Genomic DNA, 56505 nt, shown 5'->3' with positions numbered 1-56505 from the left:
AGATCAGCGAGGCCGCGACGTAGCTGCACGCCGTCGGCAGGAAGAACACCGACCGGAAGAACGCCCGCATGAACCGCAGCCGGTTCACCAGCAGTGCCAGTCCCAGCGACAGCGCCCAGGTGGTGGGCACGATGATCGCGGCGAAGACGGTGAAGGTGACCAGCGAGCCCATGAAGTCCTCGTTGCCCAGCATCTGCCGGTAGTTGTCGAAACCGACGAACTCGCTGGGCGTGACGGTGAACCGGGCCTCGAAGAAGCTCAGCCAGAGGCTCCAGCCGATGGGCACGTAGACGAAGATCAGCAGGCCGGCGAGGAACGGGCCGGTGAAGAGCCAGAAGTTGAAGGTGCTGCTGCCCCGCAGCCCCCGCCGCGGCCGGGCCCGGGGGGCCTGGGCCGGGGCGGGGAGCGCCGGGTCGAGCTTGGTGGTGGTCGACATCGCGTCAGTCCGTCCGGTGCCCTATCCGAAGAGCTTCTTCAGCTCGGCGTCGACCTTCGCGTCGCACTTGTCGAGTTCGGCCTCCGGGTCACCGCCCTTGCGGACGCAGTTGGCGAAGACGTCCTCGGTCGCGGTGATCATCGCCTGGGTCCAGCCGATCCGGTCGAAGTGGCCGAACTCGTTGAAGAGCCGCACGCCCTCGGCCGGCAGGCCCGACTTCAGCTTCTCGGCGCTCTGCGCGATGGAGGTGCGTGGCGGGATGTGGAAGCCGTAGGACAGGGCCCAGTCCTCCTGGTACTGCTTCTGGTCGATCCACAGCCACTTCACGTACTCCTTGGCCGCGTCGACGTTCTTGCTCTTGGCGTTGACGAACATCGACCAGCCGCCGTTGTAGACGGCCGGCTTGCCCGCGTCGGAGACCTTCGGGAACGGCATGATGCCGAGGTCGTCGCCGAGCGCCTGCTGGAACTGCGGCATCGCCCACATGCCGCACCACTGGATGGCGCACAGGCCCTGGTTGAGCGCGGAGGGGTCCCAGAAGTCGGCCGGGGCGTCCAGCAGCAGGTTGCCGCTGGTGAAGATCTTGCGCAGTGTCTTCAGGCCCTGGACGACACCGTCCGTGTGGTAGGCGATCTCGTTCTTGTCGTTCAGGGTGTCGGCGCCGGCCGCGTAGATCAGCGGCTGGATGACGGCGTGCAGGTCGTTGCCCAGGAACAGGCCCTTGACCTTGCTGGTGGTGAGCTTGTCGGCGGCCTCCATCAGCTCCTCCAGGGTCTGTGGGGGCTGTATGCCGGCCTTCTCCAGCATCGACTTGCGGTAGAAGAAGAACTGCGGGTCGTCGATCATGCGGACGCCGTAGATCTTGCCGTCCACCGTGTGCGAGGCGATGTCCGCCTGGTTGAAGTCGTCCTTGACCGGCGTGACGAGGTCGGTCAGGTCCGCCACCTGCCCGCTCTTGATGAGCTGGATCTGCGGGTGGAACTCGAACAGGTCCGGCGCCTGGTCGGTCAGCAGGGACGCGAACAGCTTGCTCTCGAAGTTGGAACCGGTGATCCACTGCGTCGTCACGTCGGCGCCCTGGTAGGCCTTGGCGTACTTCTTGATCGCCTGCTCGGTGCCGGCCTCTCCGTAGGCGTGGAAGTACTGGGTCAGGCCCGTGCCCGAACCCGACCCGCCGCGGCCGTTGTTGCCGCCGCAGGCGGCCAGCGTGCCGGCGGCTGCCATGCCCGCGGCGGCCCGGAACAGTGATCGGCGGGACCAGTTGCTGTTGCTCATTGCCGACATGCTGACGTCCTTGTCTCGATTACGGCTGCGGCTCCACGGCTTGACCGCCGGGTGGCTCGAACGGGGCTTGCGGTGCGGGACGTTAACCTTCGGCTAAGGCTTCGGCAAGGGGTTGGACGAAGGCGGGTCGAAACGTTGCGTCCGGTTCGGGATGACGAACACCCGCGAGGCCGGGCGGGGAGAGGGCCGCCGGGTCAGGGAGGGGCCGGCGGCCCCCGGCTCAGGAGGCCGTCACTCGCGTGACCAGGCCTGATTGTCCCCACCCGTGCAGCTGTAGACGATCACCCGGGCTCCGTCGGCGGTGGACCGCCCGCTGACGTCGAGACACTTGCCCGACGCCTCGCTGACGATCTGCCCGTTGCCGTTGAGCAGCCATCGCTGCCCGGCGGCCCCGGTGAACGAGGCGGTCGCCGTCAACCCGCCGCTCCCGGCCGTCAGATAGCCCTGCGAGCCCTTCAGGGCACCTCGCGCGTCGTACGACCAGGACTGGGCCGCGTCGCCCGTACAGCCCGCCAGGGCGGCCCCGGAGGCGTCAGCGGTGAGGCACTTGCCGGACTGCGCGCCGACCAGCGCGCCGGTCAACGCCGTCGGAGCGCTGTGCCGTTTCTGGTCCAGGACGAACGTGGTGACCGAGCGGGCCGCGAGCGTCGTCGACAGAGTGCCCCGCGCGAGCGACGGTTCGGCCACCCGCGCCCAGTTCTCCTCGGCGGACGTCCGCACCGCCCGGACCGCGGCCCGGGGCGTCTTGCTGTTGAAGTGCAGGTTCAGCGCCGTGTCGGTCGAGTTGTGGTTGTTGACCACGGCCACCCACTGCCCGCCGCGGTCGTACGCCGAGACCTCGACACCGGCCGGCAGCCCCGTCACGTCGTGGGCGACCGAGCCCGGCCGGACGAACCGGCTGTACTGGCCGAGCGCGTAGTAGCGCTTGGTGAAGTACAGCGTCTGGTTGCCGTTGGCCGCGTAGTCCGGGTCGTAGTAGATCAGGCCGTCGTTCCAGCCCTGGTCGTTGCGCGAGTGGGGGTCGCTGCCGATCATCTCCGACAGCGCCACCCACCACTGGAACGCCGAGTCATGGGCGATCGCGAAGTCCTTGTAGATGATCCGGGACAGGTTCAGCCCGCCGTCGATCGTCGGGTCGTACTCCTGCGCCCAGCCGGTGCCGCCCTTGCCGAAGCAGCAGATCTCCGTGGACCAGGAGGCGATGCCGGCCGCCCTGGCGGTCTCGTGGACCTTCGCCCGGTCGGCGTCACCCGGGTTGTCGTACGTGTGGTGCGCCAGCCGGTCGACGTACTGTGCGGTGCCCGGCTGGTCGATCCACCGCGGGACCTCGTCGTTGAACTTCACCGTGCTGGTCGACTCATCGGCGATGATGCCGGTGCGCTGTCCGCGCCGTTCCTGCTCGGCGCCCAACGCCCTGACGATGTCGTCGCGTTGCTCGACCGGCACCAGCATGCCCTCCTGACCGCAGCCGTCGAAGCTGTTGGTCGGCTCGTTGAAGGGGCTGATGTGGTCCAGCCGGACGCCCTGCCGGGCGAAGTGGTCGGTGATGTCGGCGACGTACCGGGCGAAGTCCTGTTCGTTCTCCGCCTTCAGGTAGCCCCCGCAGCTCTTGCCGTTGGTCTTCCACGCGGCGGGCGCGCTGTTGACGAAGCCGATCAGGTCCCGCACGCCGTACCGCGCGGCGTAGTACAGGAAGGTCCGGCCGGCCTTGTCCCGGCTCCAGTCGTACGTCCCGTCCTCGGCGAGGAAGTCCTCGGGCGCGCGGGGCGCGTAGGTCACGCCGGTGCCCCCGCCGCCGATGTTGTAGCGGTACGAGCTCAGGTGCAACCCCTGCCTGGAGAAGAGGAGCCGCGCGACCCGGGCCCGGACCTTCGGGTCGAAGCGGGCGAGGTCGTTGACCCACCAGGCGCCGGAGGCCCCGATGTTGTCGATGGTCTGGGCGGCGTGGGGGGAGACCTCCGCCGCGGGCGCGGAGGCGTGCGTGGTGGTCGTGGTCGTCGCGGTGGCGGACGGGGCCGTCATCAGGGTTGCGGTGACGGCCAGTGCGGCGGCCGTCGCGAGCGTGGCTCCGGTGGTGCGCGTCAAGTCTGCGTCCCTTCCCTGTCATGAAGGCGGTGCGGTGCGGCTCCTCGTGGGGGTGGTGCGCTGCGCTGCCCTCTGCCCGACCGCCTGCAGAGCCCCTTCGAGCGCGAACGTCGCCGCGCCCAGGCACACCGGGTCGCTGGGGATCGGGGAGAGGACGATCTCGGTGGCGGCCAGCGGCCGCTTCAGCGCGTGCCGGGCGACGGCCTCGCGCACTTCGGTGAGCAGGGGTTCGCCCAGGGCGGTGGCGACCCAGCTGCTGAGGACGATCACCTCGGGGTTGAACAGGTTGACCAGGTTGGCGATGCCCGCGCCCAGGTAGCGCACGGTGTCGCGGACGACCTTGCGCGCCACCGGGTCGTGCTCGCGCAGAGCGCGCGCCAGCGCGGCGATGGTGGCCGTCTGGTCCTCGGGGCACAGCAGCGCGCTGTCCGGGCTCAGCTCGCGCAGGCTCAGCATGATGCCGGACGCGCCGACGTACGCCTCCACACAGCCGTGCTTGCCGCACCGGCACAGCCGGCCGTCCAGCACGATCGTGGTGTGGCCCCACTCGCCGGCGCTGTTGCTGACGCCCCGGTGCAGCCCGCCGCCGAGGATCAGCCCGGCGCCCACCCCGGTCCCGAGGTTGACCACCACGGCGTCACCGCGACCCCGGGCGGCCCCGAACCACAGCTCGGCCACCGCGCTGGCGCGCAGCGGATTGTCCAGGTACAGCGGATAGGCGAGGTGCTCGGTCAGCAGGTCGAGCAGCGGCACGTCGTGCCAGTCCCAGTTGGGCGCGTACTCCGCGCGTCCCGTCGCCCGGTCCACCTGGCCCGGCACGCTCACGCCGACGCCCAGCACCCGGGCACCCTCGACCCCGGCCTGCGCCACCACCGAGCCGACGGCCGCGGCGACATGGCCGACCACCTGCCCGGGCAGGTTCTCGCCCGGGCTGACGTCCTCCTCGGCGCGGGCCAGGACGTTCAGTGCCAGGTCGAACAGCTCGACATGGACGTACGTCTCCGCGATGTCGACGCCGATGAGCGCGCCGCCCGCCGCGTTGACCGCGACCAGGCCCCGCGGGCGGCCCCCGGCCGAGTCCTCGAACCCGACCTCGGTGATCATCCGCAGGTCGAGCAGCTCCCCGACGAGGGTGGCGACCGTGGCCAGCGAGAGACCGGTGGCGGCCGCCAGCTCCTGCCGGGAGGTGGGTGACCGGGCGATGATCTGGCGCAGCACCTCGTAGCGGTTCGCGGTGCGGATGTCGCGTGATGTGCGCTTCACCGGGCTGCCCCATCCCTTCCCATGCCGAGCCGGGCGGCATCGCTCCGGCGCCGCGCCAGGCTATGGTGTGCGGCAGCTTTCTACAAGGGGTTAGGAAAGGGGCTTTATAAAGTCAGTCACCCAGCAGACCGCCCACGAACGCGTTGGTGAACTTGCCGGCCGGATCCAGCTCACGGACGACCGCCGCGTAATCGTCGCATCGTGCATACAGCCCGCGGACGACCGCGGCCGGCATCTCGAACACCTTCCCCCAGTGCGGCCGCGCCCCGAACGGCGCCAGCACCGCCTCCAGCTCCCGCACGACCGGCAGCACGGCCTCCGTGTCAGCGACCCAGGTGAAGTGCACGGCGACCGAGTCCCGCCCGTGGGCCGGGCTCAGCCACTGCTCGTCGGCGGCGACGGTACGCACCTCGCAGGTCTGCAGCACGGGGGCGACCGTCTCCCGGATCCCGCCGATCGCATCCAGCATGTCGACGGCCGTCGACCGCGCCATCAGGTACTCGCTCTGCAGCTCCCGCCCGTTGCTCGGCGTGAAGTCCGCCCGGAAGTGCGGCAGCCGCTCGTGCCACGGCCCCGCCACCCCGAACTGCTCCGTGCAGTTCCGCGCCGGCATCCCCGGCACCGGGTGCAGCCGCTCCGTGGCGGGCACCGCCCACGGGAAGTCCCGCAGCGGCTGGTCGGTGCGCCGCTTCAGCCACACCTGCCGGAACCCCGGCTCCCGCCAGTCGGTGAACAGGCTCACGCTGTAAGCCGCCCCCGCGACCGCCTCGAAGTCCAGCCCCGCCGCCGGAAGCTCCGTGAACACATGCTGCTCCACCTCGTAGGCGGGCTCCAGATCCAGGGTGAGCGCGGTCACCACGCCCAGCGCGCCCAGCGAGGTCACCGCCGCGCCGAACCGCTCCTCTCCCCGCCCGACCGCCACCACCTCCCCCTCGGCCGTGACGATCTCCACCTCCCGTACGGCGGCCGCGAGCGGAGCGTTGCCGACCCCCGAACCGTGCGTCCCGGTCGCCACCGAGCCGGCCACCGAGATGTGCGGCAGCGACGCCATGTTCGCCAGCGCCAGCCCGTGGGCGTGCACCCGGCGCGCCAGCTCGGCGTACCGCACCCCGCCGCCCACCCGCACCGTACGGGCCGCGCCGTCGACGTCGATCTGCGCCGGCAGCTCGTCCAGCGCCACCAGCACGCCCCCCGGCCCCGGCTCGGCGATCCGGTTGAAGGAGTGCCCGCTGCCCAGCACCCGCACCCGGTCGGCGCCCGCCACCACGGCGCGCAGGGCGGCCTCCGAGCGCGGACGGTGCAGCTCCTTGGCGGCGTAGGTGATGTTGCCGGCCCAGTTGGACACGCTCCCGGCCATGGGTCGCCCCTCCCGTAGACATGTGACGCACGAGTGTTCCCGCGAGGAACGTACCTCGACACCGGGCCCCCCCTCGCCGGTCCCCCGGCCCGGGGGCATACCGTGATGAGTCGTACGCCTGAGCCGGGAGGAGAGTCGGATGGGCAGCCGTACCGCGCTGGTCGAGGATCTGATGGAGCGGTTTCCGCATGTGCCGCGGGAGGCCGTCTTCAAGGAGGACCTGCTGCGCGGCGGGGTGGCCTTCGACGCCTCCGCGCTGAGCGACAACGAGAGCGGCGAGGTCAAGCCGAAGTCGTACTTCATCTTCTCCTTCGACCACGGCACCCTGCCCGAGCTGGGCGAGGCCGCGCTGCGCCGCCCGCCGGAGGAGATCATCCTCACCGGCGGCCCGTACGACCTGCGCCGCACCGTGGTCTCCGTGCGGGTGAACCCGGCCTCCCCCTACCGGGTGGCCGCCGACGACGCGGGACTGCTCGGCCTCTATCTCGACGGGCGGCGCATCGCCGACGTCGGCGTGCCCCCGATGCCCGAGTACTACCGGCACACGCTGTCCAACGGGAAGTCCGTCATGGAGGTCGCCCCCACCATCCAGTGGGGCTACCTCATCTATCTGACCGTCTTCCGGGTCTGCCAGTACTTCGGCGCCAAGGAGGAGTGCCAGTACTGCGACATCAACCACAACTGGCGACAGCACAAGGCCGCCGGCCGGCCCTACACCGGGGTCAAGGACGTCGAGGAGGTGCTGGAGGCGCTGGAGATCATCGACCGCTACGACACCCAGAAGACCTCCACCGCCTACACCCTCACCGGCGGCGCCATCACCAGGACGGTCGCCGGCCGTGACGAGGCCGACTTCTACGGCCACTACGCCAAGGCCATCGAGGAGCGCTTCCCCGGCCGCTGGATCGGCAAGGTCGTCGCCCAGGCCCTGCCGCGCGACGACGTACAGCGGTTCAAGGACTACGGCGTGCAGATCTACCACCCCAACTACGAGGTGTGGGACCGCCGCCTGTTCGAGCTGTACTGCCCCGGCAAGGAGCGCTACGTCGGCCGCGACGAATGGCACCGGCGGATCCTGGACTCGGCCGAGGTCTTCGGCGCGCGCAACGTCATCCCCAACTTCGTCGCGGGCGTCGAGATGGCCGAGCCGTTCGGCTTCACCTCCGTCGACGAGGCCATCGCCTCCACCACGGAGGGCCTGCGCTTCTTCATGTCGCACGGCATCACCCCGCGCTTCACCACCTGGTGCCCCGAGCCCACCACCCCGCTCGGCAAGGCCAACCCGCAGGGTGCGCCGCTGGAGTACCACATCCGGCTGCTGGAGGCCTACCGCGCCACGATGGACGACTTCGGCCTCTCCTCGCCCCCCGGCTACGGCCCGCCCGGTCCCGGTCACGCCGTGTTCTCCGTCAGCTCCTTCATGGACAGCCTGCCCGCCCTGGAGCCCACGCCGACGGTGTGACCCCGGGGAACACCGAGACAAACGGCGTCCGCGTCCGTACCGTGAGCCGGAACCGGAACCCGGTGCGCGTACGGGCGCGGACCCTTCGCCGGCACGGCAACCGCCGTCCCGGCCGTGGATGCTGACATCCGAACAGGCCGCTTGTCAGTTGTGCAGAGAACGTGAAAAGCTCTGCCCCTGCCGCGAGGTTCCCCCCAACTCCATCGCCGACATGGTGAGTTGACCTCGCATTCAAATGCAGGAGACCCATGCCCGACCTGCCGACCCCCAGGGACGACGCCGAGGCCGCGCTGTTCACCGAGTGCTGGGACGCCGTTCTGTCCTACGCGGACCTGTGCACCTCCGGCTCGACCGCGGCCCACCAACTGGCCCGCGAGGCCTTCGCGCTCGGGATACGCGAGGCACGCGCCGCCGAGGACGGGGCCCGGCGCGGTACCGGCCGCCGCTCACCCCGCCTGCCCCGCATCCCCCTGCTGCTGACCGCCGTACGCACCACCGCGGCCGACTGGGAGGCCGCCGGACAGGGCCACAAACTCGACCCCGAGCTGCGGCTGTGGCTCAACTCCCCGCACGCCGCCCGCTACACGGGCCCGCCGCCGACCCGCCCCATCGCCCTGCGCGGCCTGCGCGACATGCAGGAACCCGACGCGGCGCTGCTGTGGCTCGCCGAGGTGGAAGCGCTGCCGCTGCGCGCGGTGGCCCGCCGGCTCGGACTGGACCCGGCCGCCGCGGCCGAGGAACTCAACCAGGTACGCGGCCTGTTCCGGGACCGCTGCCACCGCAACCACCTCGACGCGCCGATGGGCGCCGAGTGCCGCAGCTACATCAGGCTGCTGGACGCCGTCACCCGCTCACCGGCCGCCGAGACGCCCGAGGACCTCTCCCGCCACCTCGCCACCTGCCAGGAGTGCGCGGAGGCCGCCGCCTGCCTGCGGCTGCACGGCGGCGGCCTGCCCGCCGCGCTCGCCCAGGGCGTCATCGGCTGGGGCGGCCTCGCCTACCTGGAACGCCGCCGCCGGGCCGCCGAGGTCCGTCTCGGCGCCGGCCGCACCGACACACCCGACCCCGACGCGGAGGCCGCCCGGGAGGACGCCGGCCGGGCGCGGGTACTGCGCCACGGGCTGCTCGCGGCCGCCGTCCTGGTGTCGCTGCTGGCGCTCGCCGCGTCCCTGATACCGTTCGGCTCCGCCGACGACACCGCCGCCGCCGGCGTCCCCGCCGACACCACCCCCGTGGTCGGCCCCGGCCCCGCCCTGACCGGTCCCGCGACGGACGGGCCCACCGCGCAGGACCCCACGGCCACCCGCACCCCGGGGTGGTCGACCCCCGCCACCACCACGCCGTCCACCGCCGCCGCGCCCGGCCGGCCCGACCCCGAACCCCAGGGCACCTCCTCGCCCACGGCCGCCGGCGGGACCGGCGACACCGTCGCGGACCCGGTCTGCTCGGCCCGCTACCACCTCGTCAACCAGTGGCCCGAGGGGTTCCAGGCCACCGTCACCGTCACCACCGAGGACGCCCTCGACTCCTGGCGGGTCGCCTGGACCTTCCGCGACGGCCAGCGCGTCACGCAGATGTGGGACGCGGGCTTCTTCCAGAACGGCACCCGGGTCACCGCGTCGGCCGCCGACTACAACAGGTCCGTCGCCGCCGGCGGCTCCTTCTCCTTCGGCTTCCTCGCCTCCTGGCAGGACAGCAACTCCGAGCCGTTCGCGTTCAGCCTCAACGGACAGCCCTGCGCGGCGTCCTGAATCAGCGACCGGCCGCGTCGGTCACCGCGAACGTGGTGAGCACCGCGGCGTGGTCCGACGGCCAGTCGTTCCCGCAGACGTCGGGCCAGGGGCGCGGGGTGCCGGTGACGACCGTACGGGCGTCGACGACCCGCAGGCCCCGGCCGTCGTGCAGGACGAAGTCGATACGGTCGTGCGGCTCGGGGCGCCCGCCGCCGTCCATGTGCCGGGGGTGCACCGGCGACCACGTGCGGCCGGGCTCGGCGACCGAGTCCGGGTGGGCCTGCCGGTAGGAGTCCCGCAGCCCCGCCTCCTCGGCCGCCAGGGTCACCGGCCACGCGATGCCGGAGCCGTCCAGATGCGAGGGGCAGTTGAAGTCGCCGACCAGGACGACCGGGACGGACTCCCGGCGCACCTCGGCGATCCGGCGCAGCGTGTCGCGCATCATCGTCAGCCGTTCGCCCTCCCGGGCTAGTACCTCGTCCTCCGGCAGCCCGTCGAAGGCCCGCAGGTAGGGGCCGTACGGCCAGGCGGGCAGGTGGACCGTCCAGACGTCGGCCGCCCGGTCCGGGCCGAGGGCGATCCGGGCGCCCGCCGCACCGTAGAAGCCGACGTCCGGGTCGCCGAAGCGGGCGATGATCGGACGGCGGCTGAGGATGCCGAGGTTCTCGCCGGCCCGGTGATGGTGCCAGCCGAGGGCCTCGGCCAGTTCCTCGGCGGCCGTGCCGCCCGTCTCCTGCAGCCCCACCACGTCGGCGCCGCTCTCCGTGATCGCCTTGAGCTGCTTGGCGCGGTGCTCGTCCACCGGGCTGCCGCCGAGCCACAGGTTCCAGCTCAGCACCCGCAGTTCCGTCGGCAGCAGCGATCTGAGATCCGCCACGGTGACCCCGGCGAGGCTGTCGCGCACGACCCGCCCCGGCGCCGCCCCGATCGGGGCCAGAGACGGCACGGCGAGGACCGCGCAGCCGGCCGCCTCCGCCGAACCGACACCGGTCGGGGAGTCCTCGACGGCCACACACGCGCCCGGATCCGCCCCGAGGGCCCGGCAGGCCGCCAGATAGGGGTCCGGGGCGGGCTTGGTGCGGCCGGTGTCGTCGGCGGTGACGCACACGGCGAAGCGGTCCCGGCCCAAGGTGTCCAGCACGAGGTCGGCGACGGCCCGCGGGGAGGCGGTCACCAGCGCGGTGGGCACACCGTCCCGGACCAGGGCGTCGAGCAGCTCCAGGGCGCCCGGCCGGGGCACGACGCCCTCGCGCACGCGCTCCGCGAACGCCTGGTGCAGCCGTTCGGCGACCGGGTCGGCCGCCGTGCCGCTGGCTGCGCCGAGCCATCGCGCCGTGTGCTCGACCGCACGGCCGAACACCTCCGGCCGCTCCGCCTCGGTCAGTGGCCGGCCGGCCACCTGCTCGACCGCCTCCCACCACAGCCGCTCGGTGTCGACGAGCGTGCCGTCCATGTCGAACAGGACTGCCTGGAGCGGGACGCGGGGCGGGAGGGGCACCTCGCTCCCAAGGCCCGTGTCGCTCTCGGGAGTCACATCATCGGTGGGGGTCACGTCGTTCTCTTTCCTCAACGGGTCACGCGGTCGGCCACCAGCACGGGCCGCTCGGGCAGGGACACCTCGACCGCGGTCCCGGCCCCCAGCCCCGCGGCCTCGTGCGCGGCCAGGTCGGCCTTCACCCCGGTGCCGTCGGCGAGCCGCGCGGTGACCCGGACGACGGCGCCGAGGAACGCGGTGGCCACGACACATGCCGTGCCGTCCGGGTCGGCCCGCACCCGCACGTTCTCCGGTCGCACCAGCACGTCCACCTCGCGTCCGGCCGGTGCCGCGCCGTCGACCGGCAGCCGCTGCCCCAGCACCTCCACCACGCCCCCCGCCTGCCGACCCGGGATCCGGCTCATCGTGCCGACGAACTCCGCGACGAAAGCGGTGGCCGGACGACCGTACAACTCGGCCGGTTCGGCGCACTGTTCGAGCCGCCCGGCACGCATCACCGCGACCCGGTCAGCCGTCGACAGGGCCTCCTCCTGGTCGTGGGTCACGAACAGGGTGGTGATGTCCAACTGCCGCTGGAGCCGGCGGATCTCCTCGCGCAGCGACAGGCGCACCTTGGCGTCCAGCGCCGACAGCGGCTCGTCCAGCAGCAGCACCCGGGGCCGCAGCGCGAGCGCCCGGGCGAGCGCGACGCGCTGCTGCTGCCCGCCGGACAACTGGTGCGGAAACCGCTCACCCTTGTCGCCCAGCCCGACCAGGTCGAGCAGCTCGGCCGCCCGAGCCCGTCGTTCGGTGGTGCGGACCTTGCGCATCCGCAGTCCGAAGGCGACGTTGTCGACCACGCTGAGGTGCGGGAAGAGGCTGTACGACTGGAAGACCATCCCGGCGTCGCGACGGTGGGCCGGGACCCGGGTGACGTCCTGGCCGTCGACCAGCACCGAGCCGGAGTCGGGGTGCTCGAACCCGGCCAGCATCCGCAGGGCGGTGGTCTTGCCGCAGCCGGACGGGCCGAGCAGGGCGAGCAGCTCGCCCGGCCGTACGGTCAGGTCCAGACCGTCCAGCGCGACGGTCGTGCCGAACGCGCGGCGCAGCCCTCGGAATTCGACGGTCGCCGCCTGTTCGGCGGTGGCCTGCTGTTCAACAACGGTGACGGTCATGCTTCATCCCCGGGAGGTGGTACGGGAGCGTCCGCCGACGGCGGCGAGCGCGAGGAGGAGTGCCCAGGTGACGAGCAGGCTGAGCACGGAGACGGCGACGGACATCTGGGCCTGGGAGCCGGAGACGGTGACGATCCACACCGCGAACGGCTGGTAACCGAGCAACTGGGCGACCGTGAACTCGCCCAGCACCAGTGCCAGCGTGAGGAAGGAGGCGTTCAGCAGCGCGCCGCGCAGGTTGGGCAGCACCGCCCGCACCAGCGCGGCCGACCGGTTCGCCCCGCAACTGCGGGCGGCTTCCACCAGGACGCGCACGTCGATCGCGCGCAGCCCGGCGTCCAGCGCCCGATACACGAACGGCAGTGCCATCACGACGTACGCCATGACCAGCACGAACGGGAACTTCGGGTTCTGGATCGCCACGAACGTCCGGAACAGCGGCGTGCGGGAGAGGTGTTCGGGACCCCACCGCAGCACGGTCACCCACCCCGCGACGAACGCGATCGGCGGCACCACCAGGGGCAGCGAGCACACCACCTCCACGACCGGCCGCAGCCGGGGAGCACCGAGCCGCAGCGCGACCATGGCGGGCACCACCAGCACCAGGACCAACGCGATGGTGGCGGCGGCCAGCTCCAGCGACAGCGTCAGGCCGGCGGCGAAACCGTCGGCGCCGAGGATGCGCGTGTAGGCGTCGAAGGTGATGCCCTGACCGGGCACGTCGACCGTGAAGACGGCCGACGCGGCCAGCGGCAGCAGGAAGTACAGGGCGGCCGGGCCGAACACGGCCCAGCGCCACGGGGTCAGGCGAGCCATCGGGCACTCCGGCGTTGCAGGGGCAGGTACACGGCCATGACCAGGCAGGCGACCAGGACCATGTCGAGGCTGAGGGCGAGCGCCATGTTCTCCTGTCCCACCTGGACGTTGCCGGAGATGGCGTCGGCGATCTGCAGCGTGACCAGCGGCACCGAACTGCCCACCATCGCGGCCGCGGTGGCGTAGGCGGCGAAGGCACTGCCGAAGAGCAGCACGAATCCGCCGAGCAGTGTCGGCGCGAGCACCGGCAGGGCGACATGCCTCCAGTACTGCGCGGTGGTCGCCCCGTTGTTGTGGGCCGCCTCCCGCCACTGCGCGCGCAGGCCCTCCAGAGCGGGTGTGACGGTGAGCACCATCAGCGGGATCAGGAAGTAGAGGTAGACGACCACCAGACCCCAGAAGCTGTACAGGTCCCAGCCCTTGTCCGACAGGCCGAGGTGTGTGGTCAGCACCCCCGCGTTGCCGAGCGTGGCGACGAACGCGAACGCCAGCGGCACACCGCCGAAGTTGGCGAGCACCCCGGACGCGGTGAGCACACCCTCGCGCAGCGTCCTGGAACGCGAGGTGACGACCGCCTGCGCCAGCGGCAGCCCGAGCACGACGGCGACGGCGGCGGACACGGCGGACAGTTCCACGCTGCCGAGCAGGGCCGTCAGATAGGCGTCGTGCAGCGAGGCGGTCAGATTGCCCGTGGTGTACGACGTGACACCCGTGGCCTGGTCCTCGACGGTGAAGGCGCCGTCGACCATCGCGGCGGCCGGCACACCGAACGAGAGCGCGGTGAACGCGAGGAGCGGGACGACGGCGAGCCAGCCGGGGGCGCGGCGCCGCCGCTTCGGGGGAGCGGCGGCAGGCGCACCGGCCTTCGGGAGGGTGGCGGTCATCCGGAGACGGCCTTCCCCCAGCCCTGCGCGAGCACGTCCTTGGCCTTCTGCTGCTGGGCCTCGGTCGGGAAGGCGGGCGTTCCGGACACCTTCGGCAGCCTGGCGGCGGCGGCCGCGTCGATGGTGCCGGCCTTCTCCATCGCCGCCATCAGCGCGGGCCGGGCGTACCCCTTCAGCCACAGGTTCTGGCCCTCGGCGCTGTACAGGTACTCCTCCCACAGCCGGGCGGCAGCCGGGTGCGGGGCGTCCTTGTTGATCGCCTGGGAGTAGTACTGGGAGAACCGGCCGTCGCTCGGCACCGCCACGCGCCAGTCCAGCCCCTTGGACCCGAACTCGTCGGCGTATCCGGCGTTCAGGTAGTCCCAGTCGATGCTGATCGGCGTCTCACCCTTCTCGACGGTCGCCGGAGTCGACTCCACCGGCGTGTAGTTGCCGTTCTTCTTCAGCTGTGAGAAGAAGTCCAGGCCCGGCTGGATGTCGTCGAAGGAGCCGCCGTTCGCCAGGGCTGCCGCGAACACGCCCGCGTACGCCGAGCCCGACTTGGTCGGGTTGCCGTTGAGCGCCACCTGGCCCTTGTACCGCGGCTTCAGCAGGTCCTCGAAGGTGGTCGGGCACTCCTTGACGCGCCCCGCGTCGCAGCCGATCGATACGTACCCGCCGTAGTCGTTGTACCAGCGCCCCTGCGCGTCCTTCTGCGCCTCGGGAATGTCGGCGAAGCCGGCCACCCGGTACGGCGCGAGCAGGTTCTGCCGCGCGGCGCTGAGCGCGAAGGAGGAGCCGACGTCGAGGACGTCCGGGGCGCGGCCCTGGCCCTTGCGGGAGGTGACGGCGTTGATCTCGTCCTGGCTGGAGCCGTCCGGGTTCTCCACCTCGACCTTGATGCCGTACTTCTTCTCGAACCCGTCGATCAGGGCGCCGTAGTTCGCCCAGTCGCGGGGGAGGGCCATGGCGTGCAGCGTGCCCTCCTTCTTCGCCGCCGCGACCAGCGCGTCCATGCCGCCGAAGTCGGCGGCGGAGGTCGCGGTGGCGGCGTTCTTGCCGCCGGCGGTGGGGGACGCGTTGTCGGGGGCGGCGCCGCAGGCGCTCAGGGCGAGTGCGGCGACGACGGCGAGGGAGCCGCCCAGGACGGCTGTTCTCGGCAGGGACACGGTCACGGCTTCTCCAGGGGACGCAGGAGGGTCGGGGAGGCTTGTCAGCAGAACTTGTCTGAACAAGTCGGCCTCAGTACGCCGGGTGAGGATGTCCGGTCGGTGAACGACGGCGGAACCCTGACCGCTGATTCTCTGCACAATCACGGAGGTGCGCGCCGCCCCGGCAACTGGTCTACGCTGCTCACGTTGTGCACACCGACCGACTCAGAGGGGAAGCATGGCGGCGCGACACGAGGAGATCGCCGGCGAACTGCGGCGCGCCATCGACCGCGAGGAGTACGCCGTCGGCAGCCGGCTGCCGTCCGAGACCGACCTCGCCGCGCACTACGGAGTGTCCCGGGGCACCGTCCGCCAGGCTGTCGCCGCCCTCACCGCCGAGGGCATCATCGGCTCCCGCCAGGGCGCCCGCCGGGTGGTGCTCGCCAGTCGCCGCAGCCAGAGCTTCGCCGAGTTGCGCAGCTTCGCCCAGTGGGCCCGCGCGATGGGCCGCGAGGCCACCGGGCGGGTGGTCGCCCAGGAGTACCGCCCGGCGACCACCGAGGACGCCGTACGCCTGCAACTGCCCGCCCAAGCAAGGGTGTTGCACGTGCTGAGGGTGCGCGGCCTGGACGGTGAGCCGGTGCTGCTGGAGCGCACCGTGTACGCCGGCTGGATCGCGGACGCCGTGGCCGCCCTCGAACCCGACTGCCCCTCCGTCACCCAACGCCTCTACGACGAGACGGGGTTGGTCTTCGCCTACGGCGAGCACGTCATCGACGCGGTCGCGGCCGGCGCCCAGGACGCCGAACTCCTCGGCGTGCGCCGCACCAGCCCGCTGCTGCGCGTGCGCCGCGTGACCACCACACACGAGGGCCGCCCGGTGGAGTGGTCCGAGGACCGCTACCGCTCGGACGCGGTCAGCTTCAGCGTGCACAACTCCACGGCGAACAACGCGCTCGCGCGCAAGACGGCGGAGTGAGCGGCGGGGCCCCGGAAAAACGGTGGTGGACGGGCGCCGGCCTCCTCTAGGCTGACGCCGACCTCGACCGAGACGAGAAGCGAGAAACAGGAGGTGTGACCGATGGCCGTCGCTGCGAAGGGCGCTGCCCGCGTCCAGAAGTCCGTCCACTCCACCTCCACGGTCTCCGGCTGACCACTCACACCTTCGCGCGCCCGTCGGCGCGCCGCCGGGGGCCGCCCATGTGAAGGGTCTCCCCTTGTCCTCCTCTTCTTCTCGTTCTCTTCCGGCCTCCTCCCACCCGCTGTCCCCGTACGGCTGGGACGAGGGCTGGGCCGCCGCGTTCGCCCCGTACGCCGAGCAGGGGCTGGTCCCCGGCCGCGTCGTCCGCGTCGACCGCGGGCAGTGCGACGTGGTCACCCCGGACGGCACCGTGCGGGCCGACACCGAGTTCGTCGTACCGCGCGACCCCATGAAGGTCGTGTGCACCGGCGACTGGGCCGCCCTCGACCCCGAGGGCGGCGACCCGCGCTACGTGCGCACCCTGCTGCCCCGCCGCACCGCCTTCGTCCGCTCCACCTCCTCCAAACGGTCCGAGGGGCAGATCCTCGCGGCCAACGTCGACCACGCCGTCGTCGCCGTCTCGCTCGCCGTCGAGCTCGACCTCGGCCGGATCGAACGGTTCCTCGCGCTGGCCTGGGAGTCCGGGGCCCAGCCCGTCGTCGTGCTGACCAAGGCCGACCTGGTGCCCGACCCGGTCGGGCTGTCGTATCTCGTCCAGGACGTCGAGGCCAGTGCGCCCGGGGTGCCCGTGCTCACCGTCAGCGCGCTGCACGGCGACGGCGTCGACGAGCTGACCGCGCTGCTCGGCGGGGGCACCACCGTCCTGCTCGGCACCTCCGGCGCGGGCAAGTCCACCCTCGCCAACACCCTGGCCGGGGACGACGTCATGGACGTGCGGGCCACCCGCGACATGGACGGCAAGGGCCGGCACACCACCACCACCCGCAACCTGCTCGCGCTGCCCGGCGGCGGCGTCCTCATCGACACCCCCGGACTGCGCGGCGTCGGCCTCTGGGACGCCGGGGACGGGGTCGGGCAGGTGTTCGCCGAGATCGAGGAGCTGGCCCGGCGGTGCCGGTTCCACGACTGCGGGCACGACGCGGAGCCCGGCTGCGCGGTCCGCTCCGCCATCGACGCGGGCGAGCTGCCGGCCCGGCGCCTGGAGAGCTACCGCAAGCTCCTGCGGGAGAACCAGTGGATCACCGCCAAGACCGACGCGCGGCTCCGCTCGGAACTCCGCCGGGACTGGAAGCGCAAGGGCGCCGCCGGACGGGCCGCCGCCGAGGCCAAGCGGGGCCGGTGGGCCTGACGGCGAGCCACCGGCCGGCGGGCACCCGATGTCCGATTTCCGCTGGCCGGTTCCCCGCCACCTGGCGAACACTGGAACCCGTGATGGACGAGGACACCAGGTACGAGGCCGTCCGCAGCAGGGACGCCCGGTTCGACGGGGAGTTCTTCTTCGCCGTGCGGACGACCGGCATCTACTGCCGGCCGAGCTGCCCCGCCGTGACGCCCCTGCGGCGCAACGTGCGGTTCTTCGCGACGGCCGCCGCCGCGCAGGGCTCCGGGTTCCGGGCCTGCCGGCGGTGCCGTCCCGACGCGGTGCCCGGCTCCGCCGAGTGGAACGTACGGGCGGACGTCGTGGGGCGCGCCATGCGGCTCATCGCCGACGGCGTCGTCGACCGGGAGGGCGTCGCCGGCCTCGCCGACCGGCTCGGCTACAGCGCCCGCCAGGTCCAGCGGCAGCTGACCGCCGAACTGGGCGCCGGGCCGGTCGCCCTGGCCCGGGCCCAGCGGGCGCACACCGCGCGGGTGCTGCTGCAGACCACCGACCTGCCGATCACCGAGATCGCGTTCGCGTCCGGGTTCGCCAGCGTGCGCCAGTTCAACGACACCGTCCGCGCGGTGTACGCGGCCACCCCGACCCGCGTACGGGCCGCCGCACCCCGCTCCGGCCGCCCCGCCCCGCGCACGGCGACCCCGGCCGCCGGCCTCCCGCTGCGGCTCGCCCACCGCGGGCCCTACCACACGGCCGCCGTCTTCGACCTGCTGGCGGACGAGGCCGTCGCCGGCGTCGAGGAGGTCACCGGGGCACCGGGTGAGCGCCTCTACCGGCGCACGCTGCGGCTGCCCTACGGCTCCGGCATCGTCGCCGTCACCGAGCGCCCGGACGGCACACCCGCCGGGTCCGCCACCCACCAAGGCGGCTGGCTCGACGCCCGGCTGCACCTCACCGACCACCGTGACCTCACCACCGCCGTCCAGCGGCTGCGCCGGCTCCTCGACCTGGACGCCGACCCGTACGCCGTCGACGAACGGCTCGCCGCCGACCCCCGGCTCGCCCCGCTCGTCGCCGCCCGGCCCGGCCTGCGCGCGCCCGGCGCCGCCGACGCCGAGGAGTACGCCGTACGCGCCCTGGTGGGACGGGTCCGTGCCGAGCGGTTGGTGCGCACCTGCGGCAAGTCGCTCGACGCGCCCAGCGGCAGCCTCACCCATCTCTTCCCCGAGCCCGCCGCCCTCACCGAGGCCGAGCCCGACGGCCCCCTGCGCGCCCTCACGACCGCGCTCGCCGACGGCACGCTGCGCCTGGACCCGGGCGCCGACCGCGACGACGCCGCCCGGGCGCTGCTCGCCCTGCCCGGCCTGGACGGCCGTACGGTCGCGGCGATCCGGGCCCGCGCGCTGGGCGACCCGGACGTGGCCCCGCCCGGCACGGACGTCCCCGACAGCTGGCGTCCGTGGCGCACCTACGCCCTGCACCACCTGCGGGCCGCGGCCACGGGGCGGTGACGGGCACGGTGCCGGGGCGTCGACTCGGCGCGGGGCCGGGGCCGGGCGGTGACCCGGCGCACGGCCGGGGCGGGGCGGTGTTCAGCCACCCAGTACCGCGCCGACCCACGCGCCCGCGATCAGCAGACAGGTGAACAGCTCGGTCAGGATGCTCCAGCCGCCCGAGCGCATCACCGAGCGCAGCGCCGCCCGGGCCTCGCCGTGCCGGCCGAGGCGCAGCCGCTCGCACAGGTAGACCCCGGCCAGGCAGCCGGGGATCGCACCGACCACGGGCAGCACCACGAATCCGAGGAGCGCGCCGGTGCCGGCGTACGCCGCCATGCGGAAGTCGGCGCCGCTCGCCCGCATCTCACGCAACCGGCGCGGCGGCAGCGCCCACCGCACCACCTGGGAGAGCAGCAGCGCGCCCGTGGCGCCCACCAGCACCGTCCAGGCGATCGGCTCCGGGTCCTTCAGCGCCCACCACAGGACCGCCGACCACACCAGCCAGGAGCCCGGCACGCCGGGTACCAGGACACCGCCCAGACCGAGGAGGATCACGGAGCCGACGAGCAGGAGTTCCCACGCTCCCATCTGTTCAGGGTGCCGGAGCCGGGCCGCCCCCGCAGTCCGTGGCGGGGGTCGGTCGGTGGCGGGGGCGTCCGCGGTACGCGCCGGGCTGGGGATCGCGGGTCACCCAGCCGCGTTCGTACGCCTGCCAGCCGAGCTGCATCCGGGTCGTCACACCGGCCAGCTCCATCAGCCGCCTCACCCGGCGCCGCACCGTGCGCAGTCCCACGTCGAGCTGCTTGGCGACGCTCGCGTCGGTGAGCCCGGCCAGCAGCAGCGACAGGATCTCCAGGTCGGCGGCGTCCGGGCCGTCCGGGTACCGCCCGGCGACGTCGTGCGGCCCCGGCCGCAGTGGCAGCGCCTGCCGCCACACCGACTCGAACAGGCCCGACAGCAGCTCCAGCAGCCCGACGGCGTGCACCACCAGCGCGGCCGGCTCCGCCGAGCGGCCGGTCAGCGGCACGAGAGCGAGGGTGCCGTCGGCGACGACCGGTTTCGTCGGCACCTCGTCCACCACCCGTACCTCCTCCTGGCGGGCCAGCGCGGCGGTCAGCTCGGTGACGCCCTCCGGCCGGTCCAGCACCGACCGCTCGATCACCACCCGGTAGCGCACTCCGCGCTCGGCGGCCCGCTCCTCGGCGTGGTTGTCCGTGCCGGACACCGCGACCGGCGTGCCGGTGACCAGCGCGCACACCTCCTCGCTCGCGCCGAGCTGGATCTGCTGGAAGCGCTGGGCGACCGCCGCGGCTCCGGTGACCACCTCCACCAGATCGTGCGCCGCCGGCTCGACGGCCGCCGCCCGGTACTCCTGTGCGAGCAGCGCGGCGGCCAGTTCCGCCCGTTCCAGATCGTGGCGCTGCTGGGTGAGCAGGGCACCCAGCCCCACACCCGGGGGAGCGGCGACCCAGTGGCCGGGCCGGCCCGGCGACCGCGCGGCCAGGCCCTGCCGCTCCAGCCGCCGCAGCACGCTTCCCGTGTCCCGCTCGCCGAGCGCCAGCCGGCGGGCCAGCGCGGGCACGTCCGGCGCGCCCGCCGACACCAGCGCCCGGTACGCCGCCTCCTGCGCCTCGTCGAGCCCTATCGCTCCCAGCATCCGGGTGTTCCTCCTGCACTCGCACGGCCGGCGGGGGCCAGGGTGGCGGGAAACGGCCACGGCGCGAACCCGCCACGGCCCATCATCGCCGTACCGCCGGTCACTCTGCCAAGGTGAGCCACGGCGGTGACCGTGATCACCGTCTTCCGATGACGTGATCCGGGGTCCGACGCGCAGGGGCGCACAGGGGTTCGGGCCCGGGTCACCCGTGTCGCCGGGTGGCTCTCCCGTGGGGGGTGGAGCCGTTCGGCGGCCGTTCACGTACGCGTGTTCGGAGGGGCGTCATTTTCCCGATGTCCCGTTTTCCGGTGGCCCGCGCGGTGGACAATTACCGCATGAGCCAGCAGGGGGGCAGGTCCACCGGTCACGACGACGACTGGTGGGGGCAGTTGTACGACGACTCCGCCCAGGACGCGGGCCCCACGGCCGCCGCCGATTCCCTGGACGACCGCTTCGCCTCGGCGGCGGGGGCGGTCGGGAGACCCGGGGCGTCCGGGGCGGCCGGTCGCGCGGAGGGCGGACGAGGCGGAGAGCGGGGCGACGACGAGCGGACCGGCGACGGGCGTGCGGCGAGGTCGCGGAGCGCCGTCGGCGCCGAGTGGTCGGCGACCTGGGACCTCTGGGATCCGGAGGACGAGACCCCGCCCACCCCGCCGGCGCAGGTGCCCGGGCCGAGGAAGCGCACCGAACGAGGGGCTCCGGGGCCCGCGCCGGAGGTGTCGGGGCCGGCGTCGGGCGCGTCCGGGGCGGCGTCGGGCGAGCCCCGATCGGCGTCGGGGTCTTCGGAGCCGAGGCCGGAGCCGTCCGGGTCGGCCGAGGGAGCGGCGCCCACGAAAGCCGAAGCGCCGGGCCGGGATTCCGGCCGGCTACCGGCGGACCCGCCCGGCCCGGCCCCTGCCCCCTCGCCGCCGGGGCGTCCGTCGGACCGGTCCTCGGGGCAGCAGGCCGTACAGCCCGCACACCGGTCGTCCCCGCCCGGGAAAGCGTCGGCGGAGCCGCCGCCCGGCCCCGTCAGCTTCCCGCCGGGACCGCTGCCACCGGGGTTCGCCGAGCGGCCGCCGGGCGGCCCCGAAGGGCCCACGGCGGCGACCACCGGGGCGAGTCCGGGGACGGAGCGGCCGTCCCCCGACCCGCGGAGCGGTGCGGCGGCGCACAGCCCGCCCGCCGCTTCCGAAGACACCCCCGCTGTGGACCCCCGGACCGCCGTCGCCGCCCCCGGGGCGAGCCGACCACCCGGCCCCTCCGTCCCCGGCGGCGCCGAGACCCCCGACCGCCCCGCACCCACCGCATCCGACGGGACGCCCGGGCGATCCCGCCACACCGCGCCCGACGGGACGCCCCCGCGCTCCGGCCACGCCCCCGACGGGCCGCCGTCCGCGACCGCGGAAGCGGACGCCGAGGGCCCGCTCGCCTCGTCGGCGGCCGAGGGCCCGCTCGCCTCGTCCAAGGCCGAGGACCCGCTCGCCGACGCCATCCGGGAACCCGCCTCCGCCGTGCGGCGCGGCCAGGCCGCCGACGAGTGGCCGGTCGACGGGCCGTCGCGGGTACCGGTGCTCAGGGACTACGTCGGTTCCGGGCCGCCCACCTACGAGCCCGAGCCCACGGCACTGCCGCCCGCGGAGCCGGACGGGCTCGACGACCTGGTGCCCGACACCGTGCTGGACGGGGCCCGCTACGGGACCTGCACCCTGCGGGCGGTGTCCCTGCGCGGGGACTCCGCCCGCTACCGGGGCGAGCCGCGCCGCGACGCCCTGCTCACCGCGCGCTTCGGCACCGGAGACCAGGCGCTCGTCCTCGTCGCGATGGCCACCGGCGCCCGCGCCGCCCCCGGAGCGCACCGGGCGGCCGCCGACGTCTGCGGGTGGATCGCCCGTGCCGTCGGCCGCAGCCACGCCCGTCTCGTCGCCGATCTGCGCGCGGCCCGGCGCGGCGACCTGAAGTCGGGGCTGCACCGCCTCACCGACCGCAGCCTGGGCCGCCTGCGCGCCGGCGCCGTGGAACAGGGCCTCGAGCCCGAGGAGTACTCCGCCACCCTGCGCTGTCTGCTCCTGCCCGCCGACCCGCACTGCCGTACCCGCGTGTTCTTCGGCGTCGGCGCCGGCGGACTGTTCCGGCTGCGGGACGGCGGCTGGCAGGACATCGAACCGGGCACCGCGCAGAGCGCGGGCGAACCGGCCGCCGGAGCCGGTGGACAGCCGCACGGGCCGGCCCACGAAACCTTCCGGTTCCGCGCCTCCGTGGCCCGCCCAGGGGACACGCTGCTGCTGTGCAGCGGCGGTCTGGCCGACCCGCTGCGCGGCGAGCCCGCACTGTCCGAGTACCTCGCGGGCCGCTGGTCCGGCCGCACCCCGCCAGGCCTCGCCGCCTTCCTCGCGGACAGCCAGGTGCGGGTCAAGGGGTACTCCGACGACCGTACGGTGGCCGCCGTGTGGGAGGCGTGAGCGAGTCCGGTGTTCCCGACGCCTGGGCAGGGCCCGGGGCCCAGGGCCACGCGCCACGGCCACGCACCCGCACAAGGGCTGCCCTCAGGCCACGGGGGTCGGGAGGGCGGCCCCGCTCACCGGCGCCACCCTCCCGTCCGGGCGTCGCTTTCCGGCCAACTTCGGGCCCGGCGTACAACCCTGGCCGTCCGGCGCTCGGAGTGGCCCGCGGCCCGGTTGCCGCCTCCGCCGGGAGAAGTTCCGGATCAGTCCAGGACCAGCCGCCCCATCTCTCGCGCCGGCGGAACCCGTACGCCGCCCGGACGCGCCGCCCGGCCCCGTGCGATTGGCCGAACACCTGGTCGTCCTCGACTCGACATGACTGGCCGTGGGTCCAACGGGCAAGCATCCCCGTGAACGTGTTCGAGCTGGAGGGGAATCCACATCGGCGCGCGGGCGGGGGTCATGAAGAGGCAGGCACGAGGCAGCGGTTCCGTGACGATCGGGGGAACCTCGGCGCAGACGGGAACGGCAGGGGCCGCGACGGCCGAGGAGGAGCCCGACGGGGCTGCGGGGACGCCGCAGCCGTACCGGCTGCGGCGCAGACTGGGCCGGGCGGATCTCCGGGCGGTCTGCGAGGCCCGGCACGCCGTCCGAGAGCTGCTGCGGCACTGGGGGAGGCCGGACGAGACCGAGACGGCGGAACTGCTCACCAGCGAGCTGGTCACCAACGCGCTCGTCCACACCGGCCACGAGGCGGTGCTGACCGCCACGCTGGGGCCGAGCGGCCTGCGGGTGGAGGTCCGGGACTTCGTGGCCCGCAGGCCCCGGCTGCGGATGCCGGACCGCGACGACGGTACGCACGGCCGGGGCCTGGTGCTCGTCGACTCCCTCGCGGACGCGTGGGGGGTGTGCCCGCACGCGGTGGGCAAGGCGGTCTGGTTCGAACTGGGCGGCGCCGACGCCGCGTGAGGACCGGGCCGGGCGGCACGCGGTACGACGACGGGAGGGCGTGGCCGTCGAGGCCACGCCCTCCCGTCATGTCGCGCCCGGTCCGGTCGTCCGGTCCTAGCCGAACTGCTGCTCCAGGTCCTTCAGCTTGCGCTCAAGGGAGTCGAGCCGCGGCAGCGCCATTGTGTCGTCCTCCGCGGTGAGGTCGACGGGGGCGGACTCAGAACCGCTGCGGACGGGCTGCAACGAGGGACGCGCGCGTACGGGCAGCTGTTCCGCCGCGGATATGGCAGGCTCCGCGGACACCCGGTCGGCGTCGGCCCGCTCCACGGTGGTGGCCATCTCCACCTGGCGGCCGCCCCGGCCGACGAATCCGCGGTGGCCGCGGCTGAGCGCCTTGAGCTGGGCGCGCTCCACGCGCTGCTGGTCCCGGCGGCGCAGCCGGTTCTCCTCCTTCTGGCGCCTGTCCTCGCGCACCTCCTCGACCGCCTCGTCCAGGCTGCGTACGCCCTCCAGGAGCATGAGCGACCAGGCCCTGTAGGTCTCGCGGGGGGCCCGCAGCCAGCGCACGATCCGGATCTGCGGCAGCGGGCGCGGCACCAGGCCCTGCTCGCGCAGCGCGGCCCGGCGGGTCTGCTTCAGCGCCCGGTCGAACAGGACGGCGGCCGACAGCGACATGCCGGCGAAGAAGTGCGGGGCGCCGTCGTGGCCCAGGCCGCGGGGCGCGTGCACCCAGTTGAACCAGGCGGCGGCGGCCGCGAAGGTCCACACGAGTATGCGGGAGCCGAGCGCCGCGTCACCGTGGCTGGCCTCACGGACGGCGAGCACGGAACAGAACATGGCCGCCCCGTCCAGGCCGAACGGCACCAGGTACTGCCAGCCGTTGGTGAGGCCCAGGTTCTGTTCGCCGAAGCCGACCAGGCCGTGGAAGGAGAGCGCGGCGGCGACCGCCGCGCAGCAGAACAGCAGCACGTAGGAGGCGGTGCCGTATATCGCTTCCTTGCGCCTGCGGCGCTCCTCGCTGCGCTCCCACGAGTCCTCGGTCTTGGCGTGCTCCCCGGACCGCTTGCTGCGCGCGAGCACCGCCACCGCCGCCAGCATGCCCAGGAGCAGCACGGCGCCCGGAAGCAGCCAGTTCAGCGATATGTCGGTCAGTCTCATCTGGGGTCCCTTGCATTGGGATAGGGCGTAACGCCCGCCATAGTGGCCCAATCCCATCAGCCCTCAGAGGGTTTCGGGGCAAGAGGCCGCCAAGGAGGTGCAAGGGGATGCCCAGGGCGACGTTCTGCTCGAACTACCGCTTGAGGGGCGGGAGTTGAGTTCGAATAAGACTACCCGTACGGATGGTTCCTCGGAAAGTTCCTGCGACAAGTGAGGAAGTTGTGAATCACCCGTAACCTCGGGGAGGTCCCGTCCGGCGCAGATCTTACGGGACGCCAGGTCGTGCCCCGTGCCGGGGGTGCCCGGCCGGGACCTCAACTCGCTGCGGCAGCGGTCGGCTTGGTGACCCGCGGGGAGTCACAGGTGCGCGGACAGGTCGCGCACGTCTCCTCGGGGCGCACGGTGTAGAACATGCAACAGCTCACCCGGTTCCGGGTGGTCACCCGCTCTCCGCCGGGGCCGGTGAGGTCGCGGAAGGCCGGTGTGCCGACGTAGGGGTGTGCGGTGCCGGGCAGCAGCAGTTCCGGTTCCCGGCGGGCGCGGTCCTCCTCGCCCCGCTGTGCGGCGACGTACCACAGGCCGTCGACGACCTCGTCCGTCACCATGCCCCACAGCGCCCTCCCGCGGCGCCTGGCGCGCGGGCCGAGGCCGCTGAGGAGGGGCGCGTGGTGCTCGGCGACCGCCGCGCGCAGCCGCGCCCGCAGTGCCTCCTCGTCCGGGGCGATCCGCGCGCCGGGCAGTGTCGCCGCGGGGCATGACGGGACCGTTTCGCAGGGATCGTTCGCGGCTCTTGAAGGTAAGCCTTACCTTACCGATTTCTGTTCGGATTTGAACTGGCGCTCGGTGGCCCTAAGGTGCTTGACGGACGAGTAACAACCGGCCGTAATGACCCCAAGTACCGACAAGCCCGGAGCCTGAGGAGGATCCCGTGAAACAGGGCACGCACGGCTCCGCCGAGTCGGGGACCGCCGCCCGGGGCCACCGGCACGGCGAGGCGCGGGTACCGGCCCAGCCCGGCGCCGCCGACCCGCCGCGCGAAGACCCGCCGCGCGAAGGTGCGGCGCGCGAAGGTGCGGCGCGCGAACGCCCGGCTCCGCAGGGCGGGCCCGCGGCCGCCCGCGGCGAGCACACGCACTGCGAGACGCCCCTCCCGGCGCCCCGGCCCGTCGTCCAGCGCTCCTCGGTACGAGGTCAGATCCTCGACGCGCTGCGCACCGCCCTGGTGGCCGGCGAACTGGCGCCCGGCGAGGTGTACTCGGCGCCGGCCCTCGGCGACCGCTTCGGCGTCTCCGCGACGCCCGTCCGGGAGGCCATGCAGCAGCTCGCGCTGGAAGGCGCCGTCGAGGTGGTCCCCAACCGCGGCTTCCGGGTGGTCGAGCGCGGGGCGCGCGAGCTGGCCGAGCTGGCGGAGGTGCGGGCGCTGATCGAGGTCCCGGTGATGCTGCGGCTGGCCCGGACGGTGCCCACCGAGCGGTGGGCCGAACTGCGGCCGCTCGCGGAGGCGACGGTACGGGCGGCGGCCTCCGGCTGCCGGGCCACCTACGCAGAGGCCGACCGGTCCTTCCACCGGGCGGTGCTGGCGCTCACCGGCAACGAGCAACTGGTGCGGATCGCTGAGGACCTGCACCGGCGGGCCCAGTGGCCGCCGGTCGGCGGGCCGGTGGCGCCGGTCGCCGACGCGGCCGAGCACACGGCGCTGCTGGAGGCGCTGGTCCTGCGGGATCTGGACGCGGTGCGGGCGCTGGTGGCGGGGCACTGGGGGGCCGCGGGCTGAGACCCCGCCCCCGCTTCGTGCCGCCGGGTGGCCCTGCCTGCCTCCTCCGCCGGTGGCCCTGCCTGCCTCACTCTGCCGGTCGCGCCCCCGCCTCGGACTGCCCTCCGCTCGCCGCCGCGGGCTGTCGCCCGGCCCGCCGCCTCAGGCCTCCTCACGCGGCCGGTCCCGCCTTCGCCCCGGGCTGGCTCCCCGGTTCGACGCCTCAGGTCTCCCGGGGCTTCCTGCGGCTCGTCTCTTCGGGCTGGCTCCCCGGTTCGACGCCTCAGGCCTCCCGGGGCTTCCTGCGGCTCGTCTCTTCGGGCTGGCTCCCCGGTTCGACGCCTCAGGCCTCCCAGGGCTTCCTCCGGCTCGCCTCCTCGGGCTGGCTCCCCGGCTCACCGCCTCGGATTGCCTCCCCGGCTCACCGCCTCAGGTTTCCCCGCCTCACCGCATCAGGCTTCCTCGGGCTGCCGCCGGCCCCCGCTTCACGCCGCCTCCGGCCCCGCCAACTGCCCCGCCAGCCACGTCGGAACGCCGCCCAGCAGCCGGAACAGCCGCCTCGCCTCCTCGCGCAGCCGGGACGCCTCCGGCTCGGTCTCGGTGTCGGCCAGGGACACCAGCGCCGGGGCCGTGCCCACCAGGTAGCCCAGTTCCTCGCGGATCCGGAGCGATTCGGCGAAGCCGTGCCGGGCCTCGGTGACCTCGCCGTCCCGCAGGGCCAGGCCGGCGAGATGGCGCCAGGTACAGGACAGCAGCAGCAGGTCCCCGTGGGCGGTGGCGCCGGCGTGGGCGCGGTGGAAGGCGGCCCGCGCGGCCTGCGGGGCCTCGGCGAGGTTCTGGGCCACCAGCCCCCGCCGGAAGTCCAGCAGCGCCCGGCCCGCCCCGCCCGGCGGGATCAACGCCGCCGCGCGGCCCAGCGCGGCCCGCGCCTCGTCGGCCCGGTCGCGTACCCCGAGCAGGGTGGCCGCGTACGCCAGGTAGCCGCGTTCGCAGGCGGCCGCGCCGCGTTCCTCGTCGGTGTGCGCCAGCGCCTCCGCCGTGCGCAGCGCGTCCTCCGCCTCCTGCCAGCCCTGTTCGGCGTACAGGCAGCGCTCGGCCAGCAGCGCCGCACGTTGCAGGGCGGCCGGCGCGGTGTCGCCCGGGAGGAGGGCGGCGGCGTCGGCCCAGCAGGCCCGCGAGCGCAGCCGCCACACCGCGGTCTGGAGGGGATCGTCACCAGGGTTCGTTCCGGTACCAGACATGGCGGACTGCGCCACATTGCCCTCCCCATAGCGCGCCATCGAGCTCTTGAGTGGTGGCGGCATCTCAGCACGAATCGGCGGTCGCGGCCAAGGGGATGGGTGAAATTTTTCACAAAGTCGGGGGACTTGCGCGCTCCGCCGGTTCGCGAACCACGGCCCCGGCGGGTCAGCTCATCCGCAGTGCCAGGAAGAAGTCCAGCTTGTCCTCCAGGCGCGACAGGTCACGGCTCGTCAACTGCTCGATTCTGCCGACCCGGTAGCGCAGCGTGTTGACGTGCAGGTGGAGCCGGGCCGCGCAGCGCGTCCAGGAGCCGTCGCAGTCGAGGAACGCCTCCAGGGTGGGAATGAGTTCGGCGCGATGACGACGGTCGTAGTCCCGCAGGGGGTCCAGCAGGCGGGCCGTGAAGGCGCGGCGGACGTCGTCGGGGACGAACGGCAGCAGCAGCACGTGCGAGGCCAGCTCCTGGTGGCCGGCCGCGCACACCCGGCCCTGCCGGGCCGCCGCCACCCGGCGGGCGTGCCGGGCCTCCTCCAGCGCCCCGCGCAGGCCCTCCGCCGAGTGCACCGCCGCGCTCACGCCGAGCGTGACCCGGCCGTCGTCGTCCAGGCCCGCCGACAGCGGTTCCCGGACGGCCGTCAGCAGCGCGTCGGCCAGGACGCCCGCCTGGGAGCCGTCGTGCTCACCGGACACCGCGGGCAACGGGACCAGGGCGACGGCCTCCTCACCGGTGTGCGCCACGGCGATCCGGTCGGACGGGTCGGGCCCGGCCGTGCCCGGGTCGACCAGGATCTCCTCCAGCAGCGACTGGGCGACCGGGCCGCCGTCGGGCTCCCCGGGCTCCCGACGCACGCCGCCCTCTGCAAAGGCGCCCCCCGTCCCCTCCCACTCGACGCGCGCCACGACCACCTGCCAGTGCGGGGCCGCGCCCAGGCCGGGCAGCAGCACCGGCGCCGCCACCCGCAGCCGTGCGGCGATCTCGGCGGGGGCCGCGCCGGTCTGCACCAGCTCCAGGACCTCCTGCGCGAGGCGCCGTCGGACCGTGCGGGCCGCGTCCCGGCGGTCACGCTCCACCGCGATCAGCTGGGTGACGCCCTGCAGCAGGTCCAGGCGCTCCTCGGCCCAGTCCCCGGCGTCCGCCTCGACGGCCAGCAGCCAGTCCGACAGGACGGTCTCGCGGACGTCGCGGGCGGTCTGCGGGGAACGGCCGCCGCCGCGGACCGGGAAGAGCGAGTACGTCACGGGCCCCACCGTCACCCGGTGCGGGCCCCGGCGGCCCGAACGCATCCCCGCCAGGTGCTCTGCCGCGAGCCGGGCGCGCACCTCGCCGGGCAGGGCGGCACCGGCCGCCTTGGAGCCCGCGATCAGCCGGCCGGTGGGGGAGAGCACCCAGGCGCGCAGGTCCAGGTCGGAGCCGAGCAGGTCGAGGACCACGTCCGGACCGCCGCCCGCCGGGCCCGACGTCATCATCCGCCGGTGCCGGTCGACGACCGCCGCCAGGTCCCCGGCGCGCTCGCCGCTGACCTGCCGGACGACGTGTTCGGTGATGGTCGCGAACGCCACCGACTCGTGCACCGCGAACAGCGGCAGCCGGTGCCGGGCGCAGGCCACCACCAGGTCCTCGGGGACGTCCCCGAGCTCCGCCTCGCCGGCCGCCAGCGCGGCCACCCCGGCCTGCGTCAGGATCCGCACGAACGGCTCCGAGTCGTCGGCGTCCCGCCGCCAGGCCAGGCCGGTGAGGACCAGCTCGCCGCCGGACAGATAGCGGCTGGGGTCCCGCAGGTCCGTGGTCATCACCCCGCGCACGGTGCGGTCCAGCTCGTCCTCGCCGCCGAGCAGCCGCAGGCCCAGCGCGTCGGTGTCCAGCAGTGCGCGCAGCCGCATTCTCGTCGCCGCCGTTCTTTGTCTCGAAATCTACGATGAACCCTGAGGGGATCTCCTGGGCCGGCACCCGGTGACGGGGGTCCTGGCCGCCGGACGGGAGGCCTGTGAGCAGCGCCCCGGGCCCTGCCTGGCCGTTTCCCACGTTTCCACGGGAGAACAGGGAGGTTTCCGATGGCCTCCGTTCATACGAATCTACAAGATGACCTCGCTGGCCAGCCAACTCCTTCATGGTTTCCGTGACTGACCCCGTCGGAGTACGGCGCTGTGTACTGAGCCCACTCCACGTGAACACCACATGAACGAGCCGGGCCCGCCGCACCAGATCTGGCTCGATCCGGACGACCCACGAGACGAAGAAGAGAGCCGGTCATGGACTTCCTTCGCCCCGCCAGCTGGGAGGAGGCGCTCGCAGCGAAAGCCGAGCACCCCACCGCTGTGCCGATTGCGGGTGGCACCGACGTGATGGTCGAGATCAACTTCGACCACCGGCGGCCCGAGTACCTGCTCGACCTGAACCGCGTCGGTGACCTCTACGAATGGGAGGTCGGCGAGGACAGCGTGCGGCTCGGTGCCTCCGTCCCTTACACGAAGATCATGGAGAACCTGCGCGCCGAACTGCCCGGCCTGGCGCTCGCCTCCCACACCGTGGCCTCCCCGCAGATCCGCAACCGCGGCGGCGTCGGCGGCAACCTCGGCACCGCCTCCCCGGCGGGCGACGCCCACCCCGCCCTCCTGGCGGCCGGCGCGGAGGTCGAGGTCGAGTCGGTGCGCGGCAGCCGCCGCATCCCCATCGACGCCTTCTACACGGGCGTCAAGCGCAACGCCCTCGCCCCCGACGAGCTGATCCGCGCCGTGCACGTCGACAAGGCCGACGGACCGCAGCAGTACTCCAAGGTGGGCACCCGCAACGCCATGGTCATCGCCGTGTGCGCCTTCGGCCTCGCACTGCACCCCGAGACGCGCACGGTCCGCACCGGCATCGGTTCGGCCGCCCCGACCCCCGTGCGGGCGAAGGCCGCCGAGGAGTTCCTGAACGCCGCGCTGGACGAGGGCGGCTTCTGGGACAACGGAAAGATCGTCACGCCGTCGGTCGCCAAGCAGTTCGCCGACCTGTGCGCGGCCGCCTGCAACCCGATCGACGACGTGCGGGGCACCGCGAGCTACCGCCGCCACGCGGTGGGCGTCATGGCCCGCCGCACGCTGACCTGGACCTGGGAGTCGTACCGCGGCACCCGCCGCACCGCGAAGGGAGCCGCGTGATGCGCGTCAACTTCACCGTCAACGGACGCCCGCAGGAAGCCGACGACGTCTGGGAGGGCGAGTCCCTGCTGTACGTGCTGCGCGAGCGCCTCGGCCTGCCCGGCTCCAAGAACGCCTGCGAGCAGGGCGAGTGCGGGTCGTGCACGGTCCGGCTCGACGGCGTCCCGGTGTGCTCCTGCCTGGTCGCCGCCGGCCAGGCGGAGGGCCGTGAGGTCGTCACCGTGGAGGGCCTGGCGGAGTACGCCAAGGAGCGCTCCTGCGGCACCGGCGCGTGCGGGACCCCGCTCGACGAGGCCCAGCGGTGGCAGGCCGAGGGCACCGACTCGCAGACCGGCGAGGGCACCGAACTGTCCCCGGTGCAGCAGGCGTTCATCGACGCCGGCGCCGTCCAGTGCGGCTTCTGCACCCCGGGTCTGCTGGTCGCGGCCGACGAGATGCTGGAGCGCAACCCCAACCCGACCGACGCGGACATCCGCGAGGCGCTGTCGGGCAACCTGTGCCGCTGCACGGGCTACGAGAAGATCATGGACGCGGTCCGCCTGGCGGCCGCCCGGCAGGGAGAGGCGGTCTGACGATGGCTTCCCCGAACGGCACCCCCACCAAGATCACCCAGGGTTCGCAGACCAAGGGCGGCATCGGCGAGTCCACGCTCCGCCCCGACGGCACCCTGAAGGTCACCGGCGAGTTCGCGTACTCGTCCGACATGTGGCACGAGGACATGCTCTGGGGCCAGATCCTGCGCTCCACCGTCGCCCACGCCGAGATCGTGTCCATCGACACCGCCGAGGCCCTCGCCACGCCGGGCGTGTACGCCGTGATGACGTACGACGACCTGCCGACCGAGGTGAAGAACTACGGCCTGGAGATCCAGGACACCCCGGTCCTCGCCCACGGCAAGGTCCGCCACCACGGCGAGCCGGTCGCGATCGTCGCCGCCGACCACCCGGAGACCGCCCGCCGCGCCGCCGCCAAGATCAAGGTGGAGTACCGCGAGCTGCCGGTCGTCACCGACGAGGCGTCCGCGACGGCCCCGGACGCGATCCTGGTCCACGAGCACCGCGACGACCACCACAGCGGGCACGTCCCGCACCCCAACATCGTCCACCGCCAGCCGATCGTCCGCGGCGACGCCGGCGCGGCCGCCGAGCGGGCCGACGTGATCGTCCGGGGCGAGTACACCTTCGGCATGCAGGACCAGGCCTTCCTCGGCCCCGAGTCCGGCCTCGCCGTGCCCGAGGAGGACGGCGGCGTCCACCTCTACATCGCCACCCAGTGGCTGCACAGCGACCTGCGCCAGATCGCCCCCGTCCTCGGCCTGCCCGAGGACAAGGTGCGGATGACGCTGGCCGGCGTCGGCGGCGCGTTCGGCGGCCGCGAGGACCTGTCGATGCAGATCCACGCCTGCCTGCTCGCCCTGCGCACCGGCAAGCCCGTCAAGATCGTCTACAACCGCTTCGAGTCCTTCTTCGGGCACGTCCACCGCCACCCCGCCAAGCTCTTCTACGAGCACGGCGCCACGAAGGACGGAAAGCTCACCCACGTCAGGTGCCGCATCGTGCTGGACGGCGGCGCCTACGCCTCCGCCTCCCCGGCGGTCGTCGGCAACGCGGCGTCGCTGAGCGTCGGCCCGTACGTCGTCGACGACGTCGACATCGAGGCGCTCGCCCTCTACACCAACAACCCGCCCTGCGGTGCGATGCGCGGCTTCGGCGCCGTCCAGGCGTGCTTCGCCTACGAGGCGCAGATGGACAAGGTCGCGAAGGAACTGGGCATGGACCCGGTGGAGTTCCGGCAGCGCAACGCCATGGAGCAGGGCACGGTCATGCCGACCGGGCAGCCCGTCGACTCGCCCGCCCCGGTCGCCGAACTCCTGCGCCGCGTCAAGGCGATGCCGATGCCGCCGGAGCGCCAGTGGGAGTCCAGCGAGGGCGCCGACGTGCGCCAGCTGCCCGGCGGCCTGTCCAACACCACGCACGGCGAGGGCGTCGTCCGCGGCGTGGGCTACGCGGTCGGCATCAAGAACGTCGGCTTCTCCGAGGGCTTCGACGACTACTCCACCGCCCGCGTCCGTATGGAGGTCGTCGGCGGCGAGCCCGTCGCCACCGTGCACACCGCGATGGCGGAGGTCGGCCAGGGCGGTGTCACCGTCCACGCGCAGATCGCCCGCACCGAGCTGGGCGTCACCCAGGTGACCATCCACCCGGCGGACACCCAGGTCGGCAGCGCCGGCTCCACCTCCGCCTCCCGGCAGACCTACGTCACCGGCGGCGCCGTCAGGAACGCCTGCGAGCTGGTGCGCGAGAAGGTCCTGGAGATCGGGCGCCGCCGGTTCGGCTCCTACCACCCGGCCTGGGCCACCGCCGAACTCCTGCTGGAGGGCGGCAAGGTCGTCACGGACGCCGGCGAGGTCCTGGCCGGCCTGGCCGACGTGCTGGAGGGCGAGGCCGTCGAGGTCGAGGAGGAGTGGCGGCACCGCCCGACCGAACCCTTCGACCTGCGCACCGGCCAGGGCAACGGCCACGTGCAGTACTCCTTCGCCGCCCACCGCGCGGTCGTCGAGGTCGACACCGAGCTGGGCCTGGTCAAGGTGATCGAACTGGCCTGCGCCCAGGACGTCGGCAAGGCGCTCAACCCGCTGTCCGTCATCGGCCAGATCCAGGGCGGCACCACCCAGGGACTGGGCGTGGCCGTCATGGAGGAGATCGTCGTCGACCCCAGGACGGCCAAGGTCAGGAACCCCTCCTTCACGGACTACCTGATCCCCACCATCCTCGACACGCCGACCATCCCCGTCGACGTGCTCGAACTCGCCGACGACCACGCCCCGTACGGGCTGCGCGGCATCGGCGAGGCCCCCACCCTGTCGTCCACCCCGGCCGTCCTCGCGGCGATCCGGAACGCGACCGGGCTGGAGCTCAACCGCACGCCGGTACGACCGGAACACCTCACCGGAACCGCGTGACAGACCCTCCGGGCGGCGCACGGAACGTCACACACTCCGCGCCGCCCGGAGCAACAGCGATCGTTCGCCTCGGGCCGTCCCCCGGGTCGTGCGGCCGAAGCACCTTCCCAAATCCCGCGACCGCGCAAGCGGTCGGCGCGGGTGCCCCTTTGAACCTTGGGAGTAGGCCCACATGACCCAGCAGTCACTTGAGCCGAGGACCACAGCCGACGACGCGGGCGACGGCACGCGCGTCCCGGCCGGCAGGTCCTGGCTCGACCGGTACTTCCACATCTCCCGGCGTGGATCCACGGTCGCGCGCGAAGTGCGCGGCGGCATCACCACCTTCATGGCGATGGCGTACATCCTCCTGCTCAACCCGCTGATCCTGTCCGGCCAGGACGTGGCGGGTGCCACGCTCGGCCCGCAGGCCCTGATCACCGCGACCGCGTTCGCGGCCGCCCTGGCCACCCTGCTGATGGGCTTCTTCGGCAAGGTGCCGCTCGCCCTCGCCGCCGGCCTCTCCGTGTCCGGCGTGCTCGCCTCCCAGGTCGTCCCGCAGATGACCTGGCCGCAGGCCATGGGCATGTGCGTGATGTACGGCGCGGTCATCATGCTGCTGGTCGTCACCGGCCTGCGTGAAATGATCATGAACGCGATCCCGCTGGCGCTCAAGCACGGGATCACCATGGGCATCGGCCTGTTCATCGCCCTCATAGGTTTCTACAAGGCCGGCTTCGTGCACCAGGGCAAGGCCACCCCCGTCACCCTGGGCCCGGCCGGCGAACTCGCGGGCTGGCCGGTGCTGCTCTTCGCGGCCACCCTGCTCGCCATCTTCATGCTCCAGGCGCGCGGCGTGCCCGGCGCGATCCTGATCGGCATCGTCGGCGGCACCGTCCTCGCCGTCCTGCTCAACGCGCTGGACGTCATCGACCCCCGGCAGTGGGCCGGCGGCGCCCCCGAGCTGCACGGCAGCGCGGTGTCCATGCCGGACTTCTCGCTCTTCGGCGACGTGGAGTTCGGGGGCTGGGGCGAGGTCGGTGCGATGACCGTCGGCATGATCGTGTTCACCCTGGTGCTCGCCGGGTTCTTCGACGCGATGGCCACCATCATCGGCGTCGGCACCGAGGCGAAGCTCGCCGACGACAAGGGCCGCATGCCGGGCCTGTCCAAGGCGCTGTTCATCGACGGCGCGGGCGGCGCGATCGGCGGCGTGGCCGGCGCCTCCGGGCAGACCGTGTTCGTCGAGTCGGCCACCGGCGTCGGCGAGGGTGCCCGCACCGGCCTGTCCTCGGTCGTCACCGGCCTGTTCTTCGCGGCCTGCCTGTTCTTCACCCCGCTCACGGCCATCGTGCCCGGCGAGGTCGCGGCGGCCGCGCTGGTGGTCATCGGCGCCATGATGATGATGAACGCCCGGCACGTCGACTGGGCGGACCGGGGCACCGCGATCCCGGTGTTCCTCACGGTCGTGATCATGCCGTTCACCTACTCGATCACGGCGGGCGTCGCCGCGGGCGTCATCTCCTACGTCGCCATCCGCACCGCCCAGGGCAAGGCACGCGAGATCGGGGCGTTCATGTGGGCCCTGACCGCCGTCTTCCTGCTCTTCTTCGCCCTCAACCCGGTCGAGAGCTGGATGGGCGTGCACTGACCGCCCGACTCCGTCGTACGCAACCGCTGTTAAGGAGACCGAGAGATGCTGGACATCGCCGAGGAACTCAACCGGTGGGTCGAGCAGGGCCGTGACTTCGCCGTCGCCACCGTGGTGGCCGTCCGCGGCAGCGCGCCCCGTCAGCCCGGCGCCGCGCTCGCGGTCGACGCCGACGGCACGGCGGTCGGCTCGGTCTCCGGCGGCTGTGTGGAAGGAGCGGTCTACGACCTGTGCCGGCAAGCGCTCCAGGACGGCGACACCGTCCTGGAACGCTTCGGCTACAGCGACGACGACGCCTTCGCCGTAGGGCTCACCTGCGGCGGCGTCATCGACGTCCTCGTCACCCCGGTCCGGGCGGGCGACCCCGCCCGGCCGGTGGTCGCGACGGCGCTCGAAACCGCCGCGCGCGGCGGGGCGGCCGCCGTGGCCCGGGTCGTGACCGGGCCCGCCGCGCTGCTCGGCCGCGCCCTGCTGGTCCGCCCGGACGGTTCCCGCGACGGCGGCTTTGGCGCCCACCCCGAACTGGACCGCACGGTCGCCGCCGAGGCCGCCGCGTTCCTCGACGCCGGCCGCACCGGCACCCTGGAGATCGGCGAGCAGGGCTCCCGCTGCGGCGCCCCGCTGACCGTCCTCGTCGAGTCCTCCGTCCCGCCGCCCAGGATGATCGTCTTCGGCGCGATCGACTTCGCCTCCGCGCTGGTGCGGGCCGGCAAGTTCCTCGGCTACCACGTCACCGTGTGCGACGCCCGGCCCGTCTTCGCCACGCGGGCCCGCTTCCCCGAGGCCGACGAGATCGTCGTCGAGTGGCCGCACCGGTACCTGGAGCGCACCGGCGTCGACGCCCGCACGGTGCTCTGCGTCCTGACCCACGACGCCAAGTTCGACGTCCCCCTGCTCCGGCTCGCCCTGCGCCTCCCGGTCGCCTACGTCGGCGCGATGGGCTCGCGCCGCACCCACCTCGACCGCGCCGCCCGCCTGCGCGACGTCGGCGTCACTGACCTCGAACTGGCCCGCCTGCGCTCCCCGATCGGCCTCGACCTCGGCGCCCGCACCCCCGAGGAGACGGCCCTGTCCATCGCCGCCGAGATCGTCGCCGACCGCCGCGGCGGCACCGGCGTCTCCCTGACCGGTGCCCACACCCCGATCCACCACGACCCGGGGGCGGGGCCGGCGGGGCGGATCGGGTCGGTGGCCTGAGGCCGTTTGCGACCACGAGCAGCCCGTGGCAGGCTCACGCCGCATGATCGATGCGTTCGCGAAGGACAACCTGCACGGGAGACTGCGGCGGGACCGCGAGGCGCTGCTCTGGAAACTCGACGGCTTGTCCGAATACGACTCCCGCCGACCTCTGACAGCGACCGGGACCAACCTCCTCGGCCTGGTCAAGCACGTGGCCACCGTCGAGGCCAGGTACTTCGGTGAGGTCTTCGGCCGCCCCTCCCCGGAGCCGCTGCCCCGATGGCAGGACTCCGACGGCAGCGATCTGTGGGCGGCCGAGGACGAGACCCGCGATCAGATCATCGGCTTCTACCGGCGGACGTGGGAACACTCGGACGCGACGATCAACGCCCTTCCCCTCGACGCCCCCGGCCACGTGCCGTGGTGGCCCGAACCTCATGCCCACACGAACCTGTTCGCCGTCATGGTCCACGTCCTCGGCGAGTCCGTCCGGCACACCGGGCACGCCGACATCCTGCGCGAGGGCCTCGACGGCCGGACCGGGCTGCGGGCCGAACACGAGCAGCAGATCGACGAGGAAGCCCGCGCGGCCCACCGCGCGAGGATCGAGCAGGCCGCCGGATCGGCCGCACCGATTCAGGCCTCAGAGGCCGTCCCGGGGGACGCGACAGTCGTGCGGCACGACGCCGGTCGCGGGCGCTGATCTGCCGAAGCGCCCGGTTCCTGGTGAACTCCGGCAGCAGGCCGCCCCGTTGTCGCCGGCATTCGCTGATCGTCCGCGAGGCGGGGGCCCGCTCCGCGTGACGAGCGGGTCGCGGTCACGGCAGTGGTGGACGCGCTGACCGGTGGCCGCGTCCGGCGGCATCCGCCATGCCGCGGTACAGGGGACCGGCGCGGGCCACCCCCGGTTCACGGTCGCCGCAACAGCGCGTTCACCGCCCTGCCGTACAGCGTCCGGGCCGTCACCCGCAGCGCGGGGTCGAAGAGCGACGGCAGCAGGCGTACCCGCAGGTCCTCGCGCCACAGGACGCTGCTGCGGCCGCCGGGGCCGGGGGCGACCTCGATCTCCGCCCAGCCGCGCATCAGCCAGCCGCGCTTCTCCAGCCGGCAGCGGCCCGGCGCGTCCTTGGTCGGCGGGGACCACACGGTGACCTCCATGCGGTCGTCGAAGCCGAGCGGGCCGACGCCCGTGCGGGCCACGAACTCGGTGCCCTCGTGCGTGGGCGGGGGAGTGAGCACCCGGACCCGGGTGAGCGGTGCGACGTCCCCGTGCCGGTGCCACTCGGTGAGCCGGCGCCAGGTCTCGTCGAGGGGGAGCGGTGCGGTGCGTTCGAGATGGAAGATGACCACGGAGTGATCGTAGGGAACATCCGTCAGCGATAGACCTCGCCGGGCTCCGCCGCGCCGGGCGCCAGCAGTTGGGGCACCGTCACGAACACGAAACCGCGCGCCTTGAGCGCGTCGATGATGCCGGGCACCGCGGGCACGGTCCCGTCGTAGAGGTCGTGCAGCAGGATGATGCCGTCCCGGTCGGCCTGTTCCAGGACGCGGCGCTGGATGAGGGCGGAGTCGTCGGTCTGGTAGTCCTTGGCGGTCACCGTCCACAGCACCTCCGCCAGGCCCAGCTCACGGCTTATCTCGTGCACGGTGTCGTTCGTCCGGCCCTGCGGCGGGCGCATCAGCGTGGGGCGCCGGCCGGTGAGGCGCTCTATCTCCTCGTTGGGACGGCGCAGCTCCTCGCGTATCTGGTCCGGTTCCAGCTGGGTCAGGATCCGGTGCGTCCAGGTGTGGCTGGCCACCTCGTGCCCCTCGGCCGCCATCCGCCTGACCAGCTCCGGGTAGGTGTCGATGTGCCGCTTGCCCAGCAGGAAGAAGGTCGCCGGGACCTGCTTCTCCTTCAGGATGTCCAGCAGCCGCGCCGAGTGCTCGCTCGGCCCGGCGTCGAAGGTGAGCGCTATGCACTTGGCGTGGCGGCAGTCGACCGTCCCGAAGCGGGCCTGCGCGGTGGGCGCGGAACCGGCGCGGACGGAACTCGGGGCGGTGGTGTCCAGTCCGGCGCATCCCGCGACGGCCAGCGCCAGGGACGCGGCGACGGCGGCGGTGCGCACCGCGCGGAACCCGCGGCCCGACTTCCGCGTCTTCCTGGTCGGCTCGGTCGGCTCGGTCGGCTCGGTCGGCTCGGTCGGCTCGGTCGGCTCGGTCGGCTCGGTCGGCTCGGTCGGCTCGGTCGGCTCGGTCGGGGAAGCGCTGGTCGATGAAGGCATGCCCGGACTATACATAGCGGCTATAGACGCGGTTTATACCGGGTTCATGACAGTCCGCCGGGCTGGGAACCCCCCCACCTCGCGGCTCTGGCCTGCGGGCCGCTGCCGATGGCATGCGACGGTCGAGCCGGGTTACTCGCGCCCACACGCAAGTGATGGCGCAAGCGAGGAGGCCCCCATGAGCGCACGCACCTGGCGCCGCGCACTGGTGACCGGCGGCGCCGGATTCATCGGCTCCCACCTGTGCGGACGGCTGCTCGACGCCGGCGTCGAGGTCGTCTGCCTGGACAACCTGGTCACCGGTACCCGCGCCGGCCTCGCCCTACCCCGACAGCGCGGTCCTCGTCCTCGACGGCCGCGGCGAGTGCGCCAGCCATCTCGCCGGCCGCTACCGGGACGGCAAGCTGGACACCCTCGCCACCCAGCGGCTGCCGCACTCCCTCGGCCTCCTGTACGAGGAGCTCACGCAGCACCTCGGCTTCCTGCGCAGCAGCTGACGAGTACAAGGTGATGGCCCTCGCCTCCTACGGCACCCCCCGCTTCCTGCCCGAACTGCGCCGGCACGTCCACGCCACCGGCGACGGCGGATTCCGCGTATCCCGGCTCCCTGCTCGACGTCCGCCACCACCGCGCCCCGCACGCCCATGAGGTGGAGGCCGCCCTCGACCTCGCCGAGGCGGCCGGGTTCCCCCGGTCGACGACGGCCGGCCCCGGATCCTGCTGCCGCCCGACACCACCGCACTGACCGGCCCCCCGCCCTACGTGGTGCTGCACCCCGGCGCCAGCGTCCCCGCCCGGGCCTGGAGCCTCGCCCGGTGCGCCCAGGTGGTCCGCGAACTCGGCGCCGCCGGACACCGGGTGGTCTTCACCGGCGGCCCGGGCGAGCGGGAGCTGACCGCCTACGTCAGCGGCGCCGACGGCCTCGACCTCGGCGGCCGCACCGGCGCCCCCGAACTGGCCGGCGTGCTCGCCGGGGCCACCGCCGTGGCCCCCGGCAACAGCCTCGGCCGCGCCCGCACCTGGGACTGGCCCGACAGCGTCGTCGAACTCCCCCCGGAGCGCCTGCGCGACGCGGACATCGACCTCGTGATCCTCCAGCGCCCCCACGAACTCGCCCTCGTCGACCAGTGGCTGGGCCGCCGCCCGCCCCTGGTCTACCTGGAGCACAACGCCCCGCACGGCGACGTGCCCGACACCCGCCACCCGGCCGCCGACCTGCCCGGCGTCACCCTCGTCCACGTCACCCACTTCAACCGGCTGATGTGGGACAACGGCACCGCCGAGACCGCCGTCGTCGAACACGGCATCGTCGACCCCGGACCGCGCTGGACCGGAGAGCTGCGCCACGCCGCCGCCGTCGTCAACGAACCGGAAACCGGGGCTCCAGGCGACGTCGTAGGGCAGCCCGGAGCGGTCCGCCACCTCCCGCACGCGGTCCAGGGCGAGCACGTCACCGGCCGTCGCCTCCCCGTCCGGGAAGCTGAACCAGCCGGTCAGCAGGATCCGTCGTACCTCGTCCATCGGGCCGACGGGTGCCCCGGCCGGGCTGCGGCAATCACGCCCCCGGGTCACTCCGGACGCGGATCCCAGCGGAACCGCCGCACGGCCACCACCGCGCCCGCCGCCCCCCACAGGAGCAGCACCCCGTACTCCCGCCAGGGCAGGCCCGGGTGGTCCGTGGTGAGCGCGGTGAGCAGGCCGTCGTTGAACGGCTTCACCGGCAGGGAGCCCGCGATCGCGTTCAGCGGACCGGAGTGGACGGGCAGGTAGGTGCCCGAGACGAACACGAGCGGGAACAGCACCAGCTGCACCACCGACGGCGCGGCCTCCGCGTTGCGGATCAGCGACGCCACCGCCACGCCCAGGGCGCAGAAGGCGGCGGCACCCAGCACCAGCGTCACCGCCAGCGACGGCAGTTGCGCGGCGGAGGGCAGCGGGACGCCGTAGAACCGGCCGACCACGGTGATCAGCAGCACGTCGGCGACGCTCACCAGGACGCAGTGCGCCAGCAGCCCCGCGAAGTACACCGAGGCCGGCAGGGGCGTCGCCCGGACCCGCTTGAGGATGCCGTTCTGCCGCCGCCCCGCCAGCACGATCGCCAGCTGGCTGTAGCAGGCGCCCAGGACGGACACCGCGGCGATCGTGGACACGTAGTACTGAAGGGCGGACCGCCCGTAGTAGAACTCGCTCCGGCCGATCCCGCCGAACAGCCAGCCGAAGACGGTGACGACCACGACGGGGAAGACGAACGTGAAGAACGCGTTCTGCGGATTGCGCCAGAACGTCAGTTGCTCGTAGCGGACCTGGTGCCACAGCAGTCCGGCGTTCACGAGGTGCTCCTTCGCGGGGTGCGGCCGGTGGCGCGGTCGGTCAGCCGCAGGTACACGTCCTCCAGGGTCGGCCGCTCCACCGTCAGCCCGGTGAGCACGGTGCCGCGCCCCAGCGCCCACCGCGTCAGCCGGTGCAGCACACCGGTCGCCTCCTCGGCCTCCACGGTGACCCGGCCGTCCGCCTCCGGTACGGCGGCCACCGGCAGGTCGGCCACCGAGGTGCCGGGCGGCAGCGTGAAGCGGATGCGGGCCCGCGCGGTGTCACGGCCGCCGAGCGTCGCCGGGGTGCCCTCGGCGACGATCCGGCCGTCGGAGACCACCGCGACCCGGTCGGCGAGTTCCTGCGCCTCCTCCATGGAGTGCGTGGTCAGCAGGACGGTGGTGCCCGCGTCGCGCAGGTCCCGCACCAACCGCCAGGCCGCGCGGCGGGCGTTCGGGTCGAAGCCGGTGGTCGGCTCGTCAAGGAACAGCAGACACGGGTCGCCGATCAGACCCAGCGCCAGGTCCAGCCGGCGCTTCTGCCCGCCGGACAGCGTGCGCGCCTTCTGCCCGCCCTTGCCCGTGAGTCCGACCAGGCCCATCACCTCGTCGACATCGCGGGGCGCCGGGTAGTACCCCGCGTTGCGGGCGATCGTCTCACGCACCGTCAGATACGGTTCCACGGCGATGTCCTGGAGCACCAGCCCGATCCGCTCGCGCAGCGCACGCTCGGTGGCCCGCTCGCCCGGATCGAGACCGAGCACGTCGACCCGCCCGGAGTCCCGGCCGCGGAAGCCCTCCAGGATCTCCATGGTGGTGGTCTTGCCGGCGCCGTTGCGGCCGAGCAGCGCGAAGATCTCCCCGTGCTCCACGGCGAAGCCCACCCCGCGCACGGCCCGCACCGCGCCGTAGCTCTTGTGCAGGTCCTCGACCACGACAACGCTAGCCATGACGGCCTCCCCCGGGGGCCGTCGCCGTCAGCGGCGCACACATGCGACCTCCAGCGTCAGATCCCAGAACCGTCCGGCCATCGCGCGGGCCGCCGTCACCCCGAACCCGGTGCGGTCGACCCGGGCCGTGGCACGCACCGCGAACGACTCCGGCAGCACCCGCACGGCCACGACCGTCAGAAGCGCCGGCCGGGCCGTCCCGCGCACCGTGAGCGTGCCGGACACCGACGAGGTGTCCACCGCCTCCGACTCGAACGTGATCACCGGGTGCCGGCCGGTGTCGAGGAACCGAGCGGAACGGACAGCGCCGTCCCGCCGCGCGTCGCCCGTGCGGAAACTCGCCGCGTCGATCTCGGCCCGTACCACCGACTCGGCGAGCGGCTCCGCGACGTCGACGGTGCCACCGCGCAACGCGAGGGTGCCGCGCACCGGCAGCAGACCGAGGAAGTGCCGGCCGGAGAACGAGACGGTGGACGAGCTGGTGTCGATCGAGTAGCGCCCGAGCCGGGGAATCGCCCGGGCGGCGTCGCCTGTCGCATCCATGACCCCATTGCACGCCGCGGCACCGCCCGGGCGGCAGGGCGGGCGGTCGGGTCCCCCGCCTACGAACGGACTGCCGCGGTGGTGCCCCGTGCGACGTTCGCAGGACCGGCCCGCGACGTTCGTAGGGTCTGTCGGCGACGATCGCGGGGTCCGCCCGCGCCGTAGGTCGGCCGTACCGGCCGCACCCGGCCGGAACGCCGTCGGCATGCCCTACGGTGAGGCCATGACTGACGGACCGTGGCACCGCCGGCACCCGGTGGCCGTGGACGTGACCATCGCGCTCGCCTTCGTGGTGATCGACACCGCCGCGACGCTCCTGCGGGCGTCCTGGTGGCCCGCGGACCCCGGCGCGCTCGCCTGGACCCTGCTGGGCGTGCAGGCCCTCGCCTGCGCCTCGCTGGCCCTGCGGCGGACCGCGCCGCTCACCGTCGTCGCGGTGCTCGGCGCGTTCACCCTCGCGGTGACCCTGCTGATCTCCCCACTGCACGCGCTCACCCCGGCCGACGGCGGCAACGTGTGGGCGCCGGCCGCCACGATGGTGGCCGCCTACGGCCCGCTGTTCCACCAGTGCGACCGCCGCACGGCGTTCCTGTCTCTCGCCGCGTTCACGCTCATCATCATGCGGCCCTGGGAGGCGTCGCTCACGGTGATGACGCTCGGACTGCTGCGCACCGCCGTCGGCCCGCTGCTGGCCCTGTACGTCGACGCCCGCCGCCGCCTGGTGCGGGCCCTGGTCGAGCGCGCCGAGCGCGCCGAACGGGAACGGCACCTGCTGGCCGAGCGGGCCCGCGCCGAGGAACGCGCGCGGCTCGCCGGCGAGATGCACGACGTGGTCACCCACCGGGTCAGCCTCATGGTGCTCCAGGCGGGCGCGCTGCGGGTCACCGCCTCCGACGCGCCCACCCGGAAGGCCGCCGAGGAACTGCGCGCCGCGGGCTGCCAGGCCCTGGAGGAACTGCGCGACCTGGTCGGCATCCTGCGCACCGCCCCCGAGGACGACGGCACGCCCTCGGTGGCGGGCTTCGCCGGCCTGGTCGCCGAATCGGCTGCCGTGGGCGTGCCGACCGAACTCGTCGAGGAGGGCGACCCGGCGCTGGCCTCGCCGGTGGTCGGGCGCACCGCCTACCGGGTGCTGCGCGAGGCGCTGACCAACGTGCGCAAGCACGCGCCCGGCGCGCGGGTCACCGTACGGGTGGAGTACGGCGAGGCGCGGGTGCGGCTCACCGTCCGCAACACCGCCCCCACCGGCCGCCCGAGCAGCGCCCTGGCCGGCACCGGCTCCGGCCTGGGCATCGACCGGCTGCGCCGGCGCATCGAGCTGGTGCACGGCACCCTGCGGGCCGGACCGGGCCCGGACGGAGGGTTCAGCGTCGAGGCGACGCTGCCCTCCTACGTCCCGACGGCGGAACCGGTGGTGTGAGCGTGGCCCGCGTGGTGGTGGTGGACGACGAGCCCATGGTGTGCGGGTTCCTGCGCACCATCCTCGGCTCGGCCGACGACATCGAGGTCGTCGACGAGGCGCACGACGGCGCGGCCGGCCTGGCGGCGGTCCGCCGCAGCCGCCCCGACGTCGTCCTGATGGACCTGCGGATGCCCGGCATGGACGGCCTGACCGCGATCGAGCACATCAACCGGCTGGCGGACCCGCCGCACGTCGTGGTGCTGACCACGTTCGACGCCGACCAGTACGTGCTGCGGGCGCTGCGGGCCGGCGCCACCGGCTTCCTGGTCAAGTCGACCCCGCCGGAGGAGCTGATCGGGCTGGTCCGCACCGCCGCGCGGGGGCACACGGTGCTCTCCCCGTCCGCGGCGCGCCGGCTGATCGCCGCGTCCACCGACGCCCTCTCGGCCCGGGACCGTGCCCGGGAACTGGTCGCCACCCTCACCGAACGCGAGGCCCAGGTCCTGGCGGGCCTCGGCGAGGGCCTGTCCAACGCCCGGATCGCGGCCCGCCTCCACCTCTCCGAGGCCACCGTCAAGGGCTACGTGTCCCGCATGCTCGACAAGCTCGACTGCGTCAACCGCACCCAGGCCGGGCTGCTCGCCCATGACGCGGGCCTCGTCGACGGCTGACCCCCGCCGCCGGCCCGGTGGGTCGCCCCGCTGCCCTGGGACGGGAGCGCTTACGCGGACGGCTCCGGCCCGTTCGCACTCCGTCCGCCCGGCGGCCGACGGGCACGGCGGGGCGCGTGCCGCGCCTAGACTGGTCCACGGGATCGAGGGCGGAACAGGAGAGGCCGTGGCGGAGCACGTCGGTGGATTCCAGGACCCGTCCGCCGAGGTCCTGACGGAGGCGGCCGCCGTCTTCTCACTGCTCGCCTCGCCGGCCCGGCTGCACATCATGTGGGCGCTGTCCCAGGGCGAGAGCGACGTCAGCCACCTCGCCGACCTGGTCGGCGGCGCGCTGCCCGCGGTCAGCCAGCACCTGGCCAAGCTCAAGCTCGCCGGGCTGGTGCGCGCCCGGCGGGAGGGGCGGCGCCAGGTGTACTACGTCGACGACCCCGACATCGTGACCGTGGTCCGCGTGATGGTCGGACAGCTCGCCGCGCGCTCCGGGCAGCCGACCGCGCCGGTGGACCGACTGCGGGGCACCGGGGGCTGAGCCGCCGCCCGCCCCCCGGTGCGCCGTACGCCGGGCCGGGGCCGCCGACCGGACCCGTCCGCGCCCCCGCCGCGCGGCGCCGGCCTGCCGGATCCGGCCCGCGTGAGCCGCCGCGCCGGAGTGGGCCGCCACGGCATGGCGGGGGAGCGGGGCGGCGACGGCGGCTCAGCCGTACGAGAGGTTCGAGCACAGGTCGTCGTCGGCGGAGCGCGCCTGGCCGGCCACCGAGGACGGCACGGAGGTCGGGACCGGCGACGCGGCGGGCGACTCCGCCGGGTAGTTGCGGCCGACGACGAGGGTCACGCCGGAGCCCCCGACGGCCTGCAGCTCGGCGCCGGGGAACAGTTCGGCGACCCGTTCGGCCTCGGCCCGCCGGCCGGACCCGTACTGGACCAGGGTCGTGGCGTGGTTCTGGCTGTGGGCGTTCCCGGTGCCGGTGACCGTGAAGCCGTGCGAGGTGAGGGCCGTCGCGGCGGTCGAGGCCAGCCCCCGGGTGGTGGTGCCGTTGTAGACGGCGACCGCGATGCCGTCCCCCGACACCGGCTCGCCGGCGGCCGGCGACGGGGAGGCCGGCGCGGCCTTCCTGCCGCCGCTGGCGTCCTTGCCGTCGAGCGTGCGGTCCGCCTTCAGCGCGGCCCACAACTGGGAGGCGTCGGGCTCCACGACGGCCACCCGAGTCCCCTCGTACCGCCAGGGGATGGTGAGGAACTTGGTGTTGTGCAGGTCGATGTCCTTCAGCGACATGGCGAAGGAGATCAGCTTCTTCGCCGAGCCCAGCCCCGGGTCGACGGTCATCGAGCCGGTGGCCGCTTCGGCGAGCGGCAGCAGCTTGGTCGGGGTGAGGCCGTTGTCCTTGATCTCCTTGAGGAGGCTGGAGACGAAGGCCTGCTGGCGCTTGATACGGCCTATGTCGGAGCCGTCGCCGATGCCGTGCCGCAGGCGGACGTAGTCCAGGGCCTTCTGCCCGGACACGGTCTGCTCGCCCCGGGGGAAGAGGAGGCCGCCCCGGGTGGCGCGCTTGGGGTTGAGATCCTTCTGGTAGATCTCGTTCGGCAGGCACACCGGCACCCCGCCCACCACGTCGGTCAGCGCCGCGAACCCCTTGAAGTCGACGACGACCGTGTGGTCCACCCGCAGCCCGGTGAGCTGCTCGACGGTGTTCTGGGTGCAGGCCGGGTTGCCCTTCTGCGTCTGCCCGACGGAGAAGGCCGCGTTGAACATGGTGTCCGGCCGGGTCTTCGTCCAGCTGCCGTCGGGGAGTCTGCACGGCGGGATGGTGACCAGGGTGTCGCGGGGGATGGAGACGGCTATGGCGTGCTGGTGGTCGGCGTAGACGTGCAGCAGGAAGGCGGTGTCGGAGCGGCCGATGTCGTCCTTCTCGCCGCCGCCGAGGGCGTCGTTGCCGTCGGTGCGCGCGTCCGAGCCGATGACGAGGACGTTCTCCCCCTCCGACGAGCCGGCCTCCGGGCGGTTCCTGGACAGTCCGTCGCCGTCGAAGGTGTCGATGCTGCCGTTCAGCTTGAGGTAGATCCATCCCGCGCCAGCCGCGCCGAGCACCGCCACCGCCAGCGCGACGAGCAGCGCGGTCCGCAGGGGGCGACGGCCGCGTGGACGCGCCCGCCGCGGGCGGGAACGGGCGGCGCGATCGCTGGTCGTGGTCATCCCTGCCCCCTGACTGATCGTACGATTGTACGGTTGCGCAATGTAGCAAGAATGGCCGCATGGACGATCAGCGGGTGAACCCCGCGGATCGCCGCCCCCGGCATCACCGCGGGCCCGGCTCGGCGGGACGGCCCGGGGCCGATGTCCCGGCCGGCGCCGGGATCGTAGGATCGGTGATCTCTTGGGGGAGGTGGCATGGGCAGACAGCGCCCGGGCACGCCGACGCTGGAGGAGGTCGCCGCCCTGGCCGGGGTGGGCCGGGGCACGGTCTCCCGCGTCATCAACAACGCGACCGGCGTCAAGGAGTCGACGCGCCGCGCCGTGCAGCGGGCCATCGCGGAGCTGGGATACGTGCCCAACCTCGCGGCCCGCTCGCTGGCCGGACGGCGGGCCGACGCCGTCGCCCTGGTGATGACCGAGCCGGACTGGCGGCTGTTCGCGGAGCCCTTCTTCTCCGAGATCGTCCGCTCGCTCGGCGACGCGCTGACCGGCACCGGTCTGCAACTGCTGCTGACCCTGGTCCGCTCGGACGCCGAGCGGCAGCGGTTCCTGGAGTACGCGCGCGGCGGCCGGGTCGACGGGGTGCTGCTGATGTCGGTGCACGCCGACGACCCGCTGCCCGACATGCTCGCCGACGCCCGGCTGCCGACCGTCATGCTGGGCCGCCGCTCCGGTGACGAGCACGTCAGCTACGTCGACGCGGACAACGCCGGCGGGGCCCGCGACGCGGTCGCCCACCTCGTGCGACGGGGCCGTACGAGGATCGCCACGATCACCGGCCCGCCCGACATGCACGTCGCCCGGTGCCGGCTGCGCGGCTACCGCGAGGGCCTGGCGCTGGCCGGGCTGGCCGACGGGCCCTCCCGGGTCGCCGAGGGCGACTTCACCGAGGACAGCGGGCGCCGGGCCATGGCCGAGCTGATCGACCGGCACCCCGACATCGATGGCGTCGTCGCCGCCTCGGACACCACGGCCGCCGGCGCCCTGCACGCGCTGCGCGCCGCCGGACGCCGGGTGCCCGAGGACGTCGCCGTGATCGGCTTCGACGACTTCCCGCTGGCCCAGCGGACCGAGCCCCGGCTCACCACCGTGCGCCAGCCGCTGGAGGAGATCGGGCGGGCCATGGTCCGGCTGCTCCTGGAGGAGCTGGAGGAGCCCGCCCTGGCCTGGCGCCACGTCATCCTGCGCACGGCGCTGGTGGTGCGCGAGTCCGCCTGAGCCCGCCCGCACCGCCTGGTTCCGACCGCCGTTGCGGCACGTTCGGGAGCGCTCCCAGCTCGGGCGCGCCGCTCGGTCGTCGACAGCCGCACTTGCCCCGCACCCGGCTGACCGGCCACGTCGGAATCCGTTCGACGGATTCCGGTCCGTGGCCTTGTCAGGTGCACGCCTTCGTCCCTACAGTCCGTGGCTGAACCAGTGGATGGGAGCGCTCCCATCAAACTAGTCGTGGGAGCGTTCCCGCACCACCCCTCGCGCGTACTCCTCCGTCCCTCCCCGAGAGGACCCGCATGCGACCGTCACAGCACCACGCCCGCCGGGCACGCGGCCTGTTCGGCGCGCTGCTCACCACCCTGGCCGTGGCCGCGGCCCTGCTGACCGCCGCACCGGCGGCACGGGCCGACACCACCATCTGCGAGGAATTCGGCTCGACCACGATCCAGGGCCGCTACGTCGTCCAGAACAACCGCTGGGGCACCGGCGACCCCCAGTGCATCTCCGTCAACGACTCGGGCTTCCGCATCACCAGGGCCGACGGCTCCGTCCCGACGAACGGCGCCCCGAAGTCGTACCCGTCCGTCTTCAACGGCTGCCACTACACCAACTGCTCACCGGGCACCGCCCTCCCCACGCGGCTGAACACCATCACGGGCGCACCCACCAGCATCTCCTACGGCTACGTGAGCGACGCGGTGTACGACGCCGCGTACGACATCTGGCTCGATCCGACCCCCCGCACCGACGGCGTGAACCGCACCGAGATCATGATCTGGTTCCACAAGGTCGGCCCGGTCCAGCCGGTCGGCTCGCAGGTCGGCACCGCGACCGTGGCCGGCCGCCAGTGGCAGGTGTGGTCCGGGAACAACGGCTCCAACGACGTGCTGTCCTTCGTCGCGCCCTCCGCCATCGCGAGCTGGAGCTTCGACGTCATGGACTTCGTCCGGCAGGCCGTGGCCCGCGGAATGGCAGGCGGCGACTGGTACCTGACGAGCATTCAGGCCGGGTTCGAGCCCTGGCAGAACGGCACCGGCCTCGCGGTGACCTCCTTCTCCTCCGCCGTCACCACCGGCAGCGGCGGCGACCCGGGTGACCCCGGCGACCCCGGTGACCCGGCGGCCTGCCGGGTGACCTACGCGACGAACGTCTGGCAGGGCGGCTTCACCGCCGAGGTCACCGTCGCCAACACCGGCTCCTCGCCCGTCAACGGCTGGCGGCTGGCGTTCGCCCTGCCCTCCGGCCAGCGGATCACCAGCAGCTGGAACGCGAACCTGTCCTCGTCCTCCGGCGCGGTGACCGCGAGCAACCTGCCGTACAACGCCGCCATCGCGCCCGGCGGCCAGGTGGCCTTCGGCTTCCAGGGCACCTACGGCGGCTCCTTCTCCCCGCCCGGCGGGTTCAGCCTGAACGGCACGGCCTGCGCCACCGGCTGACCGGCGTCCGAGCCCCGGGGCCCGCCCGCATCCTCCTCCCATGCCGGCCGGGCGGGCCCCGGTACCGCCCCGGTGCCGCCCCGCTCCAGGAACGACTCCCGGAAAGGCCCACCCGCATGCGCCTCCTGACCGCCCGCCGCCGGCCGGCCGCCGCCCTCGCCCTGTGTGCCGCCGCCCTCGCCCTCACCGGGTCCGCCGTGGCCGCCCCGGGACCCTCCGCGCCCGCGGCGTCCGCCGCCGGGGCGCCCTACCGGGACCCCTCCGTCGCGGTGGCCGACCGGGTCGAGGACCTGCTCGCCCGCATGACGCTCGACGACAAGCTCGGCCAGATGACGCAGGTCGAGAAGGACGCCCTGGTCCCGCAGTCCGACCTCGCCGCCTACCGCATCGGCTCGGTGCTCTCCGGCGGCGACTCGACGGTCAGCCCCAACAACGCCCGGACCTGGGCCGACACCTACGACGGCCTCCAGCGCACCGCGCTGACCACCCCGCTCGGCATTCCGATGATCTACGGCATCGACGCCGTGCACGGCCACAACGCGGTCCGCGGAGCCACCCTCTTCCCGCACAACATCGGCCTGGGCGCCACCCGCGACCCCGCGCTCGTCGAACGCGTCGGCCGGGCGGTCGCCGAGGAGGTCTCGGGCACCGGCATCGACTGGGACTTCGCGCCGTGCCTGTGCGTGGCCCGCGACGACCGCTGGGGCCGCACCTACGAGTCGTACGGCGAGACCCCCGAACTGCCCTCCGCCATGACGACGTTCGTCACCGGCCTGCAGGGCGAGACCCTGGGCGCCGGCCCCGGCTCCGTGCTCGCCACCGCCAAGCACTACCTCGGCGACGGGGGTACCACCGGCGGCGTCGACCAGGGGAACACCGAACTGTCCGAGGCGCGGCTGCGGGCGATCCACCTGCCGCCCTTCCAGGAGGCCGTGCGACGCGGCGTCGGCTCGGTCATGCTGTCGTACAGCAGCTGGAACGGGGTGAAGTCGCACGCCAACAAGTACCTGGTGACCGACGTCCTCAAGGGCGAACTGGGCTTCACCGGGTTCGTGGTCTCCGACTGGGCGGCCGTCGACCAGCTCGACGGACAGACCGGCTTCACCGGTGCCGAGATCACCACGGCCGTCAACGCCGGCGTCGACATGGTCATGGTCCCGCACGACTACCGGAAGTTCCTCACCCTGCTGCGCGGCGAGGTCACCGCGGGCCGTGTCCCGCTCTCCCGGATCGACGACGCGAACCGCCGCATCCTCACCAAGAAGTTCCAGCTCGGCCTGTTCGAACAGCCGTTGACCGACCGGTCGTACACCGGCACGGTCGGCTCGGCCGCGCACCGGCAGCTGGCCCGGCAAGCGGTCCGCCAGTCGCAGGTGCTGCTGAAGAACAGCGGCGGGATCCTGCCTCTGCCGAAGTCGGCGAAGCTGTTCGTGGCAGGGAAGTCGGCCGACGACATCGGCAACCAGAGCGGCGGCTGGACGGTCGGCTGGCAGGGCGGCAGTGGCCCCGTGACCGAGGGCACCACCATCCTGCGGGGCATCCGCGACGCGGTCACCGACTCCTCCCGGGTCACCTACGACCGGTACGGCTACGGCATCGACGGCAGTTACACGGCCGCCGTCGCCGTGGTGGGTGAGACGCCCTACGCCGAGGGCCGCGGCGACCGGCCGAACGGCCTGGGCCTGGACCAGGAGGACCTGGGGACCCTGGCCCGGCTGCGGGCGAGCGGTGTGCCGGTCGTCGTCGTCCTGGTCTCCGGCCGCCCCCTGGACATCGCCGCCCAGCTGCCCGACTGGCGGGCCCTGCTGGCGGCCTGGCTGCCCGGCACCGAGGGCGCCGGCGTCTCCGACGTGCTGTTCGGCGACCACGCGCCGACCGGCAGGCTGCCGATGTCCTGGATGAACAGCTCGGCGCAGCAGCCCGTCAACGACGGCGACGGCAAGACGCCGCTCTTCCCCTACGGGTACGGGCTGACCTACGACGGCACCGACCCGGACCCGGACCCGACCCCGTCGCCGGCCGCCTGCACGGCGTCGCTGCGGGTGGCCTCCGCCTGGCAGGGCGGCTACCAGGCCGAGGTCACCGTCGAGAACACCGGCTCCGCCGCGCTCACCGGCTGGTCGGTGACTTGGGACCTGGCCGGCTCCGGCATCACCAACCTCTGGAACGGCTCCCTGACCACCGACGACGGCCGGGCCACCGTGCGCAACGCCGCTCACAACGGCGCGCTGCTCCCCGGCGCCCGCACCTCGTTCGGCTTCATCGCGACCGGCAGCGCCGGCGCACCCACCCCGGCCTGTACGAGCGGCTGACCGCCCGCGGGCCTCGGAAACCGCACCGCCTCGGACGCCCCCCCCGGCACCACGCACGCCGGCGCACCCAGGGGCACCGTCCTGCTGGGCACCACCACCTGGCGTACCCCGCCGGCCCGAACCACCCCCTGTTGCCTCCGCTGAACCACCCGCTGAACCACGCGTGACGAGGACACCCGCACCTCCCCGCCCGCCCGGCCGGCTTCCCCCCGGGCGGGCGGGGGATCCACCACGGAAGGAGAGAACATGGCTCGACGCAGCAGACTGCTGTCCCTGGCGGCGGTCTTGTCGACGTTGGTCGCGGCGCTCGGACTGGCCCTCCTGGGGCAGGGCAGCGCTCAGGCCCACGGGGTGGCGATGCTGCCCGGCTCCCGCACCTACCTCTGCTATCTCGACGGTCTCACCGGCTCCGGCGGGATGGACCCCTCCAACCCGGCCTGCCAGGACGCGCTGGCGGAGAGCGGCGCGACCTCGCTCTACAACTGGTTCGCCGTCCTGGACTCCAACGCCGGGGGCCGGGGCGCCGGATACGTGCCGGACGGCACGCTGTGCAGCGCCGGCGACCGGTCGCCGTACGACTTCTCCGCCTACAACGCGGCCCGCTCCGACTGGCCGCGCACCCATCTGACCAGCGGGGCGACCATCCAGGCGCAGTACAGCAACTGGGCGGCGCACCCGGGTGAGTTCCGGGTCTACGTCACCAAGCCCGGCTGGTCACCGACCTCGACACTGCGCTGGGCCGACCTGGACCTGGTCCAGACGGTCGGCGACCCGCCGCAGTCCGGCTCGCCGGGCACCGACGGCGGTCACTACTACTGGGACCTGACGCTGCCCTCCGGCCGTTCCGGAGACGCGGTGATCTTCATCCAGTGGGTGCGCTCCGACAGCCAGGAGAACTTCTTCTCCTGCTCCGACGTCGTCTTCGACGGCGGCCACGGAGAGGTGACCGGCATCGGAGACTCGGGCGGCACTCCGACCCCGACCCCCACGACCACCTCGTCCCCCACGCCCAGCCCGAGCCCCACCACGGGTGATCCGTCCGCCGGGTGCATGGCCTCGTACTCCGTGGTCAACTCCTGGAGCGGCGGCTTCCAGGCGTCCGTCGAGGTCATGAACCACGGCACGGCGCCGCTCGACGGCTGGGCCGTGAGCTGGAAGCCGGGCACGGGGACCCGGATCAGCAGCGTGTGGAGCGGCGCGCTGTCCACCGCCGCGGACGGCACCGTCACCGTGCGCAACGTGGACTACGACCGGGTGGTCCCGGCCGGCGGCAGCGTCACCTTCGGCTTCACCGCCACCTCGACCGGCGACGACCTGCCGGCCGGTTCGATCGGCTGCGTCACACCGTGACCCGGCCCTGAGGCGGGGACACGGACAGACGGCCGGACAGGGCGCGCGGGAGGCCCCGGCGAAGACCACTCCCCGCGCCCTCGTCCGGCCGGCAGGCGGTGCACCGCCTGCCCGGCGAGCGGCGCGCCGGCGGCGGGACGCCGCCGGCACACCCCGACCCCCGCCGGGGCAACGAGGAAGGCGCAGGTCGTCGAGTACGCCGTAGACCATGTACGGGACAGCCCTCAGCCGGACCACCGGACGTGGCCCGAAGCCCCCCGGGAGTGTGCGGACCACGATCTGAACGCCGGAGTGGGGAGACACCGCACCGGGCCCTACGCCAGGGACAGGAACAGCTTCTCCAGCCGGGCGCGCACGGCGACCGGGTCCTCGCCGTTCGCGCTGCCGGAGCCGAGGTCGGTCACGCACTGCTGCAGACCGGTGGCGATGATCGCGAAGCCGGCCCGGTCCAGGGCGCGGGAGGCGGCGGCGAGCTGCGTGACGACCTCCTCGCAGTCGCGTCCTTCCTCGATCATCCGGATCACTCCGGAGATCTGGCCCTGCGCACGGCGCAGCCGGTTCAGCACGGCCTTCAGATCCGCGCCCTCAAGCTCCAGTTGCACGACCACTCCTCGCAGACACACCGCTGCGGGTACTGTACGCGCCGGTCCGCGGCGGCGGCGGGGGTGCCTCGGGGCGTCAGGGTTCCAGCGCGATCTCGACGGCGGGCGGCTGACGCAGGGTGTTGTGGACCGTGCAGTGCGAGGCCACGGCGAGCAGGGCCTCCCGGCGCCGCTCGGGCAGCTCCGGTGGCGGGACGACCACGATGCGCAGCGCGGTGACGCGGGCCGGGCGGTCGGCGGCCATGGTGAACTCCGTACGGACCCGCAGCCCGGCGCGGGGCAGGCCGTGGCGGTCGAGGTAGCGGCCCGCGTAGAAGGCCACACAGGTGGCCAGCGACGCGGCGAACAGTTCGGTGGGGGTGGGCGCGGTGTCCGTACCGCCCGCGTCGACGGGTTGGTCGACCTGGAAGCGGTGGCCGCGGATGTCCACGGTGTAGGCGTCCCCGTCGAGACGGGTGACCTCCAGGCGGTGGGTCTGCGGGGTCGGCCCCTCGTGCGGGTCCAGGGTCTGCGGTGCGCTGCCGGTCATGGCCGGGCCCTTCCTCGTCGGTCCTGATCGGTGTCGGCCGGTGGTGCCGGTCGGTGTGGGGGACGTCCCCCGGTCCGGCCGCCGCCGGTTTCCCGGCCGCCGCCACCTCCAGTCGACCGCGGCCCGCGCCGCGGGGCGAGGGGCGGACGGGGTGCGGCGCGGGCCGTTCGGCCCTCGGGCGAACGGCCCTGTCCGGAATACCCCGCCCTGTATGCGGGCTGGGAGCTTTCGCCGCGGAGCCGGGCCGCAATGGTCCGGAAGGCGGGACGTGGGCATACCCCGGTGGGTACCGGGAGGGGGACTTGCGGCCCCTGCCTCACGGCGTTCCCCGGCGCCACTGTGAAGGCATGGGCACACACATCGTGATACTCGGCGGCGGAACCGCCGGCACCCTCACCGCCAACCGCCTGCGTCGTCTGTACGACGAGGGCGAGTGCCGGATCACGGTCGTCGACCAGGACGACGACCACCTGTACCAGCCCGGCCTGCTCTTCCTGCCGTTCGGCGCGGCGGAGCCCCGGCACCTGGTCCGCCCCCGCCCGGACCAGCTGCGGGGCGTCGACTACAAACAGGCGCCGGTCGAACGGGTCGACGCCGCCGCGCGCACGGTCCACCTCGGCGGCGGCATCACGCTCACCTACGACGTCCTGGTGGTCGCCACGGGCGCCCGGCTGCTGCCGGAGGAGACCGAGGGGCTGACCGGGCCCGGCTGGGACGAGAAGGTGTTCACCTTCTACGACCTGCCCGGCGCCACGGGCCTGCGCCGGGCGCTGGAGCGCTTCGAGGGTGGCCGGCTGGTGATCGACGTGGCCGACCTGCCGGTCAAGTGCCCGGTGGCGCCCCTGGAGTTCGCCTTCCTGGCCGACTGGTACTTCCAGCGCCGCGGCATCCGCGACAAGGTCCGTCTGACCTACGCCACCCCGCTGGACTCCGCGTTCACCAAGCCGGTCGCCGCCCGGGCGCTGGCCGGGCTGCTGGAGCGCAAGGGCATCGAGCTGGTCACCGAGTTCACCCTCGGCGAGGTCGACGGCACGGGCGGCCGGCTGGTGTCGTACGACGACCGCGAGGTGCCCTTCGACCTCGCCGTGGTGGTGCCGCTGCACGGCGGCGCCGCGTACGTGGGCCGGTCCGAGGGGCTCGGTGACGAACTGGACTTCGTCCCGGTCGACCCGCGCACCCTCCAGCACCCCGAGTACCCGGAGGTGTTCGCGATCGGCGACGCGGCCGGCCTGCCGGTTTCCAAGGCCGGCTCGGTGGCGCACTTCGAGGGCGAGACGCTGGTGCGCAACATCGCCGACCTCCTGGCCGGGCGGCCGCTGTCCGCCGCCTTCGACGGGCACACCAACTGCTTCGTCGAGACCGGCCACCACCAGGCCCTGCTCATCGACTTCAGCTACGACACCGAGCCGCTGCCCGGCCACTACCCGGGCGCCGTCGGACTGCCGCTGCTGAAGGAGTCGCACCTCAACCACCTCGGCAAGCTGGCCTTCGAGTGGCTGTACTGGCACAGCCTGCTGCCCGGCCGCGACCTCCCCGGCATCGGCGCGGAGATGCCCCGGCGCGGCAAGACCCGCATCCCCGCCTGAAACGCCCGCATTCCCGCCTGAGACGAATGGAGCCCACCATGCCCACCGCCGCCTACGACGGCACCTCCGTCCCGGTCGACGACGAGGGGTTCTTCACCGACCCGAGCCGCTGGACCGAGCCGATGGCCGAGCAGATCGCGAAGGAGACCGGCATCGA

The 56505-nt window shown here is 73.6% G+C and carries 47 protein-coding genes and 4 pseudogenes (2 of these 51 running past the window's edge); 26 read left to right on the top strand and 25 right to left on the bottom strand.

Annotated elements, in window-relative coordinates; genetic code table 11:
* The 5 genes from AC3ET3_RS12855 to AC3ET3_RS12835 form a co-directional block, all read right to left on the bottom strand.
* A protein-coding gene (locus AC3ET3_RS12855; protein ID WP_432136966.1) for a carbohydrate ABC transporter permease crosses the window boundary here: on the bottom strand, window positions 1–436 show its 5' end (the start). 530 nt of this gene lie to the left of the window's left edge; the window shows 436 of its 966 coding nt (coding positions 1–436); the start codon lies at window positions 434–436; its stop codon lies off the left edge, out of view.
* A gap of 21 nt (window positions 437–457) precedes the next feature.
* Window positions 458–1720: an ABC transporter substrate-binding protein gene (locus AC3ET3_RS12850; protein WP_435612141.1), complete on the bottom strand. Its 1263-nt coding sequence runs from the start codon at window positions 1718–1720 to the stop codon at window positions 458–460.
* A gap of 231 nt (window positions 1721–1951) precedes the next feature.
* A complete protein-coding gene (locus AC3ET3_RS12845) occupies window positions 1952–3805 on the bottom strand; it encodes a glycoside hydrolase (protein ID WP_435612140.1) in 1854 nt (617 codons plus the stop codon).
* Between the two features lie 18 nt (window positions 3806–3823).
* The gene (locus AC3ET3_RS12840) at window positions 3824–5068 is read right to left on the bottom strand and encodes an ROK family protein (protein ID WP_432136969.1); all 1245 of its coding nucleotides are present in this window, start codon (window positions 5066–5068) and stop codon (window positions 3824–3826) included.
* A 112-nt stretch (window positions 5069–5180) separates the two neighbouring features.
* Window positions 5181–6425, bottom strand: a complete 1245-nt coding sequence (locus AC3ET3_RS12835) for an FAD-binding protein (RefSeq protein WP_432136970.1) — start codon at window positions 6423–6425, stop codon at window positions 5181–5183.
* Between the two features lie 139 nt (window positions 6426–6564).
* Here AC3ET3_RS12835 and AC3ET3_RS12830 point away from each other — a divergent pair, with 139 nt between their 5' ends.
* Both AC3ET3_RS12830 and AC3ET3_RS12825 read left to right on the top strand, forming a co-directional pair.
* The gene (locus AC3ET3_RS12830) at window positions 6565–7887 is read left to right on the top strand and encodes a radical SAM protein (protein WP_435612139.1); all 1323 of its coding nucleotides are present in this window, start codon (window positions 6565–6567) and stop codon (window positions 7885–7887) included.
* A gap of 248 nt (window positions 7888–8135) precedes the next feature.
* Window positions 8136–9638, top strand: coding sequence for a cellulose binding domain-containing protein (locus AC3ET3_RS12825; RefSeq protein WP_435612138.1), 1503 nt, complete (start codon window positions 8136–8138; stop codon window positions 9636–9638).
* A 1-nt stretch (window position 9639) separates the two neighbouring features.
* Here AC3ET3_RS12825 and AC3ET3_RS12820 read toward each other — a convergent pair whose 3' ends face one another.
* Genes AC3ET3_RS12820 through AC3ET3_RS12800 form a run of 5 tightly spaced genes read right to left on the bottom strand, consistent with a single transcriptional unit; the run spans window position 9640 to window position 15123 of the window.
* Window positions 9640–11154 (bottom strand): HAD-IA family hydrolase, encoded by a 1515-nt coding sequence (locus tag AC3ET3_RS12820; RefSeq protein ID WP_435612176.1) that lies wholly within the window; start codon window positions 11152–11154, stop codon window positions 9640–9642.
* A 32-nt stretch (window positions 11155–11186) separates the two neighbouring features.
* Window positions 11187–12269, bottom strand: a complete 1083-nt coding sequence (locus tag AC3ET3_RS12815; RefSeq protein WP_432136973.1) for an ABC transporter ATP-binding protein — start codon at window positions 12267–12269, stop codon at window positions 11187–11189.
* 3 nt (window positions 12270–12272) lie between these two features.
* A complete protein-coding gene (locus AC3ET3_RS12810) occupies window positions 12273–13085 on the bottom strand; it encodes an ABC transporter permease (protein WP_432136974.1) in 813 nt (270 codons plus the stop codon).
* The gene (locus tag AC3ET3_RS12805) at window positions 13073–13969 is read right to left on the bottom strand and encodes an ABC transporter permease (RefSeq protein WP_435612137.1); all 897 of its coding nucleotides are present in this window, start codon (window positions 13967–13969) and stop codon (window positions 13073–13075) included. Before AC3ET3_RS12805 ends, AC3ET3_RS12810 begins: the two co-directional genes overlap by 13 nt.
* Entirely contained in the window at window positions 13966–15123 is a 1158-nt protein-coding gene (locus AC3ET3_RS12800; RefSeq protein ID WP_432156255.1) for an ABC transporter substrate-binding protein, read from the bottom strand. Before AC3ET3_RS12800 ends, AC3ET3_RS12805 begins: the two co-directional genes overlap by 4 nt.
* 214 nt (window positions 15124–15337) lie before the next feature.
* Between AC3ET3_RS12800 and AC3ET3_RS12795 the strand changes: the two genes are divergently transcribed.
* From AC3ET3_RS12795 to AC3ET3_RS12785, 3 genes are all read left to right on the top strand, one after another.
* Window positions 15338–16078 carry a GntR family transcriptional regulator gene (locus AC3ET3_RS12795; RefSeq protein WP_435612136.1) on the top strand — a complete coding sequence of 247 codons (741 nt, stop codon included), beginning with the start codon at window positions 15338–15340 and terminating at the stop codon, window positions 16076–16078.
* A 238-nt stretch (window positions 16079–16316) separates the two neighbouring features.
* The gene (gene rsgA / locus AC3ET3_RS12790; RefSeq protein ID WP_432136978.1) at window positions 16317–17429 is read left to right on the top strand and encodes a ribosome small subunit-dependent GTPase A; all 1113 of its coding nucleotides are present in this window, start codon (window positions 16317–16319) and stop codon (window positions 17427–17429) included.
* Window positions 17430–17512: 83 nt separating this feature from the next.
* Complete coding sequence (locus tag AC3ET3_RS12785) at window positions 17513–18910, top strand: bifunctional transcriptional activator/DNA repair enzyme AdaA (protein ID WP_435612175.1); 1398 nt, start codon at window positions 17513–17515, stop codon at window positions 18908–18910.
* Window positions 18911–18991: 81 nt separating this feature from the next.
* Here AC3ET3_RS12785 and AC3ET3_RS12780 read toward each other — a convergent pair whose 3' ends face one another.
* From AC3ET3_RS12780 to AC3ET3_RS12770, 3 genes are all read right to left on the bottom strand, one after another.
* Window positions 18992–19483: a DUF456 domain-containing protein gene (locus tag AC3ET3_RS12780; protein WP_435612135.1), complete on the bottom strand. Its 492-nt coding sequence runs from the start codon at window positions 19481–19483 to the stop codon at window positions 18992–18994.
* Window positions 19484–19487: 4 nt separating this feature from the next.
* Window positions 19488–20552 (bottom strand): TrmB family transcriptional regulator, encoded by a 1065-nt coding sequence (locus AC3ET3_RS12775; protein WP_435612134.1) that lies wholly within the window; start codon window positions 20550–20552, stop codon window positions 19488–19490.
* 364 nt (window positions 20553–20916) lie between these two features.
* Window positions 20917–21384 carry a hypothetical protein gene (locus tag AC3ET3_RS12770; RefSeq protein WP_488191826.1) on the bottom strand — a complete coding sequence of 156 codons (468 nt, stop codon included), beginning with the start codon at window positions 21382–21384 and terminating at the stop codon, window positions 20917–20919.
* Window positions 21385–21739: 355 nt separating this feature from the next.
* Here AC3ET3_RS12770 and AC3ET3_RS12765 point away from each other — a divergent pair, with 355 nt between their 5' ends.
* The gene (locus tag AC3ET3_RS12765) at window positions 21740–22993 is read left to right on the top strand and encodes a protein phosphatase 2C domain-containing protein (RefSeq protein WP_435612133.1); all 1254 of its coding nucleotides are present in this window, start codon (window positions 21740–21742) and stop codon (window positions 22991–22993) included.
* Between the two features lie 474 nt (window positions 22994–23467).
* Window positions 23468–23944 (top strand): ATP-binding protein, encoded by a 477-nt coding sequence (locus AC3ET3_RS12760; RefSeq protein ID WP_432136983.1) that lies wholly within the window; start codon window positions 23468–23470, stop codon window positions 23942–23944.
* Window positions 23945–24040: 96 nt separating this feature from the next.
* On the opposite strand, the gene AC3ET3_RS12755 is transcribed toward AC3ET3_RS12760, so the two are convergent.
* On the bottom strand, window positions 24041–25084 hold the full coding sequence (locus AC3ET3_RS12755; RefSeq protein ID WP_432136984.1) for a DUF2637 domain-containing protein: 1044 nt from the start codon (window positions 25082–25084) through the stop codon (window positions 24041–24043).
* Window positions 25085–25398: 314 nt separating this feature from the next.
* Window positions 25399–25848: pseudogene (locus AC3ET3_RS12750) on the bottom strand ((2Fe-2S)-binding protein); the annotation flags it as partial.
* Window positions 25849–26012: 164 nt separating this feature from the next.
* Here AC3ET3_RS12750 and AC3ET3_RS12745 point away from each other — a divergent pair.
* Window positions 26013–26858 carry a GntR family transcriptional regulator gene (locus AC3ET3_RS12745; protein WP_435612132.1) on the top strand — a complete coding sequence of 282 codons (846 nt, stop codon included), beginning with the start codon at window positions 26013–26015 and terminating at the stop codon, window positions 26856–26858.
* A gap of 464 nt (window positions 26859–27322) precedes the next feature.
* Here the strand turns inward: AC3ET3_RS12745 and AC3ET3_RS12740 are convergent, their stop codons facing one another.
* Window positions 27323–28078 carry a hypothetical protein gene (locus AC3ET3_RS12740; protein ID WP_432136986.1) on the bottom strand — a complete coding sequence of 252 codons (756 nt, stop codon included), beginning with the start codon at window positions 28076–28078 and terminating at the stop codon, window positions 27323–27325.
* A 166-nt stretch (window positions 28079–28244) separates the two neighbouring features.
* Window positions 28245–29960, bottom strand: coding sequence for a PucR family transcriptional regulator (locus AC3ET3_RS12735; RefSeq protein ID WP_432136987.1), 1716 nt, complete (start codon window positions 29958–29960; stop codon window positions 28245–28247).
* 369 nt (window positions 29961–30329) lie between these two features.
* Here AC3ET3_RS12735 and AC3ET3_RS12730 point away from each other — a divergent pair, with 369 nt between their 5' ends.
* The 6 genes from AC3ET3_RS12730 (at window position 30330) to AC3ET3_RS12705 (ending at window position 37694) form a co-directional block, all read left to right on the top strand.
* Window positions 30330–31220, top strand: coding sequence for an FAD binding domain-containing protein (locus AC3ET3_RS12730; protein WP_432136988.1), 891 nt, complete (start codon window positions 30330–30332; stop codon window positions 31218–31220).
* Window positions 31220–31792 carry a (2Fe-2S)-binding protein gene (locus AC3ET3_RS12725; RefSeq protein WP_432136989.1) on the top strand — a complete coding sequence of 191 codons (573 nt, stop codon included), beginning with the start codon at window positions 31220–31222 and terminating at the stop codon, window positions 31790–31792. Before AC3ET3_RS12730 ends, AC3ET3_RS12725 begins: the two co-directional genes overlap by 1 nt.
* Before the next feature lie 2 nt (window positions 31793–31794).
* Window positions 31795–34182, top strand: a complete 2388-nt coding sequence (locus tag AC3ET3_RS12720) for a xanthine dehydrogenase family protein molybdopterin-binding subunit (protein WP_432136990.1) — start codon at window positions 31795–31797, stop codon at window positions 34180–34182.
* 172 nt (window positions 34183–34354) lie between these two features.
* Window positions 34355–35812, top strand: a complete 1458-nt coding sequence (locus AC3ET3_RS12715; RefSeq protein ID WP_432136991.1) for an NCS2 family permease — start codon at window positions 34355–34357, stop codon at window positions 35810–35812.
* A gap of 45 nt (window positions 35813–35857) precedes the next feature.
* Window positions 35858–37009: an XdhC family protein gene (locus AC3ET3_RS12710; protein WP_432136992.1), complete on the top strand. Its 1152-nt coding sequence runs from the start codon at window positions 35858–35860 to the stop codon at window positions 37007–37009.
* A gap of 43 nt (window positions 37010–37052) precedes the next feature.
* A complete protein-coding gene (locus tag AC3ET3_RS12705; protein WP_435612131.1) occupies window positions 37053–37694 on the top strand; it encodes a DinB family protein in 642 nt (213 codons plus the stop codon).
* A 206-nt stretch (window positions 37695–37900) separates the two neighbouring features.
* On the opposite strand, the gene AC3ET3_RS12700 is transcribed toward AC3ET3_RS12705, so the two are convergent.
* Together AC3ET3_RS12700 and AC3ET3_RS12695 are read right to left on the bottom strand one after the other, a co-directional pair.
* Entirely contained in the window at window positions 37901–38341 is a 441-nt protein-coding gene (locus AC3ET3_RS12700) for an SRPBCC family protein (RefSeq protein ID WP_432136994.1), read from the bottom strand.
* A gap of 23 nt (window positions 38342–38364) precedes the next feature.
* Window positions 38365–39255, bottom strand: a complete 891-nt coding sequence (locus tag AC3ET3_RS12695; protein ID WP_435612130.1) for a polysaccharide deacetylase family protein — start codon at window positions 39253–39255, stop codon at window positions 38365–38367.
* 178 nt (window positions 39256–39433) lie between these two features.
* Here AC3ET3_RS12695 and AC3ET3_RS12690 point away from each other — a divergent pair.
* The 3 genes and pseudogenes from AC3ET3_RS12690 to AC3ET3_RS12680 all read left to right on the top strand — a co-directional run.
* Window positions 39434–39577, top strand: a pseudogene (locus tag AC3ET3_RS12690) (NAD-dependent epimerase/dehydratase family protein); the annotation flags it as partial.
* Window positions 39567–39888: pseudogene (locus AC3ET3_RS12685) on the top strand (carbamoyltransferase N-terminal domain-containing protein); the annotation flags it as partial. The pseudogenes AC3ET3_RS12690 and AC3ET3_RS12685, both read left to right, overlap by 11 nt.
* Before the next feature lie 129 nt (window positions 39889–40017).
* On the top strand, window positions 40018–41025 hold the full coding sequence (locus AC3ET3_RS12680; protein ID WP_435612129.1) for a glycosyltransferase family 9 protein: 1008 nt from the start codon (window positions 40018–40020) through the stop codon (window positions 41023–41025).
* On the opposite strand, the pseudogene AC3ET3_RS12675 reads toward AC3ET3_RS12680, so the two are convergent.
* The 3 genes and pseudogenes from AC3ET3_RS12675 to AC3ET3_RS12665 form a co-directional block, all read right to left on the bottom strand.
* Window positions 40920–41585: pseudogene (locus AC3ET3_RS12675) on the bottom strand (ABC transporter permease); the annotation flags it as partial. The gene AC3ET3_RS12680 and the pseudogene AC3ET3_RS12675 overlap by 106 nt on opposite strands.
* The gene (locus tag AC3ET3_RS12670) at window positions 41582–42514 is read right to left on the bottom strand and encodes an ABC transporter ATP-binding protein (RefSeq protein ID WP_435612128.1); all 933 of its coding nucleotides are present in this window, start codon (window positions 42512–42514) and stop codon (window positions 41582–41584) included. The pseudogene AC3ET3_RS12675 and the gene AC3ET3_RS12670, both read right to left, overlap by 4 nt.
* A gap of 27 nt (window positions 42515–42541) precedes the next feature.
* Window positions 42542–43057, bottom strand: a complete 516-nt coding sequence (locus AC3ET3_RS12665; RefSeq protein ID WP_432136998.1) for a YceI family protein — start codon at window positions 43055–43057, stop codon at window positions 42542–42544.
* 223 nt (window positions 43058–43280) lie between these two features.
* Here AC3ET3_RS12665 and AC3ET3_RS12660 point away from each other — a divergent pair, with 223 nt between their 5' ends.
* The 3 genes from AC3ET3_RS12660 (at window position 43281) to AC3ET3_RS12650 (ending at window position 45659) form a co-directional block, all read left to right on the top strand.
* Window positions 43281–44477, top strand: coding sequence for a sensor histidine kinase (locus tag AC3ET3_RS12660; protein ID WP_435612127.1), 1197 nt, complete (start codon window positions 43281–43283; stop codon window positions 44475–44477).
* On the top strand, window positions 44474–45130 hold the full coding sequence (locus AC3ET3_RS12655) for a response regulator transcription factor (protein WP_435612126.1): 657 nt from the start codon (window positions 44474–44476) through the stop codon (window positions 45128–45130). Before AC3ET3_RS12660 ends, AC3ET3_RS12655 begins: the two co-directional genes overlap by 4 nt.
* Before the next feature lie 166 nt (window positions 45131–45296).
* Window positions 45297–45659, top strand: a complete 363-nt coding sequence (locus AC3ET3_RS12650) for an ArsR/SmtB family transcription factor (protein ID WP_432137001.1) — start codon at window positions 45297–45299, stop codon at window positions 45657–45659.
* Between the two features lie 165 nt (window positions 45660–45824).
* Here the strand turns inward: AC3ET3_RS12650 and AC3ET3_RS12645 are convergent, their stop codons facing one another.
* Window positions 45825–47321, bottom strand: a complete 1497-nt coding sequence (locus AC3ET3_RS12645; RefSeq protein ID WP_435612125.1) for an LCP family protein — start codon at window positions 47319–47321, stop codon at window positions 45825–45827.
* A gap of 195 nt (window positions 47322–47516) precedes the next feature.
* Between AC3ET3_RS12645 and AC3ET3_RS12640 the strand changes: the two genes are divergently transcribed.
* The 4 genes from AC3ET3_RS12640 to AC3ET3_RS12625 all read left to right on the top strand — a co-directional run bounded on the left by AC3ET3_RS12640 (window position 47517) and on the right by AC3ET3_RS12625 (window position 53631).
* Entirely contained in the window at window positions 47517–48539 is a 1023-nt protein-coding gene (locus AC3ET3_RS12640) for a LacI family DNA-binding transcriptional regulator (RefSeq protein WP_432137003.1), read from the top strand.
* A 290-nt stretch (window positions 48540–48829) separates the two neighbouring features.
* Entirely contained in the window at window positions 48830–49969 is a 1140-nt protein-coding gene (locus AC3ET3_RS12635) for a glycoside hydrolase family 12 protein (protein WP_435612124.1), read from the top strand.
* A 116-nt stretch (window positions 49970–50085) separates the two neighbouring features.
* Window positions 50086–52281, top strand: coding sequence for a glycoside hydrolase family 3 N-terminal domain-containing protein (locus AC3ET3_RS12630; protein WP_435612123.1), 2196 nt, complete (start codon window positions 50086–50088; stop codon window positions 52279–52281).
* A gap of 246 nt (window positions 52282–52527) precedes the next feature.
* Window positions 52528–53631: a lytic polysaccharide monooxygenase auxiliary activity family 9 protein gene (locus AC3ET3_RS12625; protein ID WP_435612122.1), complete on the top strand. Its 1104-nt coding sequence runs from the start codon at window positions 52528–52530 to the stop codon at window positions 53629–53631.
* Between the two features lie 314 nt (window positions 53632–53945).
* Here AC3ET3_RS12625 and AC3ET3_RS12620 read toward each other — a convergent pair whose 3' ends face one another.
* Together AC3ET3_RS12620 and AC3ET3_RS12615 are read right to left on the bottom strand one after the other, a co-directional pair.
* Window positions 53946–54233 (bottom strand): metal-sensitive transcriptional regulator, encoded by a 288-nt coding sequence (locus AC3ET3_RS12620; protein ID WP_432137007.1) that lies wholly within the window; start codon window positions 54231–54233, stop codon window positions 53946–53948.
* Window positions 54234–54309: 76 nt separating this feature from the next.
* The gene (locus AC3ET3_RS12615) at window positions 54310–54762 is read right to left on the bottom strand and encodes an OsmC family protein (RefSeq protein ID WP_432137008.1); all 453 of its coding nucleotides are present in this window, start codon (window positions 54760–54762) and stop codon (window positions 54310–54312) included.
* A 347-nt stretch (window positions 54763–55109) separates the two neighbouring features.
* Here AC3ET3_RS12615 and sqr point away from each other — a divergent pair, with 347 nt between their 5' ends.
* Together sqr and AC3ET3_RS12605 are read left to right on the top strand one after the other, a co-directional pair.
* On the top strand, window positions 55110–56348 hold the full coding sequence (gene sqr, locus AC3ET3_RS12610; RefSeq protein ID WP_432137009.1) for a type III sulfide quinone reductase, selenoprotein subtype: 1239 nt from the start codon (window positions 55110–55112) through the stop codon (window positions 56346–56348).
* Window positions 56349–56386: 38 nt separating this feature from the next.
* A protein-coding gene (locus tag AC3ET3_RS12605; protein WP_432137010.1) for a TusE/DsrC/DsvC family sulfur relay protein crosses the window boundary here: on the top strand, window positions 56387–56505 show its 5' portion. 199 nt of this gene lie beyond the right edge of the window; the window shows 119 of its 318 coding nt (coding positions 1–119); its start codon is at window positions 56387–56389; its stop codon lies off the right edge, out of view.

Source organism: Streptomyces sp. bgisy159, from assembly GCF_057707805.1.
This window is presented reverse-complemented; position numbering and strand designations above follow the sequence as displayed.

Excerpts from the sequence above, each read along its gene's own strand:
- AC3ET3_RS12850 (WP_435612141.1), bottom strand. The coding sequence starts at position 1,720 with ATGTCGGCAATGAGCAACAGCAACTGGTCCCGCCGATCACTGTTCCGG.
- AC3ET3_RS12835 (WP_432136970.1), bottom strand. The coding sequence starts at position 6,425 with ATGGCCGGGAGCGTGTCCAACTGGGCCGGCAACATCACCTACGCCGCC.
- AC3ET3_RS12830 (WP_435612139.1), top strand. The coding sequence starts at position 6,565 with ATGGGCAGCCGTACCGCGCTGGTCGAGGATCTGATGGAGCGGTTTCCG.
- AC3ET3_RS12825 (WP_435612138.1), top strand. The coding sequence starts at position 8,136 with ATGCCCGACCTGCCGACCCCCAGGGACGACGCCGAGGCCGCGCTGTTC.
- AC3ET3_RS12815 (WP_432136973.1), bottom strand. The coding sequence starts at position 12,269 with ATGACCGTCACCGTTGTTGAACAGCAGGCCACCGCCGAACAGGCGGCG.
- AC3ET3_RS12810 (WP_432136974.1), bottom strand. The coding sequence starts at position 13,085 with ATGGCTCGCCTGACCCCGTGGCGCTGGGCCGTGTTCGGCCCGGCCGCC.
- AC3ET3_RS12805 (WP_435612137.1), bottom strand. The coding sequence starts at position 13,969 with ATGACCGCCACCCTCCCGAAGGCCGGTGCGCCTGCCGCCGCTCCCCCG.
- AC3ET3_RS12795 (WP_435612136.1), top strand. The coding sequence starts at position 15,338 with ATGGCGGCGCGACACGAGGAGATCGCCGGCGAACTGCGGCGCGCCATC.
- AC3ET3_RS12785 (WP_435612175.1), top strand. The coding sequence starts at position 17,513 with ATGGACGAGGACACCAGGTACGAGGCCGTCCGCAGCAGGGACGCCCGG.
- AC3ET3_RS12780 (WP_435612135.1), bottom strand. The coding sequence starts at position 19,483 with ATGGGAGCGTGGGAACTCCTGCTCGTCGGCTCCGTGATCCTCCTCGGT.
- AC3ET3_RS12775 (WP_435612134.1), bottom strand. The coding sequence starts at position 20,552 with ATGCTGGGAGCGATAGGGCTCGACGAGGCGCAGGAGGCGGCGTACCGG.
- AC3ET3_RS12755 (WP_432136984.1), bottom strand. The coding sequence starts at position 25,084 with ATGAGACTGACCGACATATCGCTGAACTGGCTGCTTCCGGGCGCCGTG.
- AC3ET3_RS12740 (WP_432136986.1), bottom strand. The coding sequence starts at position 28,078 with ATGTCTGGTACCGGAACGAACCCTGGTGACGATCCCCTCCAGACCGCG.
- AC3ET3_RS12735 (WP_432136987.1), bottom strand. The coding sequence starts at position 29,960 with ATGCGGCTGCGCGCACTGCTGGACACCGACGCGCTGGGCCTGCGGCTG.
- AC3ET3_RS12730 (WP_432136988.1), top strand. The coding sequence starts at position 30,330 with ATGGACTTCCTTCGCCCCGCCAGCTGGGAGGAGGCGCTCGCAGCGAAA.
- AC3ET3_RS12725 (WP_432136989.1), top strand. The coding sequence starts at position 31,220 with ATGCGCGTCAACTTCACCGTCAACGGACGCCCGCAGGAAGCCGACGAC.
- AC3ET3_RS12720 (WP_432136990.1), top strand. The coding sequence starts at position 31,795 with ATGGCTTCCCCGAACGGCACCCCCACCAAGATCACCCAGGGTTCGCAG.
- AC3ET3_RS12715 (WP_432136991.1), top strand. The coding sequence starts at position 34,355 with ATGACCCAGCAGTCACTTGAGCCGAGGACCACAGCCGACGACGCGGGC.
- AC3ET3_RS12710 (WP_432136992.1), top strand. The coding sequence starts at position 35,858 with ATGCTGGACATCGCCGAGGAACTCAACCGGTGGGTCGAGCAGGGCCGT.
- AC3ET3_RS12705 (WP_435612131.1), top strand. The coding sequence starts at position 37,053 with ATGATCGATGCGTTCGCGAAGGACAACCTGCACGGGAGACTGCGGCGG.
- AC3ET3_RS12695 (WP_435612130.1), bottom strand. The coding sequence starts at position 39,255 with ATGCCTTCATCGACCAGCGCTTCCCCGACCGAGCCGACCGAGCCGACC.
- AC3ET3_RS12670 (WP_435612128.1), bottom strand. The coding sequence starts at position 42,514 with ATGGCTAGCGTTGTCGTGGTCGAGGACCTGCACAAGAGCTACGGCGCG.
- AC3ET3_RS12665 (WP_432136998.1), bottom strand. The coding sequence starts at position 43,057 with ATGGATGCGACAGGCGACGCCGCCCGGGCGATTCCCCGGCTCGGGCGC.
- AC3ET3_RS12660 (WP_435612127.1), top strand. The coding sequence starts at position 43,281 with ATGACTGACGGACCGTGGCACCGCCGGCACCCGGTGGCCGTGGACGTG.
- AC3ET3_RS12645 (WP_435612125.1), bottom strand. The coding sequence starts at position 47,321 with ATGACCACGACCAGCGATCGCGCCGCCCGTTCCCGCCCGCGGCGGGCG.
- AC3ET3_RS12640 (WP_432137003.1), top strand. The coding sequence starts at position 47,517 with ATGGGCAGACAGCGCCCGGGCACGCCGACGCTGGAGGAGGTCGCCGCC.
- AC3ET3_RS12635 (WP_435612124.1), top strand. The coding sequence starts at position 48,830 with ATGCGACCGTCACAGCACCACGCCCGCCGGGCACGCGGCCTGTTCGGC.
- AC3ET3_RS12630 (WP_435612123.1), top strand. The coding sequence starts at position 50,086 with ATGCGCCTCCTGACCGCCCGCCGCCGGCCGGCCGCCGCCCTCGCCCTG.
- AC3ET3_RS12625 (WP_435612122.1), top strand. The coding sequence starts at position 52,528 with ATGGCTCGACGCAGCAGACTGCTGTCCCTGGCGGCGGTCTTGTCGACG.
- AC3ET3_RS12615 (WP_432137008.1), bottom strand. The coding sequence starts at position 54,762 with ATGACCGGCAGCGCACCGCAGACCCTGGACCCGCACGAGGGGCCGACC.
- sqr (WP_432137009.1), top strand. The coding sequence starts at position 55,110 with ATGGGCACACACATCGTGATACTCGGCGGCGGAACCGCCGGCACCCTC.